The 55,703-nt window shown below is 69.5% G+C and carries 53 protein-coding genes (2 of these 53 cut by a window edge); 27 read left to right on the top strand and 26 right to left on the bottom strand.

All coding sequences use genetic code 11. The features are described from left to right. Positions 1 to 952 carry the end of a NahK/ErcS family hybrid sensor histidine kinase/response regulator gene (locus tag OCT48_RS15235; protein WP_263589978.1) on the top strand. It extends 1,619 nt beyond the left edge of the window, so 952 of the gene's 2,571 nt are visible here — the last part of the coding sequence; its start codon lies off the left edge, out of view; its stop codon occupies positions 950 to 952. A 26-nt stretch (positions 953 to 978) separates the two neighbouring features. Here OCT48_RS15235 and OCT48_RS15230 read toward each other — a convergent pair whose 3' ends face one another. Continuing rightward, positions 979 to 1,638: a response regulator gene (locus tag OCT48_RS15230; protein WP_263592633.1), complete on the bottom strand. Its 660-nt coding sequence runs from the start codon at positions 1,636 to 1,638 to the stop codon at positions 979 to 981. Positions 1,639 to 1,978: 340 nt separating this feature from the next. On the opposite strand from OCT48_RS15230, the gene OCT48_RS15225 reads away from it, so the two are divergent. From OCT48_RS15225 to adhP, 3 genes are all read left to right on the top strand, one after another. Beyond that, entirely contained in the window at positions 1,979 to 3,052 is a 1,074-nt protein-coding gene (locus OCT48_RS15225) for a sulfite oxidase (RefSeq protein ID WP_263589977.1), read from the top strand. 264 nt (positions 3,053 to 3,316) lie between these two features. Beyond that, positions 3,317 to 4,837 (top strand): aldehyde dehydrogenase family protein, encoded by a 1,521-nt coding sequence (locus tag OCT48_RS15220; RefSeq protein ID WP_263589976.1) that lies wholly within the window; start codon positions 3,317 to 3,319, stop codon positions 4,835 to 4,837. A 113-nt stretch (positions 4,838 to 4,950) separates the two neighbouring features. Further along, complete coding sequence (gene adhP, locus OCT48_RS15215) at positions 4,951 to 5,976, top strand: alcohol dehydrogenase AdhP (RefSeq protein ID WP_263589975.1); 1,026 nt, start codon at positions 4,951 to 4,953, stop codon at positions 5,974 to 5,976. A 67-nt stretch (positions 5,977 to 6,043) separates the two neighbouring features. On the opposite strand, the gene OCT48_RS15210 is transcribed toward adhP, so the two are convergent. The 11 genes from OCT48_RS15210 to OCT48_RS15160 all read right to left on the bottom strand — a co-directional run bounded on the left by OCT48_RS15210 (position 6,044) and on the right by OCT48_RS15160 (position 16,925). Further along, complete coding sequence (locus OCT48_RS15210; protein WP_263589974.1) at positions 6,044 to 6,283, bottom strand: hypothetical protein; 240 nt, start codon at positions 6,281 to 6,283, stop codon at positions 6,044 to 6,046. An 85-nt stretch (positions 6,284 to 6,368) separates the two neighbouring features. Continuing rightward, positions 6,369 to 6,860 carry a CreA family protein gene (locus tag OCT48_RS15205; RefSeq protein WP_263589973.1) on the bottom strand — a complete coding sequence of 164 codons (492 nt, stop codon included), beginning with the start codon at positions 6,858 to 6,860 and terminating at the stop codon, positions 6,369 to 6,371. A gap of 15 nt (positions 6,861 to 6,875) precedes the next feature. Beyond that, the gene (locus tag OCT48_RS15200; protein WP_263589972.1) at positions 6,876 to 7,244 is read right to left on the bottom strand and encodes a DOPA 4,5-dioxygenase family protein; all 369 of its coding nucleotides are present in this window, start codon (positions 7,242 to 7,244) and stop codon (positions 6,876 to 6,878) included. An 83-nt stretch (positions 7,245 to 7,327) separates the two neighbouring features. After that, on the bottom strand, positions 7,328 to 8,569 hold the full coding sequence (locus OCT48_RS15195) for an HD-GYP domain-containing protein (RefSeq protein ID WP_263589971.1): 1,242 nt from the start codon (positions 8,567 to 8,569) through the stop codon (positions 7,328 to 7,330). A gap of 17 nt (positions 8,570 to 8,586) precedes the next feature. Beyond that, complete coding sequence (locus tag OCT48_RS15190; protein ID WP_263589970.1) at positions 8,587 to 9,585, bottom strand: carbon-nitrogen hydrolase family protein; 999 nt, start codon at positions 9,583 to 9,585, stop codon at positions 8,587 to 8,589. A 145-nt stretch (positions 9,586 to 9,730) separates the two neighbouring features. Further along, entirely contained in the window at positions 9,731 to 11,782 is a 2,052-nt protein-coding gene (gene betT, locus OCT48_RS15185; protein WP_263589969.1) for a choline BCCT transporter BetT, read from the bottom strand. 184 nt (positions 11,783 to 11,966) lie between these two features. Further along, positions 11,967 to 12,611, bottom strand: coding sequence for a hypothetical protein (locus OCT48_RS15180; RefSeq protein ID WP_263589968.1), 645 nt, complete (start codon positions 12,609 to 12,611; stop codon positions 11,967 to 11,969). Between the two features lie 103 nt (positions 12,612 to 12,714). After that, positions 12,715 to 13,428, bottom strand: coding sequence for a response regulator (locus tag OCT48_RS15175; protein ID WP_263589967.1), 714 nt, complete (start codon positions 13,426 to 13,428; stop codon positions 12,715 to 12,717). Next, positions 13,425 to 14,864, bottom strand: coding sequence for an ATP-binding protein (locus OCT48_RS15170; RefSeq protein WP_263589966.1), 1,440 nt, complete (start codon positions 14,862 to 14,864; stop codon positions 13,425 to 13,427). The genes OCT48_RS15175 and OCT48_RS15170 overlap by 4 nt, the downstream gene beginning before the upstream one ends. 232 nt (positions 14,865 to 15,096) lie before the next feature. Beyond that, positions 15,097 to 16,023: a lysine exporter LysO family protein gene (locus OCT48_RS15165; protein ID WP_263589965.1), complete on the bottom strand. Its 927-nt coding sequence runs from the start codon at positions 16,021 to 16,023 to the stop codon at positions 15,097 to 15,099. A gap of 248 nt (positions 16,024 to 16,271) precedes the next feature. After that, positions 16,272 to 16,925 carry a hypothetical protein gene (locus OCT48_RS15160; protein WP_263589964.1) on the bottom strand — a complete coding sequence of 218 codons (654 nt, stop codon included), beginning with the start codon at positions 16,923 to 16,925 and terminating at the stop codon, positions 16,272 to 16,274. A gap of 141 nt (positions 16,926 to 17,066) precedes the next feature. On the opposite strand from OCT48_RS15160, the gene OCT48_RS15155 reads away from it, so the two are divergent. Next, positions 17,067 to 17,624, top strand: a complete 558-nt coding sequence (locus OCT48_RS15155; protein ID WP_263589963.1) for a DJ-1/PfpI family protein — start codon at positions 17,067 to 17,069, stop codon at positions 17,622 to 17,624. A gap of 65 nt (positions 17,625 to 17,689) precedes the next feature. Here the strand turns inward: OCT48_RS15155 and OCT48_RS15150 are convergent, their stop codons facing one another. The 4 genes from OCT48_RS15150 to OCT48_RS15135 all read right to left on the bottom strand — a co-directional run bounded on the left by OCT48_RS15150 (position 17,690) and on the right by OCT48_RS15135 (position 22,085). Continuing rightward, on the bottom strand, positions 17,690 to 19,036 hold the full coding sequence (locus OCT48_RS15150) for a nicotinate phosphoribosyltransferase (protein ID WP_263589962.1): 1,347 nt from the start codon (positions 19,034 to 19,036) through the stop codon (positions 17,690 to 17,692). Then, a complete protein-coding gene (locus OCT48_RS15145) occupies positions 19,033 to 19,602 on the bottom strand; it encodes a nicotinamidase (RefSeq protein WP_263589961.1) in 570 nt (189 codons plus the stop codon). Before OCT48_RS15145 ends, OCT48_RS15150 begins: the two co-directional genes overlap by 4 nt. A gap of 129 nt (positions 19,603 to 19,731) precedes the next feature. Next, entirely contained in the window at positions 19,732 to 20,667 is a 936-nt protein-coding gene (locus OCT48_RS15140) for a 2-hydroxyacid dehydrogenase (RefSeq protein WP_263589960.1), read from the bottom strand. An 11-nt stretch (positions 20,668 to 20,678) separates the two neighbouring features. After that, positions 20,679 to 22,085, bottom strand: coding sequence for a PLP-dependent aminotransferase family protein (locus OCT48_RS15135; RefSeq protein WP_263589959.1), 1,407 nt, complete (start codon positions 22,083 to 22,085; stop codon positions 20,679 to 20,681). Between the two features lie 211 nt (positions 22,086 to 22,296). Here OCT48_RS15135 and doeA point away from each other — a divergent pair, with 211 nt between their 5' ends. From doeA to OCT48_RS15075, 12 genes are all read left to right on the top strand, one after another. Further along, complete coding sequence (gene doeA / locus OCT48_RS15130; protein WP_263589958.1) at positions 22,297 to 23,496, top strand: ectoine hydrolase DoeA; 1,200 nt, start codon at positions 22,297 to 22,299, stop codon at positions 23,494 to 23,496. A 112-nt stretch (positions 23,497 to 23,608) separates the two neighbouring features. After that, entirely contained in the window at positions 23,609 to 24,622 is a 1,014-nt protein-coding gene (doeB, locus tag OCT48_RS15125; protein ID WP_263589957.1) for a N(2)-acetyl-L-2,4-diaminobutanoate deacetylase DoeB, read from the top strand. A 20-nt stretch (positions 24,623 to 24,642) separates the two neighbouring features. Next, positions 24,643 to 25,119: an Lrp/AsnC family transcriptional regulator gene (locus OCT48_RS15120; protein ID WP_263589956.1), complete on the top strand. Its 477-nt coding sequence runs from the start codon at positions 24,643 to 24,645 to the stop codon at positions 25,117 to 25,119. A 188-nt stretch (positions 25,120 to 25,307) separates the two neighbouring features. Continuing rightward, positions 25,308 to 26,177, top strand: coding sequence for a carbon-nitrogen hydrolase family protein (locus OCT48_RS15115; RefSeq protein WP_263589955.1), 870 nt, complete (start codon positions 25,308 to 25,310; stop codon positions 26,175 to 26,177). A 37-nt stretch (positions 26,178 to 26,214) separates the two neighbouring features. Continuing rightward, entirely contained in the window at positions 26,215 to 27,834 is a 1,620-nt protein-coding gene (locus tag OCT48_RS15110) for a biotin carboxylase (protein ID WP_263589954.1), read from the top strand. A gap of 47 nt (positions 27,835 to 27,881) precedes the next feature. Then, the gene (locus OCT48_RS15105; RefSeq protein ID WP_263589953.1) at positions 27,882 to 28,880 is read left to right on the top strand and encodes a C45 family autoproteolytic acyltransferase/hydolase; all 999 of its coding nucleotides are present in this window, start codon (positions 27,882 to 27,884) and stop codon (positions 28,878 to 28,880) included. Between the two features lie 45 nt (positions 28,881 to 28,925). Next, positions 28,926 to 31,703, top strand: coding sequence for an aminotransferase class I/II-fold pyridoxal phosphate-dependent enzyme (locus OCT48_RS15100; RefSeq protein WP_263589952.1), 2,778 nt, complete (start codon positions 28,926 to 28,928; stop codon positions 31,701 to 31,703). 203 nt (positions 31,704 to 31,906) lie between these two features. Further along, positions 31,907 to 33,388, top strand: a complete 1,482-nt coding sequence (locus tag OCT48_RS15095; protein ID WP_263589951.1) for an NAD-dependent succinate-semialdehyde dehydrogenase — start codon at positions 31,907 to 31,909, stop codon at positions 33,386 to 33,388. Between the two features lie 481 nt (positions 33,389 to 33,869). Then, positions 33,870 to 35,279, top strand: a complete 1,410-nt coding sequence (locus tag OCT48_RS15090; RefSeq protein WP_263589950.1) for an aspartate aminotransferase family protein — start codon at positions 33,870 to 33,872, stop codon at positions 35,277 to 35,279. 124 nt (positions 35,280 to 35,403) lie between these two features. After that, the gene (gene eutB, locus OCT48_RS15085; protein ID WP_263589949.1) at positions 35,404 to 36,402 is read left to right on the top strand and encodes a hydroxyectoine utilization dehydratase EutB; all 999 of its coding nucleotides are present in this window, start codon (positions 35,404 to 35,406) and stop codon (positions 36,400 to 36,402) included. A 116-nt stretch (positions 36,403 to 36,518) separates the two neighbouring features. Further along, the gene (locus tag OCT48_RS15080) at positions 36,519 to 37,466 is read left to right on the top strand and encodes a cyclodeaminase (protein ID WP_263589948.1); all 948 of its coding nucleotides are present in this window, start codon (positions 36,519 to 36,521) and stop codon (positions 37,464 to 37,466) included. A gap of 77 nt (positions 37,467 to 37,543) precedes the next feature. After that, positions 37,544 to 38,227 carry a haloacid dehalogenase type II gene (locus OCT48_RS15075; protein WP_263589947.1) on the top strand — a complete coding sequence of 228 codons (684 nt, stop codon included), beginning with the start codon at positions 37,544 to 37,546 and terminating at the stop codon, positions 38,225 to 38,227. A gap of 3 nt (positions 38,228 to 38,230) precedes the next feature. Here the strand turns inward: OCT48_RS15075 and OCT48_RS15070 are convergent, their stop codons facing one another. Next, a complete protein-coding gene (locus OCT48_RS15070; RefSeq protein WP_263589946.1) occupies positions 38,231 to 38,914 on the bottom strand; it encodes a DUF3047 domain-containing protein in 684 nt (227 codons plus the stop codon). 142 nt (positions 38,915 to 39,056) lie between these two features. Here OCT48_RS15070 and OCT48_RS15065 point away from each other — a divergent pair, with 142 nt between their 5' ends. Then, a complete protein-coding gene (locus tag OCT48_RS15065; protein WP_263589945.1) occupies positions 39,057 to 39,536 on the top strand; it encodes a DUF302 domain-containing protein in 480 nt (159 codons plus the stop codon). 28 nt (positions 39,537 to 39,564) lie between these two features. On the opposite strand, the gene OCT48_RS15060 is transcribed toward OCT48_RS15065, so the two are convergent. Genes OCT48_RS15060 through OCT48_RS15045 form a run of 4 tightly spaced genes read right to left on the bottom strand, consistent with a single transcriptional unit; the run spans position 39,565 to position 41,673 of the window. Then, entirely contained in the window at positions 39,565 to 39,756 is a 192-nt protein-coding gene (locus OCT48_RS15060) for a zf-HC2 domain-containing protein (RefSeq protein ID WP_263589944.1), read from the bottom strand. After that, positions 39,753 to 40,337, bottom strand: coding sequence for a sigma-70 family RNA polymerase sigma factor (locus tag OCT48_RS15055; RefSeq protein ID WP_263589943.1), 585 nt, complete (start codon positions 40,335 to 40,337; stop codon positions 39,753 to 39,755). The genes OCT48_RS15060 and OCT48_RS15055 overlap by 4 nt, the downstream gene beginning before the upstream one ends. A 12-nt stretch (positions 40,338 to 40,349) precedes the next feature. Beyond that, complete coding sequence (locus OCT48_RS15050; RefSeq protein ID WP_263589942.1) at positions 40,350 to 40,979, bottom strand: TIGR04282 family arsenosugar biosynthesis glycosyltransferase; 630 nt, start codon at positions 40,977 to 40,979, stop codon at positions 40,350 to 40,352. Continuing rightward, a complete protein-coding gene (locus OCT48_RS15045; protein WP_318152520.1) occupies positions 40,969 to 41,673 on the bottom strand; it encodes a TIGR04283 family arsenosugar biosynthesis glycosyltransferase in 705 nt (234 codons plus the stop codon). The genes OCT48_RS15050 and OCT48_RS15045 overlap by 11 nt, the downstream gene beginning before the upstream one ends. A 152-nt stretch (positions 41,674 to 41,825) precedes the next feature. Here OCT48_RS15045 and OCT48_RS15040 point away from each other — a divergent pair, with 152 nt between their 5' ends. The 3 genes from OCT48_RS15040 to OCT48_RS15030 are packed head-to-tail and all read left to right on the top strand — an operon-like array spanning position 41,826 to position 44,220. Continuing rightward, positions 41,826 to 42,875, top strand: coding sequence for a DUF3179 domain-containing protein (locus OCT48_RS15040; protein ID WP_263589941.1), 1,050 nt, complete (start codon positions 41,826 to 41,828; stop codon positions 42,873 to 42,875). Then, the gene (locus tag OCT48_RS15035) at positions 42,872 to 43,453 is read left to right on the top strand and encodes a hypothetical protein (protein ID WP_263589940.1); all 582 of its coding nucleotides are present in this window, start codon (positions 42,872 to 42,874) and stop codon (positions 43,451 to 43,453) included. The genes OCT48_RS15040 and OCT48_RS15035 overlap by 4 nt, the downstream gene beginning before the upstream one ends. Continuing rightward, positions 43,450 to 44,220 carry a YiiX/YebB-like N1pC/P60 family cysteine hydrolase gene (locus tag OCT48_RS15030; protein ID WP_263589939.1) on the top strand — a complete coding sequence of 257 codons (771 nt, stop codon included), beginning with the start codon at positions 43,450 to 43,452 and terminating at the stop codon, positions 44,218 to 44,220. Before OCT48_RS15035 ends, OCT48_RS15030 begins: the two co-directional genes overlap by 4 nt. On the opposite strand, the gene OCT48_RS15025 is transcribed toward OCT48_RS15030, so the two are convergent. From OCT48_RS15025 to OCT48_RS15005, 5 genes are all read right to left on the bottom strand, one after another. Beyond that, complete coding sequence (locus OCT48_RS15025) at positions 44,217 to 44,876, bottom strand: ATP-binding cassette domain-containing protein (protein ID WP_263589938.1); 660 nt, start codon at positions 44,874 to 44,876, stop codon at positions 44,217 to 44,219. The two genes, OCT48_RS15030 and OCT48_RS15025, sit on opposite strands and share 4 nt — an antisense overlap. Then, entirely contained in the window at positions 44,873 to 46,567 is a 1,695-nt protein-coding gene (locus OCT48_RS15020; RefSeq protein WP_263589937.1) for an ABC transporter permease, read from the bottom strand. The genes OCT48_RS15025 and OCT48_RS15020 overlap by 4 nt, the downstream gene beginning before the upstream one ends. An 18-nt stretch (positions 46,568 to 46,585) precedes the next feature. Next, on the bottom strand, positions 46,586 to 47,821 hold the full coding sequence (locus tag OCT48_RS15015) for an ABC transporter substrate-binding protein (protein WP_263589936.1): 1,236 nt from the start codon (positions 47,819 to 47,821) through the stop codon (positions 46,586 to 46,588). Next, entirely contained in the window at positions 47,818 to 48,945 is a 1,128-nt protein-coding gene (locus OCT48_RS15010) for a phosphotransferase family protein (protein WP_263589935.1), read from the bottom strand. Before OCT48_RS15010 ends, OCT48_RS15015 begins: the two co-directional genes overlap by 4 nt. 278 nt (positions 48,946 to 49,223) lie before the next feature. After that, a complete protein-coding gene (locus OCT48_RS15005; protein ID WP_263589934.1) occupies positions 49,224 to 49,628 on the bottom strand; it encodes a VOC family protein in 405 nt (134 codons plus the stop codon). A gap of 87 nt (positions 49,629 to 49,715) precedes the next feature. Between OCT48_RS15005 and OCT48_RS15000 the strand changes: the two genes are divergently transcribed. The 6 genes from OCT48_RS15000 to OCT48_RS14975 form a co-directional block, all read left to right on the top strand. Then, the gene (locus OCT48_RS15000; RefSeq protein WP_263589933.1) at positions 49,716 to 50,030 is read left to right on the top strand and encodes a putative quinol monooxygenase; all 315 of its coding nucleotides are present in this window, start codon (positions 49,716 to 49,718) and stop codon (positions 50,028 to 50,030) included. 57 nt (positions 50,031 to 50,087) lie between these two features. Next, on the top strand, positions 50,088 to 51,593 hold the full coding sequence (locus OCT48_RS14995) for an NfeD family protein (RefSeq protein WP_263592631.1): 1,506 nt from the start codon (positions 50,088 to 50,090) through the stop codon (positions 51,591 to 51,593). A 45-nt stretch (positions 51,594 to 51,638) separates the two neighbouring features. After that, positions 51,639 to 52,424 carry a slipin family protein gene (locus OCT48_RS14990; protein ID WP_263589932.1) on the top strand — a complete coding sequence of 262 codons (786 nt, stop codon included), beginning with the start codon at positions 51,639 to 51,641 and terminating at the stop codon, positions 52,422 to 52,424. A 369-nt stretch (positions 52,425 to 52,793) separates the two neighbouring features. Continuing rightward, positions 52,794 to 54,284 (top strand): SulP family inorganic anion transporter, encoded by a 1,491-nt coding sequence (locus tag OCT48_RS14985; protein ID WP_263589931.1) that lies wholly within the window; start codon positions 52,794 to 52,796, stop codon positions 54,282 to 54,284. Between the two features lie 326 nt (positions 54,285 to 54,610). Continuing rightward, the gene (locus tag OCT48_RS14980; RefSeq protein ID WP_263589930.1) at positions 54,611 to 55,465 is read left to right on the top strand and encodes a universal stress protein; all 855 of its coding nucleotides are present in this window, start codon (positions 54,611 to 54,613) and stop codon (positions 55,463 to 55,465) included. Positions 55,466 to 55,552: 87 nt separating this feature from the next. Beyond that, positions 55,553 to 55,703 carry the start of an MFS transporter gene (locus OCT48_RS14975; protein WP_263589929.1) on the top strand. It continues 1,064 nt past the right edge of the window, so only the first 151 of its 1,215 coding nucleotides appear in the window; it begins with the start codon at positions 55,553 to 55,555; the stop codon falls past the right edge of the window.

Here is a 55,703-nt window from a genome sequence, read left to right as displayed (position 1 = left end):
CGTCGAGACGCTGCTCGGCACCCTGGTCGATATCTCCAAGCTCGATGCCGGGGTCGTGACCCCCGATGTGGCCGCCTTCCCGGTGGCCGAGCTCCTCGACGGCCTGGCCCGGGAGTACCGCCAGGTGGCCGCCAGCGAGGGCCTGGCGCTGCACTATGTGGCGAGCGACGCCGTGGTGCTGAGCGATATCCAGCTGCTGTCCCGGGTGGTGCGCAACTTCCTGACCAATGCCATCCGCTATACCCGGACGGGACGCATCCTGCTCGGTTGCCGACATCGCCCCGAGGGGCTGGAGATCCAGGTGGGCGACACCGGCATGGGCATCGAGGACGCCGAACTGGGGGCGATCTTCCAGGAGTTTCGACGCTCCCATGCCGTCGGCAAGCGCCAGGATCGCGGCCTGGGGCTGGGCTTGGCCATCGCCGACAAGATCGCCCGCATGCTCGACCACCCGCTGGGCGTGGCCTCGATCGCCGGGCGCGGCTCGCGGTTCAGCATCCTGCTGCCCCGCGGCCAGGCGGCCCCGCGCGGTGCTCCGGCGCCGTCGCCGACCCCGGGCGACAACCTGGCCCTGCGGGGACGGCGCGTCTGGGTGATCGACAACGACACCGATATCTGCGAGGCGATGCGTCTGCTGCTCGGCCGCTGGGGATGTCGCGTGTGGGTCGCCGAGAGCGAGGCGGCGCTGGCCGCCCAGCTCGACCCCGCCACCGCACCGGCGGATGTGCTGGTCGTCGACTATCACCTGGACGAGGGGGATACCGGTGTGGCGCTGGCCGAACGGCTCAATGCCGCGCGCCGGGTCCCGCTGCCGGTGGTGGTGATCACCGCCAACCATAGTCATGACCTCCGACAGCAGCTGCGCGAGCGGGGCCATGGCCTGCTGCACAAGCCGGTGAAGCCGCTCAAGCTGCGCATGCTGCTGGCGCAGCTGCTGAGCGGGACGCGCTGAGACGTCGGTCGGGGCGAGGCTGAGGGTCAGCGCCTGAGGTAGGCGCTGAAGTCGATATCGCCGGCCGAGAGGATTGCCTGCACCCGGTTGTGCACCCCGAGCTTGCGCAGGATCGCCGAGACATGGGCCTTCACCGTGGTCTCGGCGATGTTCAGGTGGTAGGCGATCATCTTGTTGGATTCGCCGCGGGTCAGGCGCTCGAGCACCTCCAGCTGCTTGCGGGTCAGGGTCTCGAGCTGCTGCGGGCTGAGCCCCGGCTCGGCGCCGCGGGCCGGCGGGGGGCCGGTGGCGCGCATGATGTCCGAGGGCAGGTAGATGTTGCCTTCGAGGATCTGGGCGATCGCCCTGGTCATCTGCTCGCGGGGCGACGACTTGGTGATGAAGCCTACCGCGCCATAGGTCACGGCCTGCAGGATGACCTGCTTGTCTTCCTCGGCGGAGATGATCACCACCGGGATCGTCGGGGCCTCGTTGCGCAACCGCAGCAGTCCCCCCAGCCCATGCATGCCGGGCATGTTGAGGTCGAGCAGGATCAGGTCCAGGTCATCATGCTCGCTGGCCATCGCCAGGGTGGCCTCGAGGTCCTGGGTCTCGAGCACCTCGGCGGCATCGAAGCCGTCGCGGATGACCCGGCCGATGGCCTCGCGGAACAGGGGGTGATCGTCGGCGATCAGTAGCTTGTACATGGCTAAGGCCTTGTCGTTGTCGTCGATCGGCATCGCCATCCTGTCCATGCGGCGTCCCCCGGCGGCCTCGAACGTCCTTGCTCGGGCGGTGGCCCAGCGTGGGGGAGGGCGTGGGGTGTTTCGTCCCATGATGACGCCAAACGGCGTGGGGGGAACTACGACTTCCGTCGGGGCGAGGCCCGAGGCACGCCGTTCGCCGGACGCGAGTCGCCCCCTTGCCGAGGGTCCCCTGGGCTCGAGTTGACGCAACGCCGTGGGTGGCGGTGCCTATACTGAAGGCAATCCACCTCGACCGTAGCCACGACCACTGCGGCCGTTCCTCGTCAGACGGGAGGGCGGCATGACCACGGACTTCACCCTCGAAGAACTGCAGTCGGCGACTCGCAACCACGGCATGCCGCTCGAGGGACTGGCCTACGCGACCACGCCCGTGGGCATGCACTACGTGCTCACCCACTTCGATATCCCCCGTGTCGATGCCGCGACCTGGCGGCTCGAAGTCGATGGCCGGGTCGATCGGACGCTGTCGTTGTCGCTGGAGGAGCTTCGCGCGCGACCCCGCGTGACCCAGCCGGTGACCCTGGAGTGCGCCGGCAACGGTCGGGCGCGCCTCGAGCCCCGGCCGCACAGCCAGCCATGGCTCGACGAGGCCGTCGGTACCGGCGAATGGATCGGGACCCCGCTGGGGCCGCTGCTCCAGGATGCCGGCCTGCTCGACGATGCCAAGGAGGTGCTCTTCACCGGACTCGACCGAGGCGAGCAGGGCGGGATCGTCCAGTGGTACCAGCGCGCCCTGTCCGCCGCCGACTGCCTGCGTCCCGAGGTGCTGCTGGCCTACGAGATGAATGGCGAGCCCCTGCCACCCCAGCATGGTTTCCCGCTGCGTCTGATCGTGCCTGGCTGGTACGGCATGACCCAGGTGAAATGGCTGCACCGCATCACGGTGCTCGACGAGCCGTTCTGGGGCTACCAGCAGAACGTCTTCTATCGTATCGCCCAGCACGAGGACGACCCCGGGGTCCAGCTGAGCCGCATGTATCCCCGGGCGCTGATGGTGCCGCCGGGCATGCCGGTGTTCGAGACCCGCGAGCGCCTGCTCCCTCCCGGCCACCACCCCCTGCAGGGCCGGGCCTGGTCGGGCTGGGGCAGCATCGACCGCGTCGAGGTCAGCACGGATGCGGGCCAGCACTGGCAGGCGGCCGCGCTGGAGCCACCAACGGCGCCCCATGTCTGGCAGGCATGGTCACTGGACTGGGAGGCCGACGAGGGCCGCCACGAGCTGCTCTGTCGGGCCACGGACGCGGCCGGCAACGTGCAGCCGCTGGTACCGCAGTGGAACCTCAAGGGGGTCGCCAACAATGCGGTCCAGCGCCTGGTGGTCCAGGTACGCCGCGAGCTCGCACCCGCCCCCTGAGTTCTTCCCTCGTCCCCCGGCCTGGGGACATGCCGCCTGTCCCGCCTCCTCTCGGGGCCGCCAGGGGAGACGGTCGTTGGTGACGAGGCCACCGTCCGATGGGCGGGGCCGGGGAACTACGACCAAAGACCCCCATCCGTTGCGCCCAAGGCAGGATGGGCGCACGCGCAGGAGTCACTACCCTCTAATGCATGCGACGCGTCCGGCTGAGGTCCTCGGCCGCGAGCGGATCGTCGTGATTCCCAACAGTCAGGAGTGCGCACCATGATCTACGCCAACCCCGGCAGTCCCGATGCCCCGGTGTCCTTTGCGTCCCGCTACGGCAACTACATCGGCGGCGAGTTTGTCGCGCCGGTCAAGGGCCAGTACTTCGACAACGTCAGCCCGGTCAACGGCGAGGTGTTCTGCGAGATTCCCCGCTCCACGGCGGAGGACATCGAGCGTGCCCTGGACGCCGCCCACGCGGCCGCGTCGGCCTGGGGCCGGACCTCGGCCACCGAGCGGGCCAACCTGCTGCTCAAGATCGCCGACCGCATCGAGCAGAACCTGGAAATGCTCGCCGTCGCCGAAACATGGGACAACGGCAAGGCGGTGCGCGAGACGCTCAATGCCGATATTCCGCTGGCGGTCGATCACTTCCGCTACTTCGCCGGCTGCATCCGTGCCCAGGAAGGCACCGCGGCGGACATCGATGCCAACACCGTGTCCTATCACTTCCACGAGCCGCTGGGCGTGGTGGGCCAGATCATTCCCTGGAACTTCCCCATCCTGATGGCCGCCTGGAAGCTCGCCCCGGCCCTGGCCGCCGGCAACTGCGTGGTGCTCAAGCCCGCCGAGCAGACCCCGGTGTCGATCCTCAAGGTCATGGAGCTGGTCGGGGATCTGCTGCCGCCCGGCGTGGTCAACGTGGTCAACGGCTACGGCGCCGAGGCCGGCCAGGCACTCGCCACCAGCCAGCGCATCGCCAAGATCGCCTTCACCGGCTCGACCCCGGTGGGCGCGCACATCCTCAAGTGCGCCGCCGACAACATCATCCCCTCCACCGTGGAGCTGGGCGGCAAGTCGCCGAACATCTACTTCGCCGACATCATGGATGCCGAGCCGGAGTTCGTCGACAAGGCCGCCGAGGGCCTGGTGCTGGCCTTCTTCAACCAGGGAGAAGTGTGCACCTGTCCGTCCCGGGCGCTGATCCAGGAGGATATCTACGATGCCTTCATGGCCAGGGTGATGGAGCGGGTGACCACCATCAAGCGCGGCAACCCGCTGGACACCGAGGTCCAGGTCGGGGCTCAGGCCTCCCGGGAGCAGTTCGACAAGATCATGTCCTACATGGACGTCGCCCGTGAGGAAGGTGCCGAGTTCCTTACCGGCGGCAACCGCGAGACCCTGGATGAGTCGATCAACAACGGCTTCTATATCCAGCCGACCCTGCTCAAGGGCCATAACAGGATGCGCGTCTTCCAGGAGGAGATCTTCGGCCCGGTGGTGGCGGTGACCACCTTCAAGGACGAGGCCGAGGCGCTGGCCATCGCCAACGACACCGAGTTCGGCCTCGGCGCCGGGGTGTGGAGCCGCGACATGAACGTGGCCTTCCGCATGGGGCGTGGGATCCAGGCCGGCCGGGTCTGGACCAACTGCTACCACCAGTACCCGGCGCATGCCGCCTTCGGCGGCTACAAGAAGTCCGGCGTGGGCCGCGAGACCCACAAGATGGCCCTCGAGCACTATCAGCAGACCAAGAACCTGCTGGTCAGCTACGACACCAACCCGCTGGGCTTCTTCTAAGGCCCCTTGGCCCCGGGCATCCTGCCCGGGGCGGCTTCCCTGACGAGTCGAAGACCGGTGCCGCCACGCGGTCGTACCGGGTTCTACCAACGCAACGATCAGGAGTGGGATTCATGGACAAGACGATGCAGGCCGCCGTGGTGCGGTCCTTCGGTGAACCGCTGAGTCTCGAGGAGGTGGCGGTGCCCCGCCCGGGGCGCGGCGAGATACTGGTGAAGGTGGCCGCCTCCGGCGTCTGCCATACCGATCTTCATGCGGCCCATGGCGACTGGCCGATCAAGCCCGAGCCGCCCTTCATCCCCGGCCACGAGGGCGTCGGCCATGTGGCGGCGGTGGGCGAGGGCGTCAGCCATCTCAAGGAAGGCGACCGGGTCGGGGTGCCCTGGCTGTATTCCGCCTGCGGGCACTGCGAGCACTGCCTGGGGGGCTGGGAGACCCTGTGCGAGTCCCAGCAGAACACCGGCTACTCGGTGAACGGCGGCTTCGCCGGCTATACCCTGGCCGATGCCGGCTACGTGGGGCGGCTGCCCGACAACGTCGATTTCCTGGAGATCGCGCCGGTGCTCTGTGCCGGGGTCACCGTCTACAAGGGGCTCAAGATGACCGACACCCGTCCCGGGCAATGGGTCGTCATCTCCGGCATCGGCGGCCTCGGCCACATGGCGGTGCAGTACGCCCGCGCCATGGGGCTCAACGTTGCCGCGGTGGATATCGACGACACCAAGCTGGCGCTGGCCAAGCGCCTGGGGGCCAGCGTGACGGTCAACGCCCTGACCATCGATCCGGCCGCCTACCTCAAGCGCGAGATCGGCGGTGCCCATGGCGTGCTGGTCACCGCGGTCTCGCCCAAGGCCTTCGAGCAGGCGCAGGGCATGGTGCGACGCGGGGGGACCATCTCGCTCAACGGCCTGCCTCCCGGCGACTTCCCGCTGCCGATCTTCGACACCGTGCTCAACGGCATCACCGTTCGCGGCTCCATCGTCGGCACCCGCCAGGACCTGCAGGAGGCCCTCGACTTCGCCGGCGAGGGCAAGGTCAAGGCCACGGTGGCGAGCGACCAGCTGGAGAACATCAACGACATCTTCCAGCGCATGCTCGATGGCCGGATCGAAGGGCGCATCGTGCTCGACATGCGCTGATCGAGGCCGGCCAGGACATGACCGGGGCACGCTGCACGCGTGCCCCGGTCACGTGTCTGGCCGCGACCTAGGGGCGCATCACCATCTTCGCCTCGGTGAGCCGCTTGACCACGCTCTTGAAGCTGTTCCTGAGAACCAGCATCTCGCCATTGGCCAGGGTGACCACGGCCACCGGCTCGTGGCGCGGCTCGTTCTCCGCCTCGAACTCGGGGCGGATCTGGGCGATCTGGTCGAGATGCAGCAAGAGGACGAACTCCTCCTCGGTGGAGGGGTAGTCGCTGACGACCTCGATGAAGCGGTGACTCATGGGCGCCTCGCTCGGCAGCGGTATGTGCCCATCAGTGTAGTCGAGACCCCGCCGGGACCGTGGCGGCGCCACAGTCGCCGAGGCCCTACCGCGGTTCCGAGCTCCGCCAGGCCTGGGTGCCCCACAGTGGCACGCTACTCAGGGCGTGCTTGAAGCTGCCGCTGGTCTCCTTGGTGCTGTAGGCCAGATACAACAGGGTCTGGCTCTCGGCATCGAAGATCCGCCGCAGCTTGAGGCTCTTGAACAGGACGCTCTGGGAACGCCGGTAGAGCAACTCGCCGTCCGCCGAGGTGTCGATGTCGGCGAGCATCTCGGTGGTGATGGGGCCGGTCTGCCGGCAGGCGAGGCTGGTGTCGGACGGATCGGCCAGGTCCAGGTCGGCATCGATGTTGCTGAGGTGACAGGTCACCCCGGGCACCTTGGGGTCGGTGAGACTCTCGATCTTGATGTCCTTGGTGGTGAACAGGCCCAGGGAGACGTCGCCGACCTCGTTGCCGCCGTCGCAGCCGGCGAGCAGGAAGGTGCAAAGGGTCAGGGCCAGCCGACCCCAGGGGACGGCGGGAAAGGGGAAGCGCATGGGCAATAATCTTGGTCAGTGGTCGTCGCTGAAGAGGCTCAGGTCGAGTGGATGGCTGTGTCCCAGCCACATCACCCCCTGGGTATGGTCGAAGCGGTCGTCGCCGGTGCCGACGTGGACGAAGACATCCAGCGAGCCCCGGTTGAGGGCCAGCCAGGGCACGACCTCGCCGAACAGCTCGGGGGCAAAGGAGAGCTGACAGCTCCACAGGGGATGGGGCCCCACCGGTCGCTCGTGGAAGCGTCCCACCCGGATCGCGAAGCGCTCGGCGGCCTCCCCGGCCACGCGGCGGGCCTCGGCCAGCCCCGCCGCATCCTCGTAGTAGAGGTGGGCGTGGTAGTGGGTGATGTGGCGCGGGTCGGTGAGGGGCGGGGTGTCGCTCATGGCGGTCTCCTGGCGGGGGGCCTCAGGGTAACCGTTGTGCGGCGCCGCCGCGAGAGGGCTCCCCCGACACGGGCCCCGGGGCATCAGCTACCGGGTATCGGCAGGCTCGCCAGCTGGACCCCGTAGGCGCCCGGGGGCAGCGCCTTGTCCACCGAGAGCCGGAACCCGCCGAGGGCCGGTTCGTCGAGGTCGACCAGCCTGCCGGGGATGGCCGCCTTGCGTTCGTCGAGCTTGACCAGGACCTGTGGCCGGAGCGGCTGGTCGGGCACCTGCGCGACCACGATGCCGACCATGCCGTTGTTGAGCTCGACCAGGGTGCCGAGGGGATAGAGGCCGATCCAGTCGATGAAACGGTCGACCAGTCGGCCGTCGAAGAGGCATCGACGGCCCTGATGGAGGATGCCCAGGGCCTCGGTCGCCGGTCGGGCCGGACTGTAGACGCGGTCGCTGGTGATGGCGTCATAGGTGTCGACGATGGCGAGGATCCGGGCGGCCTCGCCGATGTCCCGGGCTGGCTTGCCGCGGGGGTAGCCGCTGCCGTCGAGACGCTCGTGATAGTCCCGGCAGGCGATCTTGACCGCCGTGGGGAGATGCGGGTCATGCTCGAGCATGGCGTAACCACGCAGTACGTGGCTCTGGACGTGCTGGAATTCCTCCTCGGTGAGCGGGCCGGGCTTGTCCAGTAACGCCTGGTCGAGGCGCATCTTGCCCACGTCGTGCAGCAGGCCGGCGAGCCCCAGTTCCTCGAGCCGTGAGCGCTCGTGGCCCAGGTGCTGGCCGAAGGCCATGGCGAGGATGGCGACGTTGAGGCCGTGTTCCATCCGGTAGGCGACCCGGTGCTTGAGGCGCGTCAGCCAGACCAGGGTCTCGGGGACCACCTCCAGCGACGCGATGAGCCGGCCGATCTCCCGCTGCAGCGTCGGCAGGCGACGATACCAGTCATGCTCGTCGCGCATCAGGCGCTGCAGCGTGCGCTGGGTCTTGGTGTACAGCTGCTCGGCGTGGTGTACCTCGCGGGGATCGCGGTGCGCGGCCGCGGGGCTGCGTCGCTCCTCGGCGGGCAAGGGCGTGAACTCGCTGAGGTCCGGAGGGCTCTGCAGGGCGGACAGGATCGCCTGCACCTGGGGGTGGGAGCGCTGGGGGTCGACATACACCGAGCGGCAGTAGCTGCGTAGTCGACGGAGGTCGGAGCGCCCGCGTTTCAACAGGTGGGGCGGGACCATCCAGGGACGATCGAGGGCGGCGATATACATGCCGTTCTCGAGCAGGCTGACCGGTACCTCGACCAGACGTCCGCCGCTCGGGGGGTCGTTGGCGCGTTGCATGACGCTGTCTCCGGCTGTCATGGGCTGGCTACAGTTATAGACCATCCGTCGGGTGGCGGCGTGGTCGCCGGGCCCGATCCGTCCTCGAAGCGTGCCGGCACGCGGGGCTGGCGGTCCACGCTCAGCGAGAAGAGATCCGGTCGGCCGTAGTGGCCGCCCACGTCCAGGGTGCGTCGCGCCCGCCGGGCCGCCGCGACGTCGATGTCGGCATAGAGGATGCCCTTCTCGCGGTGCAGGGGCCCGGCGACCACCTCACCCCCCGGGGCGACCACGGTGGCGTCTCCGGGGTTGATCCACTCGTCCGGCGAGAACAGCCGGTCGCGCTCGGGAAAGTCCCCGGGAACGTCGCTTCCCTCCAGGGCCGTCGCGGTGGCGAGGACCCAGCAGCCGCCCTCCCTGGCGATGTGGCGAAGGGTGGCCAGACGGGTCTCGCCGGCGTCCCAGGTCGGGTTGATGAACACTTCAAGGCCCTGGGCGTAGAGCGCGAAACGGGCCAGCGGCATGTAGCACTCCCAGCAGATCAGGGCGCCGAGGCGGCCCGCCGGGGTGTCCACGACCCGCAGCCCGCTGGCGTCGCCCTGGCCCCAGACCATGCGCTCCGGGTTGGTCGGCATCAGCTTGCGATGACGGTTGAGCAGGGTGCCGTCCGGTCCGATCACCACCACGGTGTTGTACAGGGTGGTGCCGCTGTAGCGGCCATCCCGCTCATGGAGGCCGATCACCAGCGTCACGGCGTTGCGGGCCGCGGCCTTCTGGAGGGGGCGAAGGTGATCCCGGTCCAGGTCGATGGCGTTCTCCCACAGGCGGGCATGGATCTCGCCGGTCAGGGCCATGTCGCCCCCCGGCCGCAGGCGCCAGATCCAGGTGGGGTAGCCGGGCAGGTAGGCCTCGGGAAACACCAGCAGGCCGGCCCCCGAGGCGGCCGACTCATCGGTCAGAGCAACGGCCCACTCCAGGCTGGCGTCCCGGTCGAGCAGGCGCGGCGGGGCCTGAATGATGGCGACTCGGGTGGACATGGTCGGTTCCTCCCACAAGGCCGGCGGTGGTCACCTCTATTCCACTATGGGCGCGATCCGGCGATTTGTCGCCGCCGGCGGGGCTGCGCACACGAAAGCGGCGACCCCGTGGGGTCGCCGCTCGCGTACCGGTCCTGGGCGTGCCTCAGGCCGGGCTGAGGTCCTGGGGCGGCTCGCCCACGGACCCGGGCATCGCCTGGACGCTGGCGCCGCCCTCGCCGGCCAGGGCCAGGAAGTGCAGGTGACGCTCGTATTCGGAAAGCACGTCGCCGAGCACCTGGCCGCGGGTATAGCCGTTGAGGTCCTTGTCCGCGCCACCCTCGGTCAGGTAGACGTCGAGGCGCACATAGTAGTCGTCGTCCGCCGGCAGGAAGCTCGGGGTGCGCAGGCGGTGGGCGCGCACCTGGTAGACGAAGCCGTGGGCGTCGTCGAAGTCCGCCTGCAGGGTCAGCTGCGGCAGCGGTTCGCCCTCGACCGCCTCCTCGGTCACCGTGGCCGGCTGGCCGCGGCTCTCGAGCTCCTCGGCGAACTGGCGCAGGGCCGGCCGGACGGCGTGCTCGACGGTAGCGGCGGCGCCGGCCCGGGTGGAGGTGTCCAGCGCCCGGTCGAGGCGCTCTCGCCAGTCGCCGCCCGGCGCGGTGCCGCTGACCTGGCGGCGGGCCTCGGCCTTCTTGCTCTCGAGCTTCAGCGCGCGGGTCATGCCGGCCATGATCGCGAAGATCACCAGCGAGAAGGGCAGGGCGGTGATCACCACCGCGCTCTGCAGCGCCGACAGGCCGCCGGCCATCAGCAGGGCCACGGTGACCAGGCCGATGGCCACGGACCAGAAGATGCGCAGGCGGATCGGCGCGTCGTGGTTCACATCCGACAGGATCGAGGTGAAGTTCGCCAGCACCAGGGCGCCGGAGTCGGCGGAGGTGACGAAGAACACGATACCCAGGATGGTGACCACCGAGGCGGTGATACCGATGTAGGGGTACTGCTCGAGGAAGGTGTAGATGGTGGTCTGGGGGGCGTTGAGCGCCTGCTCCCCCAGCTCGACGAGTCCCTGGTTGGCGACCATCTCGATGCCGCTGTTACCGAAGATCGACATCCAGGCCATCATGAAGCCCAGCGGGATCAGCAGGGCGCCGATGACGAACTCGCGAATGGTCCGACCCCGGGAGATGCGCGCCAGGAACAGGCCGACGAAGGGCGTCCAGGCGATCCACCAGCCCCAGAAGAAGATGGTCCACCAGCCCTTCCACTGCTGGGCATCCTCGCCGGCGAAGGCGTAGGTGTCGAAGCTGTTGCCGACGAAGCCGCTCAGGTAGTCCCCGGCGTTGAGCACCAGGGCATCGAGCAGGTGCAGGGTATCTCCCTGGAAGAGCACGAACAGCAGCAGGGCGGCGGCCAGCCCCATGTTGAACTCGGACAGGCGGCGGATGCCCTTCTCGACGCCGGTGACCACCGAGATGGTCGCGAGGATCACCACCAGCACGATCAGCACCACCTGGGTGGCGAGGCTCTCGGGCACGCCGAACATGAAGGTCAGGCCGTAGTTCAACTGCATCACGCCGATGCCGAGGCTGGTGGCGATGCCGAACACGGTGGAGATCACCGCGGTGATGTCCACGGCGTTGCCGATGGGGCCGTTGATGCGCGTGCCCAGCAGCGGGTAGAGGGCGCTGCGGATGGCCAGTGGCAGGCGGTGGCGATAGCTGAAGTAGGCCAGCGCCATGCCCATCAGCACGTACATGCCCCAGCCGGAGAGCCCCCAGTGGAGGAAGGTCTGGGGCACGGCGGCACGCATGGCCGCGGCACTTTCCGGGGCCAGGTCCGGCGGGGTCAGGTAGTGGGACAGTGGCTCGGCCACGCAGAAGAACAGCAGGTCGATGCCGATGCCGGCGGCGAACAGCATCGAGGCCCAGGACACCAGCGAGAACTCGGGGCGCGAGTGGTCCGGGCCGAGGCGGATCGAGCCGACCCGCGAACAGCCGATCACCACCACGAAGGCGAGATAGATCACGGCGGCCAGCATGTAGTACCAACCGAAGGTGTCATTCACCCAGGCCAGGCCGGCGTCGAAGAAGGCGCCGGCCTCCTGGGTGAACGTCATGGTCAGGACCAGGAACACCAGGATGCCTGCCACGCTGCCGTGGAAGACCGTGCGGTTGATCCGGTCCCGTCGCTCGGGAAGGGCGATGTTATCCGTCATTCAGTGAGACTCCTGTCGTTGTTGGGGCGACTCTTTTTTAAATGAACGTTCAAATAAAATACTCACATCCCCTGCGGTCTGCAAGTCGGCCTGCCGGTCGGGTCGGGAATCTCGAAGTTCGGTGAGAGGAAAACGAAGACGCCCGGCACGAGGCCGGGCGTCCTGGGAGGCGGGGAGGGCGGCGTCAGCCGGCGTCGGGGTGCCGGGGGCGCTCGCCGCCGTGGTGCGAGCCGGGGCCCTTGTGGTCGGGCCGCATGGCCTCGCGCAGGCGGCTCAGCTGTTCCTCGTCGAGATGCTCGGCGAGGGTCTCGCGATAGTCGGCGCGGAGTGCCTGCCAGGCCGCCCGGCGATCCTCGCGGCTGTCGAAGGTCTGGTCGTGCAGCGCCTGGGCCTCGGCATGGAAGGCGGCGCGCTGCTCGCGGAGCGTCTCGCGGGTCGCCTCGTCGAGCTGCCACTCGTCGAACAGGGCCTCCAGACGGGTCTCGCGGGCCTGGCGCTGCTCGGCGCGCCATTCCTGGCGCATCTCGCGCTTGGCCTGCTCGAGGGCCGCGCGCTGGTCGTCGTCGAGGATCTCCTCGAGCCGCTCGCGGTGCTCGGCTTGCAGTTCCTGCAGCGCCTGGTGATGCTCGGCGCGGGCCTCGGCCAGGGCGTCGCGCGTCTCGGCGTCGAGGCCGGCGCGTTCGAAGAGGGCCTCGCGCTGCTCGGCACGATGCTCCCGGTGATGTCCCCCCTCGTCGGGAGCGGCGCTGGCGGAGAGCGCCAGGGGGGCGATGGCGGCGGCCAGCAGGGCGGGGGCGAACAGCTTGCGGGTCAGGCTCGTCTTCTTCATGTCGGGCATTCCTTGTGGCCTTGGGTTGACGCTTGCAGTGTCGCCCGGCGGCGTGCAAGGGCCGTGGACCCAGGGTGCAAAGGTGGTGCATGTCCGCGGGACTTCACTCCTCCGGCTGGTACTTGTAGCCCACGCCGTAGACCGAGCGAATGATCTCGCGCTCGGGCCAGACCTCGGCGATCTTCTTGCGCAGCTTCTTGATATGGCTGTCCACGGTGCGCTCGGAGACGATGCGGTGATCGCGGTACATGTGATCCATCAGCTGTTCCCGGGAGAAGATGCGCCCGGGCGACTGCATCATCACCCGCAGCAGCTGGAACTCCACCGCGGTCAGCCCCAGGTCCCGACCGTCGGCCAGCGCCCGCCAGCCGTCCTCGTCCAGGCTCAGGGTGTTGGCGTCGCCGGCGGTCTCCGGGGCCTCGGCGGCACGGCTGCGGCGCAGCACGGCCCGGGCCCTGGCCACCACCTCCCGGGGGCTGAACGGCTTGCAGATGTAGTCGTCGGCGCCGAGCTCCAGGCCCAGCAGCCGGTCGACCTCCTCGACCCGCGCGGTGAGCATGATGATCGCGACCCGCGGCCAGCGCTGGCGAATCTCCCGGCACAGTGTCAGGCCGTCGGTGCCCGGCAGCATCAGGTCGAGCAGGACCAGCTCCGGGCGGGCCTCCTGGGCCTCGAGCCAGGGCAGGACCTTGTCGCCGTGGTCGATGTGGTGGCAGTCGAAACCGCTGCCCTCCAGGTAGTCCGCCACCAGGCGGGCGATCTTGGGTTCGTCCTCGATGATCAGGACTCGGTCGGTCGCGGGGTCCGGGGCAATCATGCGTCATCCTCCCTGAGTTGATGTTCGGCGATGGCCGGAAAGGTCAGCGTCCAGCATAGCCCGCCCAGCGACGACGGGCTGGCGACCATCTCGGCACCGTGGGCCCGGGCCAGGGCCATGGCGATGGACAGCCCCAGGCCGCTGCCGCCACTGGCGCGGCTGCGCGATCCCTCGACCCGGTAGAGGCGTTCGGTGAGGCGCGGCAGCTCGGCCTCGGGCACCCCCGGGGCGCTGTCCTCCCAGCTCACCTGCCAGCCCTCCCCGGTGGCCGCGAGGCGCACCCTCAGCCGGCCCGGGGGGCGGGTGTAGGCACAGGTGTTGTCCAGCAGGTTGGTCCACAGCTGGCGCAGCCGCTGGGTGTCGCCGCGGATCCAGGCCGGACCCGCGATCTCGCTGTCGAGCGCGAGACGGCTGTCGGCCAGCCAGGGAGCGGCCTCGTCGAGGCGGGCGGCGAGGCTGGCGGCGAGGTCCAGGGGCGCCAGCTGGACCTCCAGGGCACCGGCGTCGCTCTGGGACAGCAGCCGGAGGTCGGCCACCAGGCGCTCGAGCTGGTCGACCTCCTGGGCCAGCGAGCCCAGGTTGTCCAGATCCAGGGGACGGATGCCGTCCTGCATGGCCTCGATCTCGCCGCGCAGCACGGCGAGCGGCGTGCGCAGCTCGTGGGCGATGTCCGAGACCCAGCGGCTGCGCGCCTCGCGGCTGGCCTCCAGGGTGGCCGCCAGGACGTTGAAGTCGCGTGCCAGGCTGGAGAGCTCGTCGCGGCCGCGCTCGGCCAGGCGGGTACTGTAGTCGCCCTCGGTGAGGCGCCGGGTGGCCAGGGTCATGCCCCGGGTACGGCGACCGAGCCACCAGGACAGGCCCCCCGCCAGCAGCAGGGAGGCCAGCCCCAGGGCGGCGACGATGATCGCCAGGTTACGGCGCTGCTGGGAGAGGAAGATCCGATCCATGCGCGCCATCAGCTGCTGGGGCGGTCGGTAGCCCAGGGTGCCGACCCGGGTGCCGTCGCTGACGATCGGCAGCCAGCGCAGCTCCGCTGCCTCCAGGTCGTTGTCCGGCGGCAGTCCGATCACCGGCAGGCCCTCGGCGTCATGGAGCACGAAGTCCTTGGGATCCCCCAGGCGGCGCTCGATGCCCTCCGGCGGCGGGGCATCCCCCGGCCACAGCTGGCGACGCACCAGGTGGTGCCAGGTTCGCGGCGACTGGCGCAGCCACTGCCAGTCGCCGCGCCAGGCCCATTCGTCGGCCAGGCCCTTGGCCAGGGTCTCTGCCCGCCGGGTCTGGGTGCGGTCCAGGTACTCGATGAAGCCCTGGTCGAGGCTGCGCGACACGGCGATGAAGACCAGTCCGGAGATGGCCACGTTGACCACCAGGATGATCACGAACAACTTGATCCCGAGCCGGGACACGGCCGGGGTGAAGACAGAGCGGGAACGCATGGACGGACTCCGCGGGCCAGCAGGGACGAAGGGACGACACCCTATCATCCCCGATCGGTGTGCAGGCATTGTGCAGGTGTCGCCCCATTGGGCCGGTCACAGCGTCAGCAGGAACAGGATCAGCGGCGGTGAAAGCAGCGAGAGGATGAACCCGCTGACCACCGCCACCGGCACGCAGGCCACGCCGCCGTGCTGCTGGGTGACCCCTGGAGAGCGGCAGGGTGCCCATGGCCTACAGCGTCAGCAGGAACAGGATCAGCGGCGGTGAGAGCAGCGAGAGGATGAACCCGCTGACCACCGCCACCGGCACGCAGGCCACGCCCCCGTGCTGCTGGATGACCGGCAGGGTGAAGTCCATGGCCGTGGCGCCGCCATAGCCGATGGCCAGCGCCGCCTGGCGGCGGATCACCAGCGGGATCAGCACGAAGGCCAGCAGCTCGCGGCCGAGGTCGTTGAAGAAGGCCACGCCGCCGAGCAGGGGGCCGAGCTGGTCGCCGATCAGGATGCCGGACAGCGAGTACCAGCCGAAGCCGGCGGCCAGGGCCAGGCCCTGGTTCCAGGGCAGGTCGAGCAAGGGGGCGGCGAGCAGGCCGCCGACCAGCGAGCTCGCCGCCAGGGTAATGGCGATGGCCAGGCCGAACCGGTTGAGCAGGATCTGCCGGAGCGGCATGCCGGAGTTGCGCAGCTGGCAGCCGATCAGCGCGAGCAGGGCATAGAGCACCCATTCCGCCAGCCGCTCCGCCCAGGGGAACAGGCGCTCGCCCAGGGGGCCGCCGGCCACCACGCCGAGCACGACCCCCAGCAGTACCACCCCGACCAGCGACAGCGACCCGGCCATGGCGGCGAGCTTGCTGGTGGGGGCGCCGGCCACCACCCGCGAGGGATCCACCGCCAGGCGCAGCCGGCGGGACAGCCAACCCAGGGCCGCGAGGTTGCAGGCCGAGGTCACGCCGAGCAGGGTCAGGGCCTGCCCGCCCATCCGCGAGAGCTGGCCGCCGAGGTCGTCGAGGCCGGCCAGCCCGATCCCCATCAGCAGCAGGATCACGTAGATCGAGGCATTCACGCCACGGTTGATCAGGGCCATCGGCCCCGCCTGCCGGACTCGGACCAGATAGCCCAGGACCAGCGGCAACAAGACGATCAGCAGACCGGTCAGCATGCGAGAGTCCCTTCTCCTTGGGGGTGCCGTCGGCGACCCGAAAACCGGCTACTCTAGCAGCCTGTCGGACTCGACGCTGCTCTACTGCGAAACCCGGGCTTTCGGCCGATGTCATTCGATCTGATTCGTTAAATAGCGGGCTATTCGCCTCATCAGATCGATAAACTCGTCTCGAAATCCGTCTTTCTCGTGACGATCGGTCAAATCCGACCGGCTGCCAGGCATTTTTGCCTGGTGGCGGAGGGGGCTCAGGGCTCGGCCAGCGCGGTCAGGGTCAGCCGGCTGCGGCGCTGGCCGTCGCGGTGGTACTCCATGGCCAGCAGCAGGCCGGGACGCCGCGCATCCAGGTCCAGCACCAGCCGCCTGTCGGCCTCGGCGGGGTCGGTGAGGGCGACCCGCACCCTCTCGAAGCGGCCCAGCGGCAGGGACAGGGCATCCCGCCCCAGCACCCGGTAGTGCAGCACTTCCTCGCGGCCCTTGTGGTCACGGTAGCGCAGCGGGCAGTCCCGGGCGCAGGCATTGTCGATGACCCGGCGGGCGAGGGCGACCAGCGCGCTCTGGCGATCGGGCAGGGCCCCCAGGTCCCGCCGGTCCAGCGAGTAGCCCCGCTGGATCCCCAGCAGCGAGTAGCCGGCGGCATAGTGCAGGGCGCGAACTCCATCCTCGGCGACCCGGAAGCGTCCCCACTCCCGCCCCCAGGCCCCGGGCAGCTCGGTGCGCATCTCGCTCTGCCAGGTGCCCCCCTCATGGCGGAGACGATGGCGGATGTCGGCATCCGGCCAGCCGTCTACCTGCAGGTGATAGCGGGCGCTGAAGGCCTGCGGCTGGGGCGCCGCCAGGGCGGGCAGGGCCAGCGACAGCAGCGCCAGCCAGCCGATGAGGCGCAGGGCGGAAGGGAGCATGGCGGTGCCTCGATGGGGTGACTGTCCTGAGAGCGCGGCGGGTCGCCCCGGGTTCCCGCCGGTCATGGCCGATTCATCGATGGCGGGCTAGGCTGCCCTGGCAGGGCCCCGCTTTCCCTCCCCATGCACAAGGAGATCCCCATGGCCAGCTTGCTGCTCATCGCCGGCGACTTCGTCGAGGACTACGAGATCATGGTGCCCTTCCAGGCCCTCCAGGCCATGGGCCACCAGGTGGATGCGGTGTGTCCCGACAAGCGCGAGGGAGATCGCATCCGGACCGCCATCCACGACTTCGAGGGTGACCAGACCTATACCGAGAAGCCGGGCCACAACTTCGTCCTCAACGCCACCTTCGCCGAGGTCGCCCCCGACGACTACGACGGTCTGGTGATTCCGGGGGGGCGCGCCCCCGAGTACCTGCGCCTGGACGAGCGGGTTCTGGAACTGGTGCGTCACTTCTTCGACCACGAGAAGCCGGTGGCCGCCATCTGCCATGGGGCCCAGCTGCTGGCCGCGGCGGTCTCCCTGGAGGGGCTCCGGGTCTCGGCCTATCCGGCCTGCGCCCCCGAGGTCCACCTGGCCGGCGGCGACTTTGCCGAGCTCGAGGTCGATCAGGCGATCGTCAGCGACAAGCTGGTCACGGCCCCGGCCTGGCCGGCCCATCCGGCCTGGCTCGCCCGCTTCCACGAGTTGCTGTAGCCCCGACCCGCTGCCGGCGGGGCCTCCATGCCCCGCCGTGGCACGGGGTAGGGACGTGTCCGGGGTCAGTCCCGGGCGACCTGGCGCTCCAGTGCCTTAGAGAGCGTGACCGGATAGGCGGTTTCGCCGTGGTCGAGGCGTCGCAGCGTCGCCGGCAGCTGGGTCAGGGCCTGTGCTACCCGTTCCCGGGCGGTGTCTGCCAGGGCCATCGCCTCCGGGACGGGCCGGCCGCCCTCCACGCAGGGAATCAGCAGGGGCGTGGCCGCGTCGATGGCCTCGTCCCGCGCGGCGATGACATCGCCGCTGTAGTGTCCCATCGCGTCCCGGCGACGATACACCTGCTTGCGCCCGGGCAGGTTGATCTTGCCCGTGGAGTGCTTGACCCGCGGCGTGCCGGCGTACTCCACCAGCTTGTAGGAGAGGTCGATGACCGGGGCGTCTGCCGCCACGCCCATCTGGGTGCCGACCCCGAAGGCGTCGATGGGCGCCCCGTCCTCGAGCAATGCCTCGATGGCCTGCTCGTCGAGGCCGCTGCTGGCGACGATCTTGATGTCCTCATGGCCGGCCTCGTCGAGCAGGGCGCGCGCGCCCCTGGCCAGTTCGCCCAGGTCCCCGGAGTCCAGCCGGATGGCGCTGACGCGCACCTCGGGGGCGTCGCGCATCAGGTCGATGACCTGGCGCACCCCGGCGAGGGTGTCATGGGTGTCCACCAGCAGCGTGGTGCCGGGGTAGTAGCGGGCGAAGGCACGAAAGGCCGCCCGCTCGCTGTCGTGGGCGAGCACGTAGCTGTGGGCCATGGTGCCGTTCAGGGCGAGGTCGTGGCGCAGGCCGCCGAGGACGTTACTGGTGCCGGAGAGCCCGGCGGTGCGGTAGGCCCGCACCCCGCGGACGGCGGCATCCACGCCGTGCATGCGGCGCATCCCGAAGTCCACCACCGGCCGGCCCCGGGCCGCCATGACGATGCGCACCGCCTTGGAGGCGAGCACCGTCTCCAGCTGCACCAGGTTCATCACCAGGCTCTCGAGCAGCTGAGCCTGGGCGATGGGGGCGTCGACCTCCAGCAGCGGCTCGTTGGCGAAGACCGGCGTGCCCTCGGGGAGGGTCCAGATATCGCCCTCGAACCGCCAGTTCGCCAGCCAGTCGAGAAAGTCGCTCTCGAAGTGGTCGAGGGTGGCCAGCCGGGCCAGGGCCCCATCGGTGAAGCGCAGCCGGCTGGCCACTTCGGCGGCATGCTGCTGGCCGCAGGCGAGCATGAAGCGTCGCTGGGGTGGCAGCTGGCGAAAGAACAGGCTGAAGGTGGCGACCTCGTGCATGGCCTCCTTCCAGTAGGCCTGGGTCATGGTCAGCTGGTAGAGGTCGGTCAGCAGCGCCAGCTCGTCGTCGTCCACCTGGAGGGGCGTCGGCCGGCTCATGGGCGCACCTCGGCACCGGCATCGGCGAACTCGCGCCGGCACGTCGCCACGTTGTCGGCATCCACCGCCGCGCTCAACGACTCGAGCAGCAGCGTGTCGAAACCTTCCCGGCGGGCGTCCAGCACCGTGGCCCGGACGCAGACGTCCAGGGCCAGGCCACAGACGACGACCCGGGTGATGCCGCGGTCGCGCAGGTAGTCCCCGAGGCCCGTGCCGTCGAATCCCGAATAGGCATCGGCGTCGAAGGCCGTGGCCTTGCTGACGCGGATGGTCTCCGCCGGGAGCCGGAGGTCCGGATGGAAGGCGGCCCCCTCGGTGTCCTGGACGCAGTGCACCGGCCAGGGGCCGCCGCGGTGGGCGAAACTGACATGATCCACCGGGTGCCAGTCCCGGGTGGCCACCACCAGGGCGCCGGCCTGGTGGGCCGCGGCGATCTCGGCGTTGATGCCCGCGACCAGGGCGTTGCCGCCGGCCACCGCCAGGGCGCCGCCCTCGCAGAAGTCGTTCTGCATGTCCACCACCAGCAGCGCGTCGCGGCGACTGTAGTCCACCTGAGCGTGACGCATCGTGCACCTCCTTCGAGGTCGGTGTGTGTCTTCCTCCAGCCTACGCCCTGCATCCGGTTTCGTGTAGGCCCCTCTGCGACCTGTCCCCGGCGCCCCTCGACAGGCCTGGCCGGGAGCCATGTGGGCCCTTCAGTAACCGGCCTCGGGGTCGATGGTCTCCACCGGTTCACCGGCCTCGAAGGCGCGCAGGGCCTCGGCGACCTGGTCCACGGCCTCGGCCAGCGGGGTGGGGCCGGCCATGTGTGGGGTGACGATCACCCGAGGGTGGTGCCACAGCGGGCTGGTCTCGGGCAGCGGCTCCTCGGGGAAGGCATCCAGCAGGGCGCCGCGCAGCCGGCCCTCCGCCTCGCCGTCACCCAGAGCCTCGAGCAGGGCGGTCTCGTCGACCAGCGAGCCACGGCCGGGATTGATCAGGGTGGCGCCCTCGGGCAGTGCCGCCAGGGCGTCGGCGTCGATGATCCCGCGGGTGGCCGGGGTGTCCGGCAGCAGCAGCACCAGGGTGTTCACCCGGCCGAGCAGCGTCATCAGGCCCGCCTCGCCGTGGTGGCAGGTCACCTCGGGCAGCCGCTTGGAGGAGCGACTCCAGCCATGCACCGGGAAGCCGTCGGCGGCGACCATGGCGGCCACCCTAGCGCCGATGGCCCCCAGGCCGAGCACGCCCACCGGCCAGTCGGCCTTGTCGATCAGCGGATGCTCGTGCCACGTCGCCCGCGACTGCTGGCGGGCGTAGCGATCGAAATCACGCTGGAAGTGCAGCAGGCCGTAGCGCACATAGTCGCCGATGGGCCCCGCCATGCCGGCGTCGCGCAGCTTGACGATGGGCACGCCGCGGGGCAGCCCAGGGTTGTTCAACAGGGCGTCGACGCCGGCGCCGAGGTTGACGATTCCCTTGAGGTGCGTCGGCTCGCCGAGCAGCTCGGCGGAGGGCTTCCAGGCCGCCAGGTAGTCCGCCCGCCGGCGCTCGGTGAGGGGGGCTGTGCTGGTGAAGACTTCGGCCTCGGGCAGGCGGCTGGCCAGGGCCTCGCGCCAGGCCTCGGCGGCATCGGTGTGGACCATTACGCGCATGGGACCTCCTTCTAGTAGACGATCTGCATCATGGGGGGTGGGGCCTCGTCGAGCATCCCGCCGAGGCGGGCCAGGCCCTGCTCGAGGCGTGCGATATCGGGCTCGGCGCCCAGGCTGAGCCGGATGCGCCGCGGGGCCGGGGTCTGTTCGACCATGAAGGGTGCCGCCGTGGTGATGGCCACCCCCTCCTGCTCGGCCTGCTGCTGGAGTTCCTCCGCCCGCCAGGCGGGGGGCAGCGAGACCCAGACATGCAGGCTGGAAGGGCGGGCGCTGCGTTCATGGCCGTCGAGCAGTCTCGCGGCCAGCCGCTGGCGTTCGGCGAGCAGCCGACGCTGCTCCGCCGCCATGACCTCCAGGCTATCGTCGGCGATCCAGGCATCGGCGATCTCGAAGATCAGCGGGGTGGCCATCCAGGTGGTCGCGCGCATGCGCGGCAGGGTGTGGTGCAGCTGGCCCCGGGGCACGCTGAGATAGCCGGCCCGGACCCCGGGCACGGTGGCCTTGGTCAGGCTGGTGACATGAAAGCCCAGCTGCGGCACCCGGGCGGTGAGCGGGGTGAGACCCGGCGGCTCCAGCAGGGCGTGGACATCGTCCTCGATGAGCCAGACGCCATGGTGATCGAGGACCCGGGCCACGGCGTCGCGTCGCGCGGTGTCCATGGTCGCGCCGGTGGGATTGAGCTGGGTCGGCGTCAGGCACACGGCGCGCGGTTTGAAGCGCCGACAGGCGAGGTCCAAAGCCTCGGGAACCACGCCACGTTCGTCGATGGTCACGCCGCGCAGCTGGAAGCCCAGGGTGCGGGACAGGGCGATCAGGCCATGGTCGGTGAGGGCCTCGGTCAGCACCAGGTCGCCGTGCTGGACCACCGTGGAGATGGCCAGCATCAGGCCATGGGCGGCGCCATTGCACAGCACCCGGCTCTCGGGCTCGCCGGGCACGCCGAGCCGCTGGCTCAGCCAGTCGCTGGCCCGCTCGCGATGGTGGGGCAGGCCGGCGATGGGACGATTGGCGGTCACCACGTCCGGGCTGGCCTGTTCGGCGAGCCGCGCCAGGGTCTCGCGGAAGCGCAGGTGATGTCCCGGGGGGCAGATCGGATGGGCGATGGACAGGTCGATCAGGGCGCTTTCATGGCGCGGTTCCTGGCCGCGCAGGTAGGCCGACTCCCGGGCGTCGTCGAGGGCGTTGATCCAGGTGCCGCTGCCGACCCGGGCCTGCACCAGGCCCATCTTCTCGGCCTGGGCATAGGCGCGCGAGACGGTCTGCACGCTGACGTTCAGGGTCTCGGCCAGCTGGCGGTGCGGCGGCAGCCGGGTGCCCGGGGTGAGGTCGCCCTGACGGATGGCCTCGGAGAGGGCGCGCGCGATGGCCAGGTACTTGGGGCCGGTATCCGTGAGGTAGGGCGTCAGATCAATTGTCATGATGCAATAAAGCCTTTGACCGGTCGCCGAGCGGGGGTGCTAGTATCAGCGTTGAGACATTGACCGGAAATTGTCATGACACATGCTAGCAAACGTCATGACAATTCACACGACCCCAGGCGTGGCCGGCGAGTCCGCTCTTGCGCCCCGGCCGCCTCCAGGAGAGGACGTGGCCGGAATTCGGTGATGTGATCGTTTGATGAGCGATTCCATGATTGAGGTTTCCCTGCCGTTCACTCGCGAGGAATATCTCGGCCGCCTCTGGAAGGTACGCGCCGAGATGGCGAGTCGAGGCATCGATGTGCTGATCATCAGCGACCCCTCCAACATGGCCTGGCTGACGGGCTATGACGGCTGGTCCTTCTATGTGCACCAGTGCGTGCTGCTCGGCCTGGAAGGCGAGCCGGTCTGGTACGGCCGGCGGATGGATGCCAACGGCGCCCTGCGCACCTGCTGGATAGACCCGGAGAACATCACCTACTACCCGGACTACTACGTCCAGAACCCCGACATGCACCCGATGGACTACCTGGCCCAGACGATTCTCCCCGATCGCGGCTGGCACGAGGGCGTGGTGGGCATGGAGATGGACAACTACTACTTCTCGGCCAAGGCCTACCAGAGCCTGCTGCGCGAGCTGCCCCATGCCCGCTTCATGGATGCCAATGTCCTGGTCAACTGGTGTCGTGCCATCAAGTCGCCCCAGGAGATCGAGTACATGCGCATCGCCGCCAGGATCGTCGAGGGCATGCACTCGCGCATCCTCGAGGTGATCGAGCCGGGGCTGCCCAAGAGCAAGCTGGTCTCCGAGATCTACCGGGTCGGCATCGAGGGCTGGAAGGATGCCAGCGGCAAGGTCTACGGCGGAGACTACCCGGCCATCGTGCCCATGTTGCCCACCGGCAAGGATGCCGCCGCGCCGCACCTTACCTGGGACGACAGCCCCTTCCGTGAGGGGGAGGGGACCTTCTTCGAGATCGCCGGGGTCTTCAAGCGCTACCACGCCCCGATGTCGCGCACCGTCTTCCTGGGCCGCCCCCCGGCGGAGTTCCTTCGCGCCGAGTCGGCGTTGCTCGAGGGCATCGACAACGGCCTGGCGGTGGCCAAGCCCGGCAATCGCACCGCCGACATCGCCATGGCCCTGGGCGCGGCCATGGACAAGTACGGCTTCGACCGCGGCGGTGCCCGCTGCGGTTACCCCATCGGCATCAGCTACCCACCGGACTGGGGCGAGCGCACCATGAGCCTGCGCCCCTCCGACGAGACCATCCTCAAGCCGGGCATGACCTTCCACTTCATGCCCGGCCTCTGGGAGGAGGAGTGGGGCCTGGAGATCACCGAGAGCATCCTGATCACCGAGACCGGCTGCGAGACCCTGGCCGACTTCCCGCGCCAGCTGTTCGTGCGCTGAGCCGGCTAAGTCGCAGTCGCCTGAAGCGAGGGGCGCCGGGGACAGGTCGTAGGGGGAACAGACCTGTCGCCGGATCAGCCCCGAGCCTGTAGAGAACAAGGAGTCACCGACCATGACCAAGCGGCCCAGTCCGATTTCCGCCACCGTCGACTTCGACGCCGAGGGCGTCCAGCACGGCTTCCTCAAGCTGCCGGTCTCCAACGACGAGTCCGCCTGGGGCGCGGTGATGATCCCGGTCACCGTGATCAAGCATGGCGAGGGACCCACGGCCCTGCTGACCGGCGGCAACCACGGCGACGAGTACGAGGGCATCACCGCCCTGCAGAAGCTGTCGAGCTCGCTGTCGGCCGAGGACGTCCAGGGGCGGGTGATCATCGTGCCGATGATGAACACGCCGGCGGCCCAGGCCGGCCGGCGCACTTCGCCGATGGATGGCGGCAACCTCAACCGCAGCTTCCCGGGGGACCCCGACGGCAGCGTCACCGAGAAGATCGCCGACTACTTCACCCGCACGCTGGTACCGCTGAGCGACGTGGTGCTGGACCTGCATTCCGGGGGGCGCACCCTGGACATCCTGCCCTTCGCCGCCTCCCACGTGCTCGACGACCCCGACCAGCAGCGCCGCGCCCTGGAGGGCGCCAAGGCCTTCGGTGCCCCCTATGCCATGATGATGTTCGAGCTCGACGCCGAGGCACTGTTCGACACCGCCGTGGAACGCCAGGGCAAGATCTTCGTCGCCACCGAACTCGGCGGCGGCGGCACCTCGACACCGCAGAGCCTGGCCATCACCGAGCGGGGGGTTCGCAATTTCCTGATCCACTTCGGCCTCGTCGAGGGCTCCCTGGAGACGCCCGAGGCGCCCCAGGTGTTCCTCGACATGCCGGATGCCAGCTGCTACGTGCAGAGCGAGCATACCGGCCTGCTCGAGCTCACCGTGGCGCTGGGCGAGGGCGTGGCGACGGGTCAGGTCATCGCCCGGGTCTACGACATGACCCGCAGCGGCGCGGCGCCGATCGAGTACCGGGCCGGGCGCGACGGCGTGCTGGCCGCCCGCCGCTTCCCGGCCAACGTCAACATGGGTGATACCATCGCGGTGATCGCCGAGGTCGTCGACTCGCTCGGCTGAACCCCTGACCAGAGACCCCCATGAAGCTCGATCGTTACGACCTGAAAATCCTCGAGATCCTCTCCCGGGATGGGCGCATCACCAAGTCGAAGCTGGCCGAGGCGATCAATCTCTCGGTCAGCCCCTGCTGGGAGCGGGTCAGGCGCCTGGAGAAGGCCGGCATCATCGAGGGCTACGCGGCCCGGCTCAACCCCCGGGTGCTGGTACCGCGCACGCCGGTCTGGGTGCAGATCGAGCTCAAGGCACACAATGCCGAGAGCTTCGCGCGCTTCGAGGCCCTGGTGCATGACACCCCCGAGGTCACCGAGTGCGTGGCGGTGGGCGGCGGCGTGGATTACCTGGTGAAGTTCGAGGCGCCCTCCATCGATGCCTACCAGCGCCTGATCGATGCCTGGCTGATGTCGGACGTGGGCATCGAACGCTATTTCACCTATATCGTCACCAAGACCGTCAAGCGCCCGGCGGCCGGTATCTCGGCGGCCGAGCTGGCCCTCTAGTCGGCGCGCAGCGGGGACTGCGGACCCACAACGTTGATTTCGGGTGACGGAAATGGGATAAGCTGATGACAGGTGGGTCGGAGACCCACGACTGCCGGGCGATCCCACCGGCGTTGACGAATCTTGCGGCGCCGGCGTGTTGGACCTAGCCCGAATGATTCGAGATCGCCTGACGCAGAGAGACCGCCATGTCCTATTTCACGATTGCCGGTGTCCAGATGCATGCCCTGCACCATGGCGACAACACCGAGGCCATGCGCCATCGCATCGATGTGCTGATGAGCCGTTTCCCCCAGGTGCAGATGGTGCTGTTCAGCGAGCTGATGCCCATGGGCGCCTCGCCGCACCACGCCCAGCCCCTGCCCAGCAATGCCGAGGCGATGTTCTGCCAGCTCGCCGAGCAGCACCGCATCTGGCTGATTCCCGGCTCGATGTTCGAGCAGGCCGAGGGGGCCGTCTACAACACCCTGTCGGTGATCAACCCCCATGGGCAGGTGGTGGCCCGCTATCGCAAGATGTTCCCGTTCCGCCCCTACGAGGCCGGGGTGGAGAGCGGCAGCGAGTTCGTCACCTTCGACGTGCCCAACGTCGGCCGTTTCGGGGTGTCGATCTGCTACGACATGTGGTTCCCCGAGACCACCCGCACGCTCGCCGCCATGGGCGCCGAGGTGATCCTGCACCCGACCATGACCGATACCATCGACCGCGACATCGAGCTGTCCATCGCGCGGACCAATGCCGCGGTCAACCAGTGCTACTTCTTCGACATCAACGGCGCCGGCGCCATCGGCAACGGCCGCTCCATCGTGGTGGGGCCCTCCGGGGACGTCATCCACCAGGCCGGCAATGGCGAGGAGGTCATGCCCATCGAGGTCGACTTCACCCGAGTGCGCCGCGAGCGCGAGACCGGCCTGCGTGGCCTCGGTCAGCCGCTCAAGAGCTTCCGCGATCGCCGCGTCGATTTCTCGCTGTATCGCAACGAGGGCGGCTCCAGCCCTTTCCTCGATACCCTGGGGCCACTCGCCAAACCACAGCGCGCCGATATCGAGGAATACTGACTCGCCAGGGACAGGCGCCAACGGAAGAGGAGGTTCCATGCTTACCAGGATCCTGCACGTCCTGCGTCGCCTGTTCGACCAGTCCAGGGCCGCCGGCCCCGCCGGCGCGTCCCCGCCCGACCGGCCCGCCCCCGCCGAGGGGGCGGGACCAGGGTCATCCGCCGATAGCCAGGGAGCGACCACGATGAGCAAAATAACAAGCATCGCCGATGTCCGCCGCCACTTCCTCAACAACAAGGAGCCGATCTACTTCATCTCGGCGACCAACTTCAACCTGCTCGGGATCGGTGACTGGGTGGGGAATTTCCGCCATATCAACTACATCGACTGCTTCGAGGGGCGCCAGCGCAACGTCTTCGTGCCCAGGGAGAAGTTCCCCCGCGACTTCGAGAGCATCGAGGACATCAACAATTACCTGCTCGAGCACAAGGAGGTCATCGACTTCCTCCAGTCCCGGGCCGACGGCGAGAATGCCGGCATCGCGACCTTCCTGATGTTCGACGAGCATACCGAGGACGTCTGCAAGCAACTGGGGCTCAAGGTGGCCTTCCCGCCGGCCGCGCTGCGCTCGCGGATGGACAACAAGATCGAGACGGTGCGCATCGGCAACAAGGCCGGGGTGCCCAGCGTGCCCAACGTCCTGGCCAGGGTGGGCAGCTACCGGGAGCTCTGCGAGGTGAGCCGCGAGCTGGGCGACGACCTGGTGGTGCAGACCGCCTTCGGCGATTCCGGCCACACGACCTTCTTCATCGCCGGCGAGGACGACTACTACAAGCATGCCGAGGAGATCGAGGCCGAGCCCGAGGTCAAGATCATGAAGCGCATCAACTGCCGGGGCTCGGCCATCGAGGCCTGTGCCACCCGCTGCGGCACCGTGGTCGGCCCGCTGATGACCGAGCTGGTCGGCTTCAAGTCACTGACCCCCTACAAGGGCGGCTGGTGCGGCAACGAGATGTTTGCCGGGGCCTTCAGCCAGGAGGTGCGCGACAAGGCCCGCGAGTACACCTTCAAGTTCGGCGAGGCGCTGCGCGAGGAGGGCTACCGCGGCTATTTCGAGCTCGACTTCCTGATCGACATGGACAGCCAGGAGGTCTATCTCGGCGAGCTCAACCCGCGGGTCACCGGCGCCAGCTCGCTGACCAACGTGGCGGCCTTCGCCCACTCCGACATCCCGCTGTTCCTGTTCCACCTGCTGGAGTTCTCGGAGCTGGACTTCGACCTCGACATCGCCGAGATCAACGAGCGCTGGGCGCACCCCGACAGCATCGACAGCTGGAGCCAACTGGTCATCAAGCATACCGAGGAGTCGGTCGACCTCTTGACCCAGGCCCCCCAGTCCGGCGTCTGGAAGATGGCCGAGGACGGCAGCATCGCCTACGACCACTACGATTCCCACCCGCATGCCGCCGAGAACGAACGGGAGGCCTTCTTCCTGCGCATCAGCGGCGAGGGCGACTTCCGCTACGAGGGCGCCGACCTGGGCATCCTGATCACCCGCGGGCGCCTGATGGATGACGACTTCCAGCTCACCGAGCGGGCCCGCGCCTGGATCGAGGGCATCCGCGGCCAGTACGCCGGCCAGTCGCTGCAGGACCCGGTGGTGGAGGAGGTCGCCGTCAGCCATGCGGTCGGCGGCGGCAACTTCAAGATCCTATGAGCGGAGAGCAAGGCACCGCCCCCCAGGGCCGGATGCCGCGGGGCGCGATGGACAAGATGCTGGACTTCCGGACCGTGCGCGAGGACACGCCCGGTGCCCGGTGGAAGTCGCTGTTCGACTACCACTGGCCGGCCTACGAGCGCTGGTACCTCAGCGAGGGCGAGCGCGAGCGGCCGGCCTACCTGGCGTGCTTCAACGCCCTGCGTCGCCATATGCCCGAGTTGCTGGGGACCTACCGGGCCCTCTGCGACCTGGCCGGCGGTGGCGACCTCAGCGCACGACTGCTCAGCCTCTACCGGCCGCCCCCCTACATCACCGGCTGCTCCCAGGCGGTGCTCGCCCGGCCCGGCTCCACGCTGCTGGCGCGCAACTACGACTATCCGCCGGAGCTCTGCGAGGGGACCATCCTCTACAGCCGCTGGAACGAGCGCCGGGTGATCGCCATGTCCGATTGCCTGTGGGGCGTGCTCGACGGCATGAACGACGCCGGCCTGGCCGTCTCCCTGGCCTTCGGCGGGCGCAAGGTGGTCGGCGACGGCTTCGGCGCGCCGATCATCCTGCGCTACATCCTGGAGTTCTGCGACAGCGTGCCCCAGGCCGCCGAGGTGCTGGCTCGGGTGCCGACCCACATGGCCTACAACATCACCGTCGCCGACAGCGCGGGGCGCTACGTGACGGCGATGATCGCGCCGGACCACAAGGCCAGCATCCGCCGCGTGCCGGTGGCCACCAACCACCAGAAGAAGATCGAGTGGTATGCCCATGCGCTGGCCTCCGAGACCCTGATCCGCGAGCGCCAGCTGTCGATCCTGGTCGACGACGCGGCCACCACCGAGGAACGCCTGGTCTCGGCCTTCTTCTCGCCGCCGCTGTTCCGTCACGACTACGGTCGTGGCCTGGGCACGGTCTATACCGCCATCTACCGCCCCGGGGAGGGGCGGGCCCAGTTCCACTGGCCGGGCCTGCACCTGGACCTGGCCTTCGACGACTTCCCGGAGGAACGCATCACCGTGCGCTATGGCACGCGCGGCCTCTATTCGGGCTGAGCCGCAACGCCTCCCCGCAGAACCACGACCGAGAAGGGTGTCGCCATGCAAGAATCGACGCAAACCGAAACCACCTACACCGCCCTGGGCTTCTACCACAAGATCTCCCATCTGCGTGCCGACACCTGGAATGCCCTGACCCGGGACCTGGGCCAGCTGGTGCGACTCAAGGACGAGAGCCGGACGAAGAACCTGATCAAGGCCATCGACGTCAAGCTCACCCGGTTGGAGATCGTCGAGGACTACCACGCCTTTCCCTCCAAGGAGGACTTCCGCCATCTCTGGTCGCTGTTCGAGCGCGAGGAGTACGTGTTGCTTGAGAAGGTGGTCAAGCGCCTGGTCCGGGCGCTGATCAGCGAGTCCTACCGGCGCCGCCACGTCGACCTCAGCGAGACCGACGCCGATGCCGAGGACCTGGAGACCCTCGATGCCCTGGCCCAGCTGCGGCGTGGCCATCCGGCCTCCAACAGCTCGGCCCAGCCCTACTTCGAGCTGTTGATCGTCGACAACCTATCGGCCCAGGAGGAGGAGGTGGTCCGCGAGGCCTTCCGCAACATGCGCCGCCCCGAGGACAAGTTCGTCTATGACGTGGTCACGGTGAGGAGCTTCGAGGACGCCCTGATCGCGGTGCTGGTCAACCCCAACATCCAGGCCTGCCTGATCCGCTACGAATTCCCCTACAAGTCGAAGTACAACCTCAGCGCCCTGCGCAACTACCTGGAGGGGCTATCCGAGCAGGCCCTGGAGAACCAGTCGGAGGCCGACCGCAGCATCCTGCTCAGCTCGATGATCCACGAGCTGCGCCCCGAGGTGGACCAGTTCCTGGTGACCAGCGGCGACGTCGAGGCCACCGCGAGCCGCGACATTCGCTACTTCAACCGCATCTTCTACCGCGAGACCGACTACATCGAGCAGCACCACACCATCCTGCGGGCCATCGACAGCCGCTATCGCACGCCCTTCTTCGATGCCCTTCGCGAGTACAGTCGCAAGCCCACCGGGGTCTTCCACGCCATGCCCATCTCGCGGGGCAAGTCGATCACCCGCTCGCACTGGGCGGGGCACATGATCGACTTCTACGGCATCAACATCTTCCTCGCCGAGACCTCGGCCACCTCCGGCGGGCTCGATTCGCTGCTGCAGCCCTACGGGCCGATCAAGAAGGCCCAGGAATACGCCGCCCGGGCCTTCGGGGCGCGCCAGAGCTTCTTCGTCACCAACGGCACCTCCACGGCCAACAAGATCGTCGTCCAGGCGCTGATCAAGCCCCGCGACATCGTGCTCGTCGATCGCGACTGCCACAAGTCGCACCACTACGGCATGGTGCTGGCAGGGGCCCACGTCAGCTACCTGGACTCCTACCCGCTCAACGACTACTCCATGTACGGGGCGGTGCCGCTGCACGAGATCAAGAAGACGCTGCTGGCCTACAAGCGCGCCGGCCAGTTGCACAAGGTCAAGATGCTGCTGCTGACCAACTGCACCTTCGACGGGGTGGTCTACAACGTGCGCCGGGTGATGGAGGAGTGCCTGGCGATCAAGCCCGACCTGGTGTTCCTGTGGGACGAGGCCTGGTTCGCCTTCGCCACCTTCAACCCCACCTACCGGCCGCGCACCGCCATGCACGCGGCGCGCACCCTGCGTGACCGTTACCGCAGCGAGGCGTATCGCGAGGAGTATGCGGCCTGGAAGGCCGAGTTCGACCGGCTCGACCCGGACGACGACGCCACCTGGCTCGAGCGCCGGCTGATGCCCGACCCCGACGAGGTACGCATCCGCACCTATGCCACCCACTCCACTCACAAGACCCTGACCTCGCTGCGTCAGGGCTCGATGATCCATGTCTACGACCAGGACTTCCGGCAGAAGGTCGAGGCGCCGTTCCACGAGGCCTACATGACCCATACGTCGACCTCGCCCAACTACCAGATCCTGGCCTCGCTGGACGTGGGCCGCATGCAGGCGGAGATGGAAGGCTTCGAGCTGGTGCATGCCCAGGTCGAGACGGCGCTGTCGCTGCGCGAGCAGCTCTACAACCATCCGCTGCTACTGAAGTACTTCCGGGTGCTCAAGAACAGCGACATGGTCCCTGCGGCCTACCGCGAGTCCGGGGTCGAGTCCTACTACGACCCGGTGACCGGCTGGAACCAGATGGAGGAGGCCTGGGCCCGGGACGAGTTCGTGGTCGACCCGACCCGGGTGACCATCGCCATCGGCAACACCGGGGTGGATGGCGATGCCTTCAAGAACGAATACCTGATGAACAAGTACGGCATCCAGATCAACAAGACCTCGCGCAACACCGTGCTGTTCATGACCAACATCGGCACCTCCCGGGGGGCCATCGCCTACCTGCTCGACGTGCTGATGAAGATCGCCAAGGAGTTCGAGTACCGCTGGGAGGACAGCAGCCGGCCCGAGCGCAAGATCATCGAACGCCGGGTGCACTCCCTGACCCAGGAGCTGCCGCCGCTGCCGGACTTCAGCCGCTTCCACGACGCCTTCCGCCAGCGTGCCGAGACCCCGGAGGGCGACATCCGTCGGGCCTACTTCCTGAGCTACGACGAGGAGAACACCGAGTACCTGCGCTTCGACAACGGCGAGCTGCAGGTCCAGATGCGCGAGGGGAGAGACGTGGTCTCGGCCAGCTTCGTGATCCCCTATCCGCCCGGCTTCCCGGTGCTGGTGCCGGGCCAGGTGGTCAGCGAGGCGATCCTGCACTTCCTGCAGGCCCTCGACGTCACCGAGATCCACGGCTACCGCCCCGAGCTCGGCCTGCTGGTGTTCGCCGAGGCCGCCCTGGCCGCCCCGCCGGAGCACTGAATGTCGGCCCCCGGCGGGGGCGCAAAAAAAACCGCAACTTCTCGGGCGCGGAACGAAAAACCTGTCGCGTCCGGGGCGATGCTTCGAAAAGTCCTGACCTTCCACCTCCCTTACCATGACGTCATCGCGCGGCCCCGGGCCGCGGATGACATTTCATCGCCGGCGTGATGACTCGAGGCGCCGGTGCGTCAGGGGAGGTGCCCATGACTCTGTCCAACATGCTTAGCGATCCGCGTCTGTTCCGTCAGTATGCCTATGTCGACGGCAAGTGGACCCACGGCGATGGTGGCCGCGAGGATACCGTGTTCAATCCCGCCACCGGCGAGGCGCTGGGGCATATCCCGCTGCTCGAGACCGAGCAGGTCAGCACGGCCATTGACGCCGCCGAGGCCGCCTTCGCCCAGTGGCGGGCGCTGCGCGCCGACGAGCGCTGCGAGCGACTGCTGGCCTGGTACGACCTGCTGCAGGCCAACCGCGAGGACCTGGCCACCATCATGACCCTGGAGCAGGGCAAGCCGATGCCGGATGCTCGCGGCGAGGTCGAGTACGGGGCCAGCTTCGTGCGCTGGTTCGCCGAGGAGGGCAAGCGCACCTTCGGCGAGACCATCCCCAGCCATATCCCCAATGCGGCCCTCGGCACCCTCAAGGAGCCGGTGGGCATCGCCGCGCTGATCACGCCCTGGAACTTCCCGCTGGCGATGATCACCCGCAAGGCCGCCGCGGCCATGGCCGCCGGCTGTCCGGTGATCGTCAAGCCCGCCCACGAGACCCCCTTCTCGGCGCTGGCCCTGGCCGAGCTGGCCGAGCGCGCCGGTATCCCCGCCGGGGTCTTCAATGTGGTGCTGGGCGAGGCGGCCGAGGTTTCGAAGATCCTGTGCTTCGACGACCGGGTCAAGGCGCTGTCCTTCACCGGCTCCACCCGGGTCGGCCGGCTGCTGCTGGAGCAGTGTGCGAACACCGTCAAACGCGTCTCGCTGGAGCTCGGCGGCAACGCGCCCTTCATCGTCGGCCCGGACATGGACCCCAAGGAGGCGGCCTATGCCGCGGTGGCGGCCAAGTTCCAGACCGCCGGCCAGGACTGCCTGGCGGCCAACCGCATCCTGGTGCACGAATCGATCCATGATGCCTTCGTCGAACAGTTCGCCGAGCGCATGGCGGCGCTCACCGTGGGCAACGGCATCGAGGCGGAAGTCGACCTGGGCCCGCTGATCCACCGCCAGGCCGTGGAGAAGGCCGCGTCCATCGTCGATGACGCCCTCTCCCAGGGAGCGACCCTGGTGGCCGGCGACCAGCGCGAGGCCCCGGGCCCGAACTTCTTCATGCCGACCCTGCTGACCGGCGTGACGCCGCAGATGAAGGTCTGGCGCGAGGAGAACTTCGCCCCGGTGGCCGGCATCACGGCCTACGGCGACGACGACCAGGTCATCGAGATGGCCAACGACACCGAGTACGGCCTGGCGGCCTATGTCTATACCCACGACATCCGCCGCATCTGGAAGCTCCTGCGGGCGCTGGAGTACGGCATGGTGGCGGTGAACTCGGTGAAGATGACCGGCCCGCCCATCCCCTTCGGCGGCGTCAAGCAGTCGGGGCTGGGCCGCGAGGGCGGCGTGACCGGCATCGATGAGTACCTGGAGACCAAGTATTACTGCCTGGGCGCCCTGGGCTCCGTATCCGGGAGCTAGCATCTGGGCTGCGGGCTGCGGGCTGCGGGCTGCGGGCTGCGGGCTGCGGGCTGCGGGCTGCGGCTGCGGGCCATGCCCCCGAGCCGCTCGCTGCCCGTGGCTCGCCGCTCGCGGAGCTCTCTGGCTCCGGGGCTTTAGGGAATCGGCCATCCGAACTCGATGGGCGTCGGGGGCAGGTCGCAGTGAGGGTCTTTTGCCATGGGTGAGGCGGAAGGAGAAGAACATCCAGTGAATGTTCTTCCCGCCGAACGGGTTGGCCACGGATGGCCATCCCAGGCCCTGCAAGCGGAGCAGGACGCGAGAGCGCCGCAGGGCAAAAGTAGCGCCCAGGGATGGGTTTACAGCGCCCTCACGGAGGCCTGCCGCCGGGGAGCCCCTTCTTGCATTGGCCTAGTGGCGAAAAGAATCACCAGACCAAAGACAACCCGAGAATGACGAACACCCTCCCCGGCGGAGCCGGGGAGTCATACTGGAGAAGCGCATGACCACCCATCAGGAACTGATCGACCGCGACCGCAAGGTGACTTTCCACGCGTCCACCCACCTGCGTGACTTCGCCCATGGCGACGCACCGGGGCGCGTGATCACCGGCGGCAAGGGAATCCATATCATCGACAAGGACGGCCGCGAGTTCATCGACGGTTTCGCCGGGCTGTATTGCGTCAACATCGGCTATGGTCGCACCGAGGTCGCCGAGGCGATCTACCAGCAGGCCCTGGAGATGGCCTACTACCATACCTATGTGGGCCACTCCAACGAACCGCAGATCGCGCTCTCCGAGAAGATCCTCGAGCTCGCCGGCCCCGGCATGTCCAAGGTCTACTACGGCATGTCCGGCAGCGATGCCAACGAGACCCAGCTCAAGATCGTGCGCTACTACAACAACGTGCTGGGGCGGCCGCAGAAGAAGAAGGTCATCGCGCGGATGCGCGGCTACCACGGTTCCGGCATCGCCTCGGGCTCGCTGACCGGGCTGAAGGCCTTCCATGATCACTTCGACCTGCCCATCGACACCATCCGGCACACCGAGGCGCCCTACTACTACCATCGCGCCGCGGAGCAGGAGGGCATGACCGAGCGCGAGTTCTCGGCGCATTGCGCCGGCAGGCTCGAGGAGATGATCCTCGCCGAGGGCCCGGAGACCGTGGCCGCCTTCATCGGCGAGCCGGTGCTCGGCACCGGTGGCATCGTGCCGCCCCCGGAAGGCTACTGGGAGGCCATCCAGGCGGTCCTGGCCAGGTACGACGTGCTGCTGATCGCCGACGAAGTCGTCTGCGGCTTCGGCCGCATCGGTGCCGACTTCGGCAGCCACCACTACGGCATCAAGCCGGACCTGATCACCGTGGCCAAGGGCCTGACCAGCGCCTACCAGCCGCTCTCCGGCGTGATCGTCGGCGATCGGGTCTGGCGCGTGCTGGAGCAGGGCACCGGCGAATACGGCCCCATCGGTCACGGCTGGACCTACTCCGGTCACGCCCTGGGCTGTGCGGCCGGTCTCGCCAACCTGGCGATCATCGAGCGCGAAGGCCTGACCGCCAACGCCGCCGAGACCGGCGCCTACCTGCAGCGGCAGATGCAGGCCGCCTTCGGCGACCACCCGATCGTCGGCCAGACCCGCGGCGTGGGCATGCTGGCGGCCCTGGAATTCTCCGCCGACCCGGCGCGGCGTCGTCACTTCGACCCGAGCCGGAAGGTGGGGCCGCGCGTGGCCGCCGCCGCCCTGGAGGAGAACCTGATCGCCCGGGCCATGCCCCAGGGGGACATCCTCGGCTTCGCACCGCCGCTGACCACCAGCCGCGCCGAGGTCGACGAGATCGTCGCCCGCACCCGCCGCGCGGTGGACAAGGTCACCGATGCCCTGGTTCGGGAGGGCGTCCTCCAGACCGCCTGACACCGCCCGGTGTCCATGCCAGTCGCCGCGGGGATCCCCCCGCGGCGCGCTTGTTGGGGAGCCGCCCATCGACCATCATGGCGGATGCCGGGGCCCCGTGCCCGAACCCGTGAGGAGGCCGTGGATGAGCGAACCGAGCCATGGCGTCACCCTGGCGGCGATCCATGCCGCCCGTCGGCGCCTCGAGGGCCAGGTGGCCCGCACGCCCCTGGTGCGTTCCGATGCCCTGTCGCGGCGCTTCGACGCCGAGATCCTGCTCAAGCTCGAGACCTGCCAGCCCACCGGCGCCTTCAAGCTGCGCGGCGCCACCAACATGATCGCGGCGCTGATCGAACGGCACGGCCGCGAGGCGCTGGCCGCCGGAGTAGTGACCGCCTCCACCGGCAACCATGGGCGGGCGGTGGCCCATGCGGCGGCGCGGCTGGGGATCCCGGCGGTGGTCTGCCTGTCGCGGCTGGTGCCCGCCGACAAGGCCGAGGCCGTCGCCGCCCTGGGGGCCGAGGTGCGGCGGGTCGGTGAGAGCCAGGATGCGGCCTTCGCGGAGGTCGAGCGGCTGGTCCGCGAGCGGGGCATGGTCCTGATCCCGCCCTTCGACGACCCCCTCATCGCCGCGGGCCAGGGCACCATCGGCCTGGAGCTGCTGGAGGACGCGCCCGATCTCGACCGTGTCCTGGCCGGGCTCTCCGGCGGTGGCCTGCTCGGCGGGATCGGGGCGGCGCTCAAGGCGCTCCGCCCCGAGGTCACCGTCACCGGGGTCAGCCTCTCCCGCGGCGCGGCCATGGCCGAGAGCCTGGCGGCGGGCCACCCGCTGGCGGTGGAAGAGGTGGCGAGCCTGGGAGATTCCCTGGGCGGCGGCATCGGCCTCGACAACCGCTGCACCTTCGCCCTGGTCCGCGAGGTCATGGACGAGCACTACCGGGTCTCGGAGGCGGCCATCGCCGCGGCCATGGTCGACTTCCTCGAGCACGAGAAACGCCTGGTCGAGGGGGCCGCCGCGGTCGGCCTGGCGGCCCTGGCCGAGCACGGCATCGCGGTGCGCGGGCAGAAGGTGGCCCTGATCGTCTCGGGCAACGCCGTGTCGCTCGAAACCTTCGATCGGGCCCGGGCGCTGGCGGGACGCTGAATTGTGAGGTGTAAGGGGTGAGGGGTAAGGATACGGCGATTACCTCCTCCTCACCCCTCTCACCTGACTCTTGTAACTCCTCACCCTTCACCCCTTACCGCGCACGGAGATTTCCCATGCAGCTCTATCAACGCAACGCCATCGAGGCCGCCGTGGGCATCGATCGAGAGGCCCTGGTGGCGGTGGAGGCCGGTTTCGCCGCCCTGGGCCGCGGCGAGGCCGTGCAGCCCCCGATCCTGTCCATGGCCATCGAGGAGGCCAATGGCGAGGTGGACGTCAAGACGGCGCATATCCGCGGCGCCGCGCGCTTCGCCATCAAGGTCAGCCCCGGCTTCTTCGACAACCCCAGGCTCGGCCTGCCGAGCCTCAATGGCCTGATGATGGTGTTCTCGGCGAGGACCGGCCAGGTGGAGGCCGTGCTCTTCGACGAGGGCTACCTGACCATGGTGCGCACGGCCCTGGCGGGGGCCATCGCCGCCCGCCACCTGTCCCGGGAGAACAGCCGCCGGGTGGCGGTGCTGGGGGCCGGCGAGCAGGCCGAGCGCCAGGTGGAGGCCCTGCGCCTGGTGCGGGACATCCGCGTCGTGGATATCTGGGCCCGTCGTCGGTCGGCGGCGGAGGCCCTGGCCGAGCGGCTGCGCGCCCGCGGCCTCGAGGCGCATGTCCATGAGGACGTCCCCGCCGCCTGCGCGGCGGCCGATATCATCGTCACCGCCACGCCGTCCCGGACGCCGCTGCTCTTCGCCCGGGACCTCCCGGAGGGCGTGCACGTCACCGCCATGGGCTCGGACAGTCCCGACAAGCGCGAGCTCGACGCCTCGGTGCTGACCCGGGCCGACGCCTTCGTCGCCGACAGCCGGGCCCAGAGCGAGACCAACGGCGAGCTCAAGGCCTTTGCCGGCCGGGAGACGCCGTTCAAGGTCCACGAGCTGGGCCGGGTGATCGCCGGCGGTGACATGCTGCGGCTCTCGGCGGCCACCATCACGGTCTGCGACCTCACCGGGACCGGCGTCCAGGACACCGCCATCGCCGACCATGCGCTGTCGCGGCTGGTCGGGACCTAGGTCGTCTTGTGTGCGTCCTCGGCCAGGCGCAGGCTGCACGGGTGAGCCCAGTGATCGACGTAAGGAGAGAGCACGAGATGGCAATGGTACTGGCCTTCGATGTCTACGGAACCCTGATCGATACCCATGGCGTGGTCACCGAACTGGAGCAGCGGTTGGCCGCCCAGGGCCAGTCCGACCTGGCCCCGGAGTTCTCGCGACGCTGGCGGGACAAGCAGCTCGAGTACAGCTTCCGTCGCGGCCTGATGGGGGCCTACGTGGACTTCTCGCAGTGCACCCGGGAGGCCCTCGAGTACACCGACCGGGCGCTGCGCACCCGACTCGGCGAGGCCGACAAGGATCACCTGATGGACGCCTACGCGCGACTGCCGGCCTTCCCCGAGGCCGAGGCCGCCCTGGCGCGCCTCGCCGAGGCCGGCGTGACCTGTGTGGCCTTCTCCAACGGCAGCCGCGACGCCGTCGAGGGCCTGCTGGGCGAGGCCGGCCTGCTCGAGCGCTTCGACGACATCGTCAGCGTCGAGGAGGTCAAGCGCTTCAAGCCCGACCCCGCGGTCTATGCCCACCTGCGCCATCGCCTCGAGGTGGAGCCCGGTGATACCTGGCTGATCTCGAGCAACGCCTTCGACGTCATCGGCGCCCGCCATGCGGGCCTGCATGCGGCCTGGGTCCGGCGCCTGCCGGAGGCGCCCTTCGATCCCTGGGGCATCGAGCCCGACCTCACCGTGGCGGATCTGGCGGGACTGGTCGAGGCCCTGGTCTGATCGTCAGGAGGGACACTCCAGGGGCGTGGCATCCGCCGAGAAGACCATCCGGCCGAACCAGGCACGGGCATCGCCCCCGGCATTGTCGCCGTCGGTCATCAGGGCCACGCCGTCGATGGTCTCCGGAGTGGCCCCGAACAGGCGGCGGTAGTCCGCGCGCACGTCGCGGACCTCGGCGACCCAGTCGCCGACCCGGGCCGGGCCTCCCTGCAGCGCCAGCAGGTGGGCCCGGTCGGTGAAGGCGTTGGGCCAGTCGCTGCCGGCGGCCTGGGTCGACGACCACACATAGTTCACCGACTGGACCTGCCAGGGCAGCAGGCCGGTGCGCCGCGCCACATAGACCCGTCCCGGGTAGTCGTCACCCCCCTTGGTGGTCTCGTCGAGGCCGGGATAGATCCCCGAGACTCGCCAGCACCATTTCAGGTAGGGGGTGGCGGTCAGGTCGATCCGCCGCTCCAGGTACTTGGCCGAGGCCTGCCCATCGGCCCGGGCCCGCAGCACCATCTGGCCGTCGAGCTCCACCAGCCGATACTCGGTGTGGCCGGCGAAGGAGCGGCTCGGCCAGCCGAGGATGTCGCGGGGCGAGAACGCCAGTTCGGCGGCGGCCGAGATGCTCGCCAGGCCGAGAGCCAGGCCGGCCAGCAGGCACCGCGCCTGGCGGTGTGGGGGAGCGGGACGTTGACGCATGGGGCCTCCTATCGGGGAGGGGCGGGTGACTGGAGCGATGCCAGGGCCTGGGTCGTGTCGGCCGGGCATTCCTTACCCGGGTGACTTGACCCGCTGCCGGGTGTCGCCAAGGCTGAGAACTCCACCGACGGGAGGGAATGCCATGAGGCGAGTGACCAGGCCCCTGGCCATGCTGGGGCTGGCGATGGGGGTGGCCCTCGGCGCCGCCGCCGATGATACCCACGAGAGATCACCACACGGCATCCTTCACAGAATAAGCCAGGATGACATCGCCCGGGTCGACGGCCGCCTGCGCGAGGCCCTGGAGGCTCGCGGCATGCGCCTGATGACGGTGGTCGACCATGCCGGGAACGCCGCCGGGGTCGATCTCGAACTGCCCGAGACACGCACCTTCATCTTCGGCAACCCCGCCGTGGGCACCCCCATGATGCAATGCCAGGGCAGCCTCGCCCTGGACCTGCCCCAGAAGATGCTGCTGCGCGAGACCACCGAGGGCACCCGCATCGAGTGGAACGATCCCCATTACCTGGCCCGGCGCCATGACCTCGAGGCCTGCGACCTGCCGCTGGACAAGGTGGCGGGAGCGCTGTCGGCCATCGCCGAGGCGGCCGCCGGACCCTAGCATCCCGGGGGTTCAGCGCTCCTCGTCGTCACTGACCTCGGCCTCCGTTGGGGGGCTCGAAGTGGCGGCCCACCCGGTGAAGCACCTCGAACTGGCGGTCGCAGTTGCGGCAAGCACCGCACATCGCCAGGTGCAGGCGCAGCGACAGGCGTTCCTGGAAGGTCAGGGAGCGGTCCCGTTTCAGCGACATCAGGCGTGTCGCCTCCTTGCACATCATCATGCCGATTCCTCCAGCCAGCCGCGTTCGATGCAGGCGCGAAGGCGCAGGCGTGCCCGGTGGAGCATCACCCAGCAGTTGTTCTCCTTGATGCCGACCTCATGGCAGATATCGTCGGTGGAAAGGCCCATCAGCTCGCGCAGCGAGAAGACCCGGGCCAGATTGTCCGGCAGGCCGATCATGCAGGCGTCGAAGACCTGCCAGAAGCGCTCGTTCTCGAAGGCCGCCTCCGGCTCGCCCCAGTTCCCCGGCCGGGCGGATTCCAGCCAGCGGCCGTTGCGCTGGAACTGGCGATCGATGGCCTCGTCCTCCGCCTCCTCGTCGAGGGGCTGCCACTTGCCCTGGCGCTTCTGGGTCCGCATGGCGTCGAGGATCTTGTACTTGAGGATGCCGAACACCCAGGTCTCGTAGCCGGAGCGGCCGGCGAAGGCCTCCTGCTTCTCGATGGCGGCGACCAGGGCCTCCTGTACGGCGTCCTCCGCCAGCGCGGCATCGCGAAGGTGCATCAGGGCGAAGGCCACCAGGCGCGGCCTGACGGCCGCCAGGCGGCGGTGGCGATCATCGTCAGTGCTTGTCGAGGTCACATGGGCTCCCTGTCACGGCGTGAAAGCGTCCAGGGCGGCGAGTCGCCCCAGGTCCTCTGGACGGTCAACATCCCATACCTCGGCCGGACAGGCCAGTCGCCATCCCAACGCGCGTGCCCGCTGCCGGGTCTGGGCCATGACGCGGGCCGTGCCCCAGTCGATCCCGCGAAACAGGCCGGGGTGGCTCGCGCGGACACCCACCAGGGCGTAGCCGCCGTCCTCGGCGGGCAGGCAGACCGCCTCCGCCGTCTGCAGGGCCGCGTGGCATTGCCGCAGCAGCGTGGGTGTCAGCACCGGACAGTCGCTGCCCACCAGCAGGCCGGGGCCGTGCATGGCCGCCAGGGCACGATGCATGCGTTCACCCAGGTCGCCTTCGGGCTGGGCGGCCAGGCGAATGCCGTGGGTCTCGGCGAGGGTCAGGAACAGGGGGTGGGCAGGGTCCAGGGCCGTCCACAGGGTGATCCGCTCGGGCCGCGTCGCCGCCAGCGCCATGGCCAGGGTGTGACGCAGCAGCCGGACATGCAGGGCCGCCGCCCCCGCCTCGCCCAGCACGGGAATTAGCCGCGTCTTGACGCGTCCGGGCAAGGGCGCCTTGGCGAGGATCGCCAGCCGCGGGCCGTGCTCCCTGGGCTCAGCGGACATCACGGTAGTGCCTGGCCAGTCGTTCGGGGGCGGCGCCGCGCCAGTAGCGGTAGCGCAGCCACCACATCAGCAGGAGGGTCCGCCAGGCGCCCCGGCGCTCCCAGCGTCGCCCGTCGCTGACCACCGGGCCCGGCAGGCACGCCGGGCGCGACAGGCGCTTCAGGCGCCGGGACATCTCGATATCCTCCATCAGCGGCTGATCGGGAAAGCCGCCCACGGCGTCGAAGGCCTCGCGGGTCATGAACAGCGCCTGGTCGCCGGTGGCGATGCCGGTGAGCCGCGAGCGCAGGGTCATGGCCCGGGCGATCACCGGCAGCAGCGGATGGCGACCGGCCAGGCGGATATCGAAGCGTCCCCAGCGGTGCCGGCCGGCCAGGGCCGCGGCGATGCGTCGGTCGGCGTCGGGGGGCAGGCGCGTGTCGGCATGCAGGAACAGCAGCCGGTGGGCCCGGGCCAGCCGGGCCCCGGCGTTCATCTGGCGGGCCCGGCCGGGCGCGGCGACGCCGACCCGCGTGGCCAGGGGCTCGGCCAGGGCGACGGTGTCGTCCCGGCTGCCGCCGTCGACCACGATCACCTCGGCGCCGCGCTCGCGATACGCGCGCAGTGCGTCGAGGGTCGCCGCGATCGTGCCGGCCTCGTCCAGCGTCGGCACGATGATGGAAAGGGGCGGCGGGGCTGGGTGTGGGTCGTGCACGGTCGGTGTCCTGGCGACGTCCATGGGCAAGGCGCCCCCTTGGGTCGGCGCGCCTGTCCAAACCTTACCGCGAACTCGCGCCCGTGTAAGTCCCGGCGCGGATCGCCGACGAATTCCGGAGAGGCGATTCATGCGCCGAGGGGGAAAACGCGATGATGGCTCGCGCCTGGTTGACCGTGATCCTGGGCCTGTCTCTGCTCCCGGCCGGGGCGGCGGCCTCGTGGGCGGCGGCCCCGCCGACGCTCCCCGATCCCGAGGTGCCGCTGGCGCATTCCCTGGCGGCCTATCGGCAGGCGGTGCGTCCCGGTGGGCCGGGCAAGGACGGCATTCCCGCCATCGACCGGCCGCGCTTCGAGTCGGCGAGCGAGGCGGATGCCTGGCTGGCGCCGGGCGACCGGGTGATCGGCCTCCAGCGGGATGGCGAGGCCCGGGCCTATCCCCAGCGCATCCTGGTCTGGCACGAGATCGTCAACGATGTGGTGGCCGGCGAGTCGCTCGCCATCACCTACTGCCCGCTGACCGGCTCGGCGCTGGGCTTCCGTCGCGGCGACAGCACCTTCGGCGTCTCCGGGCGCCTGCTCAACAGCAACCTGGTGATGTACGACCGGGCCACCGACAGCGAGTGGCCGCAACTGCTGGGCCTGGCCATCGACGGTCCCCTGGCCGGCCAGGGGCTGGTCCCCGAGCGACTGGTGTGGACGACCTGGGAGGCCTGGCGGGCGCGTCATCCCGGGACCCGGGTGCTGAGCCGCGACACCGGCTATGTACGCAACTACCGGCGTGACCCCTATGGTGGCTACAACCCGCTGGCCGGCTACTATCGGCCCGAGAGTCGCCGGCTCTTCCCGGTGATGGCCGAGGATACCCGCCTGCCGCCCAAGGCCATGGTGCTGGCCTTCCGCGAGGCCGAGGGCGCCGCCGCCGTCAGCCTCCCGGCGTTGCGCGAGGCCGGGATGGTGCGCCTGACCCTCGGGGAGCGCGCCTATGTGGTCATCCACGATCCCGGACTGGCTACCGGCTGGGTGTTCCGTACTTCCGCGGGCCAGGCCATCGACCCCGCCTCGCTGCGCTTCGGCCCTGGCGGTGTGAGTGGGCCGGAGGTCGAGGCGCTCGAGCCGGTGAACGCCTTCCAGGTCATGTGGTTCGCCTGGGCCGGCTTCCACCCCGACAGCGTGCTGATCGGTGAGGGGGAAGCGCCATGACCGCCCTGGCCCGCCTGCTCGCGGCGCTGTTCTCGCGGCCCGCCACCCTCGTCATGATGGCCGCGACGACCCTGGGCTATGCGCTGCTCATCCTGTGGCTGTCCGGCGATATCGCCGGCGGCGGCCGGGGCGGCGTGCGCCTGTCCATCACCGCCTGGCATCGGATGGTCGAGTCACGTGGGCCGCTTCGCTTCGAGCCGGTGGGCCTGCTCGAACTGGGACCCTGGGTGTGGACCCTCAGTCCCCTCGACACCCTGATCGCCCTGGGGCTCGGCCTGCTGCTGGGGGGCAACCTGGCCGGGCTGTGGCTGGCCCGCCGGGCACCGGCCGCCTGCCCGAGGCGTGCGCCCGCCAGCGGAGGGCTGGCGGCCCTGCCGGCGTTGCTGGCCGGCGGTGCCTGCTGTGCCCCCCTGCTGGTGGTCTGGCTGGGGTTGCCGATCGCCGGCGGCCTGGCGGTCCTGGCCCCCTGGCTGATCCCGCTGGCCTACCTGGCCCTGCTGCTGGGGCTCGTCCGCCTGGCGGTCTGGCGTGAGCAGCAGGGCCAGGTAGGCCAGGAGGGCCGGGGAGGGGGGCGATGACGACCTGGCTGGAGCGGTGCGGCTATTGGCTGGGCTGCTGGCTGTCCTGCCCGCGGCCCTGGCACCGCACGGTGGCCCCCTACGACGAGGACGTGCGCGGCTGCCTGCGCCCGGGGGATGTCCTGCGGGTCGAGGGCTCGTCCCGGCTGAGCACGGTCATCAAGTACCTGACCCAGTCCTCCTGGTCCCACGCCGCCCTCTATGTGGGAGAGCGCCAGGCCCGCCGGCTGGGCGCCCATCCGGGCCAGTGGTTCATCGAGGCCGACCTGGCCGAGGGGGTGCGCATGGTGGGCTTCGACGCCTACCGGGGCCATACCCTGCGCATCTGTCGCCCGGTGGGCCTGTCGGCGGCGGAGATCGAGCGGCTGATCGACTTCGCCCACGCCCGGGTGGGCCATCACTATGACCTGCGCAACATCGTCGACCTGGCCCGCTACCTGTTGCCGCTGCCCCCGGTGCCGGTCGCCTGGCGGCGCCGCCTGCTGGCGCTCGGCAGCGGCGATCCCACACGGGCCATCTGCTCGACGCTGCTCGCCGAGGCCTTCCAGTCGGTGCACTATCCCATCCTGCCGATCCGCGTCGCCGGCCATCGTCGGCTGTTCCGGCGGCGGCACTACACCCTGTTTACGCCACGGGACTTCGATATCTCGCCGTTCTTCGACGTCGTCAAGCCACGCCTGGTCGGCGGCTTCAGCCCCCGCGAGCTGCGCTGGCTGGAGGATCTGCCCGCGCCGCGCGTCCCGGCACGGGTCGCGCCCGAGTCCTAGGGTGCGAGCTCGATCACCCGCCCCCCGGCCGCCACGGCATCGTCGCGGTCGTGGGTCACCATCAGGGTCGGCAGGCCCCGGGCGCGGATACGCGCGAACACCAGGCGGCGCATCTCGTCGCGCAGGGCGGCATCGAGCTTGGAGAAGGGCTCGTCGAGCAGCATGGCCCGCGGCTCGGCCAGCAGCACCCGCATCAGGGCGACCCGGGCGCGCTGCCCGCCGGACAGGGTCGCCGGGTCGCGGTCGGCGAAGCCCGTCAGCCCGATGTCCGCCAGCGCCGCCTCGACGGCCCGCCGGCGCCGTCGGCGGCCGCCCCCGGCGGGCATGCCGAAGGCCAGGTTGCCGCCCACGCTGAGGTGGGGAAACAGCAGCGGGTCCTGGAAGAGCAGTCCCAGCCGCCGGCGCTCCGGGGGACGACGGCTCAGGTCGTCGTCGCCGAGCCGGATCCGCCCGGTGGCGTGGAACACCGGGGCCAGGAAGCCGGCGACCTGGGCCAGCAGCGTCGACTTGCCGACCCCGGATGGGCCCATCAGGGTCAGCACCTCGCCGGGAGGGATGCGGGCATCCACGGCGACCAGGGTCTGCTCGCCGTGGCGGATGGTCACCTCCTCCAGGATCAGGGGAGATCGGGCGGTCGGGGGCGTTGTCTGGGTCATGGCAGGAGCTGGCGTCGATGGTGAAAGAGCAGGCGGGGCAGGCCCAGGGCCAGCGCGAAGCCCAGGGCCGGCAGGGCGAGCTGGCCCAGCGCGTAGACCGCCGTCAGGCGGCGGTCGCCGCCGCTGGCCAGGCTCACCGCCTCGGTGGTCAGGGTGGCCAGCCGGCCGGCGCCGAGCAACAGGGTCGGCAGGTACTGGCCGACGCTGACCGCGAAGCCCACCGCGGCGGCCACGGCGATGGGCCCCGCCAACATGGGCAGCCGCACCCGCCGGAAGATGGCGGCCCGGGACGCCCCCAGGGCGGCGGCGACCTGGCTCCAGCGGGGGTCGAGCCGCCGATAGCTCTCGGCCAGCGAGAGGAACACATAGGGCAGCACGAAGAGGCTGTGGCCCAGGGTCACCGCCAGCCAGCCGGCGGCGAGGCCGAGCTGGGCCTGGAGCTGGACCAGGCCGTAGAGAAAGGCCACCGGGGGCACCAGCAGCGGCAGGTAGAGGATCAGCTGGGCCCCGGGCCGCAGCGGCCGCCGGCGCAGGGTCTCGGCCTCCAGGCAGCCGACCACCAGCACCACCGACAGCGCGGTGGCGCCGAGGCCGATGGAGGCGGTATGGCGCAGCGGGCCCAGGGCCGTGTCGGCGGCCTCCCGCCAGGTCCGCAGCGTCATCGGCGAGGGCCAGGCGGCGGGGAAGGGCCAGTAGGCGGCCAGCGACCAGAGGATCAGCCCGGCCAGGCTGGCCGCCAGCAGGCCGATGGCCAGCCAGGTCAGAGTGGCGCCGAGCACCCGGCCGGTGGCCTCGCCGCGTCGCCGGCCGCCATCGATCAGCCAGCCGGCCGCCAGCCGCCGCACCAGGCGCTCGGCTCCCCACCAGGTAAGCAGGGCGAGGGCGGTGGCGGCGAGTTGCAGCAGGGCCCCGGCCGAGGCCAGGAAACGCAGCGACAGGTCGGGGTCGCCGAGCCAGCGGACCACCGCCACGGCCAGGGGCGGCGGCGTCGAGGGGCCCAGGATCAGCGCCACCTCGACGGTGGACGAGGCGAAGGCGATGACCGCATACACCGGCAGGCGGATCAGCGGATAGAGCCCCGGCAGCACGGCCTTGGCGAAGGCGCTGACCGGACCGTAGCCCAGCGAGCGGGCCACCATCAGGCGTTCTCGGGCCTGGCACTGGGGCAGGGCGGCCAGGCTCATCAGCAGCAGGAAGGGCACCTCCTTGAGCACCAGGCCGGCAATCAGCGCCACGCCGTTCGGGTCGCCGGGGAAGAGGTAGTCCGGCGGCTGCGTCCAGCCGGTGAGCCAGGGCGAGAACAGGCGGCTGGCGAGCCCCGAGGGGGCCAGCAGGAAGGCCAGGCCGATGGCGGCGGCGGCGTGGGGCACGGCCAGCAGCGGCGACAGCAGGCGCCTGACCACCCGGAACAGCGGCGTCTCGAGGAAGGCCGCCAGGAACAGCACCACGATGGCCAGGGCCAGCAGGGTACTGGCGAGCCCGGTGACCAGGCTCAGCCGCAGCATGTCCGTGAGCCCCGGCGCCTGCCACAGCGCCTGCCAGTGGTCCAGCGTCCAGGTCCGGCCACCCAGCGCCGGCAGCCAGCCGAAGGCCGGCGCCACGACCCCCACCAGGCCCGCGACCACGGGCAGCACCAGCAGCAGGATGGTGAGGCGGGGCAGCAGGCGAATCCCCAGGGTGAAGCCCGACATCAGTATCCCGCCCGACCGTCAGCCCTGGGCATAGCGCGCGAGCCAGGCCGCCTCCAGGGCCTCCATCCAACTGGGGTGGGGCTCGGGCAGCAGCCTCTCCAGGGCCTCCGGGGGCAGGCGCGCCGGGTTGTCGTCGTCTCCGCTGAACAGTGCCCGGGCGTCGGCGTCGAGCCGGTCCATGTCGAGCACGGTGGGATCGCCCCAGACGGCGATGGCCTGCTTGCGGGCCTGGGCCTCGGGGGAGAGCAGGTAGTTGGCCAGCACCATGGCCCCGGCCTTGTGCCGGGCATTGAAGGGAATCGCCACGAAGTGGACATTGCCCAGGGTGCCGCCGTCCAGCACGTAGCTACGGGTACTGGGGGGCAGTTGGTAGTCGGCCACCGCCGCGGCCGGCTCGGCGGGATTGAAGGTGAAGGCCAGGGACAGTTCGCCGTCGCCCATCAGCTGCTTGAGCTCGGGCCCGCTGGCGGGGAAGTGGCGGCCCTGGCGCCACAGGTGCGGATGCAGGGCATCCAGGTAGTCCCACAACGGGGTCGTCACCGCCGCTACATCGTGGTCGCTCGCCGGCTCGGCCAGTACCGTCGGGTCCTCGACCAGCTCGAGCAGGGCCTGCTTGAGGAAGGTGCTGCCCAGGAAGTCCGGGACCAGGGGATAGGTGAAGCGGCCGGGGTTGGCCTTCGCCCAGTCGAGCAGGGCCCGCATGTCGCGCGGCGGCGCCTCGACGCGCTCGGCATCGTAGTAGAAGGTCAGCTGGGCCTTGCCCCAGGGGGACTCGTAGCCCTCGGTGGGCAGGGTGAAATCGGTGCGCATCTCGGGATTGTCGTCCGGCGCGGTCAGCGCGAAGTTGGGCAGCCGCTGGGTGAAGGGACCGAACAGCAGGGCGTGGCGCTTCATGGCGGCGAAGTTCTCGCCGTTGATCCACACCAGGTCGATGGCGCCTTCCTCCTGGTTGCCCGCCGACTTCTCGGCGATGACCCGGGAGACCGCCGCCGCGGTGTCATCGAGCTTGACGTGGACGACTTCCACCCCGTGGCGCTCGGCCATCCGCTCGGCTACCCAGGCGATGTAGCGGTTGACGGTGGCATCCCCGCCCCAGGCGTTCCAGTAGACGGTCTGCCCCCGGGCCTGGGTCTCGATCTCGCCCCAGTCCTCGGGCAGGGCCGTCTCGGCGGTCGCCGCCGCAGGGAGCGAGAGGGCCAGCGCTATCGCCAGCAGCAAGGGGAGCGCGCGTCGGGCCGGGTCGCTTGGGGTCATGGTGGTGATCCTGTGTGGCGGGGGGAGCGGGAAGACCGGGCGGCCAGGGCATCGAGTTCGTCGCGGCCGCGCCGCAGCGTGGCCGGCTCCAGGTAGTGGTCGACCCGCCCGCGCACATGGGCGACCAGGGCCTCCTCGCTGAGCGCGGCGGACCAGTCCTCGCCGTCCCGGGGGTGACGGGGCCGACGCCCCTGGGCGACTCGCCACTTGGCACACCAGGTCAGCGACCACAGCCACATGGCACGGCGACAGGCCAGCAGGGCGTCCGGGGGATGCGTGTCGGCTTCCATGCCCATGGCCTCGCGCCAGTGGTCATGGAAGCCGGCGACCTGGTCGAGGCTCAACACCGCCCGGCTGGCGAGGTCCCAGGTGGTGGAGGTGTAGAGGCTGGCATGGGCCAGGTCGAAGCCCGGCAGGCCATAACGGCACTTCTCCAGGTCGACCAGCACCGCGCGGCCGCCGGCCTCGACCAGGAAATTGCCCGGATGGGCATCGAAGCTGATCAGCCGCGCCATGCCCGCGGCCCCCGGCAGCCGGTCGGGGAGCGCGGCGAGCTGGGCCTCGATCAGCCGGCGTGCCTCGGCCCCGAGCCCCGCCTCGGGCAGGGCGGCGGCCTGGCCGAGCACTTCCTCGCGCATCGCCCGCCAGGGATCGTCGGGCGCCTGCAGGGGCGCGCGTTCCGCCACCGGTGGGCGGGGCAGCCGATGCAGGCCCGCCAGGCTGCGCGCGATGGCCGCCAGGTCCTCGGGCAGCCGGGCCGGGCGGCCCACGATGGCCTCGACCAGCAGGGCGCCCCGGGGCAGGTCCGCGTCCGGCGGCAGGCGGCCGTGCAGGGCCGGGGCATGGCCGCCGACGGCGGCCCGCGCGAAGCAGGCCGCCTGGTAGGCCAGGTTGTCCCTGGCCGGCAGCCCCATCTGGCTCTGCTTGGGGATGCGCGCCACCAGGTCGTCGCCCGAGCGGTGCAGCCACACATGCCAGTGGGCGAGGCCGGTATCGGCCATCGCCGTGAGCTCCCGGACCGCGGCGAGTTCGCCGGCCCGCGCCAGGGCGCGGGTCAGGCGAGCGAGCAGGGTGTCCGCGTCGCGGCGATCCGTGTCGGCCGGGTGGGGCGACGTCTCGGGCATCGGGGGTCCTTTTGGTGGTAGCGTGCCTGCACTCGGTCGCATACGGCACGCACTCCTTACAACGGTGGGCGGCAAGGCCTCGCCCTCGTGTCTCAGCATAGCCGCCGGCGCCCGTCGGCCGGGAGCTCGCCGTCAACGCCGCATCCTGGCACCCCGACGCCGTGATCGCCAGTCGCGCCACGAAAAAGGGCGCCACCGTGGCCGGTGGCGCCTAACGAGTCAGCATGGCGAGCATGCCGGGGAGTCGGCGGCCGGGGGCCGCCGCGAGAGAGCCGGGATCAGCGCAGGCGCTGGCCGGAGACGCTGGGATGGTAGAGCGGTTGCACGGTATTGCCGTCCGGGTCCTTGCAGTAGAGGCTGCGCCCCCCGTCGGCGTGGTCGTGGGGGCCGCGCACCACCTCGACACCCCGCTCGAGCAGGTAGGCGTGCCAGGCATCCACGTCCTCGCGGGCATCGACCACGAAGCCGAAATGGTCGAGGCGCTGGGGATCGTCACCGGTAGGGCGACGGGCCCGGGAAAGCGAGACATTGTCATTGCCGAGCGTCAAGTAGACGAGGTCCTCGTGGGCGCGACGCAGTACGTCCAGGCCGAGCACCTCGACGTAGAAGCGCTCGCAGGCCTCCAGGTCCTGGACCTGCAGGGCGATGTGGCGCATGCCGTTGAACGGGGCGGGGCGTTGCATGGGACCTCCTCGGCGCGATGGGGCTTCATCAATACGTTGGAAAATGTTTCCATAAAAAGTGGCAATCCACAACCCTCGGGAGTCCCCATGTACTGCATCATCGTCCAGACCCGGCTGAAGCCCGGCACCCGCGAGCGTTTCCTCGCGGCCATGCTGCCCAATGCCGAGGCCTCGGTGCGCGACGAGCCGGGCTGCCATGCCTTCGACGTGATCGAGGATCGCGATACCCCGGACCTCTTCCACCTCTATGAGATCTACACTGACCAACAAGCCCTGGCGACCCACAAGGCAACACCGCACTACGCGGCCTGCCGGGCGGTCGTCAACGAGCTGATCGCCGAGCAGCAGGTGATTCGCGCCGATGTCCTGGCGACGAGCCCCGGGGTGCGCCCCGGGGCCTGAACGAATCGCCCCGCCCGGCATCACAGGATTAACCTTATGCCAAGGCGAGGCACCATGATGTCCACGCGATCGCTGTCCCGGCATCGAGTCGTCTTCTGGCTGAGCCTGGCCTGTCTGCTGCTGGGTAGCCTGGCCGCCTGGCAGTCGACGGCTCAGCAGGAGGCGCGCGACACGGCGCTGGTGATGACCCTCGACGGTGCCATCGGCCCGGCCACCAGCGACTACTTCATGCGCGGTCTCGACCTCGCCGAGGAGGGCGGCGCCGAGCTGGTGGTGGTGCAGATGGATACCCCCGGGGGCCTCGACGCCGCCATGCGCGACATGATCTCCGCCATGCTGTCCTCCGAGGTGCCGGTGGCCTTCTATGTTTCCCCCGGCGGCGCCCGGGCGGCCAGCGCCGGCACCTACCTGCTCTACGCCAGCCATGTGGCGGCCATGGCCCCGGCCACCCACCTGGGCTCGGCCACGCCGGTGCAGATCGGTGGCGGGGGCGGTCTCCCCGGCATCGGCGAGCCGGAGACGCCGGACGACCCGGCGGGGGAGGCGAATGAGGGCGACGGTGCCTCCAGCGGCGGCAAGGACAAGAGCGGCGGGTCGGCAAGCGAGGAGGGCGCGGGCAGCGAGCGAGGCGACACCGCCGAGACGCCGGGCAGCGAGCCGGACAAGCGCCGTGGCGAGACCGCCATGGAGCGCAAGGTGCTCGAGGACGCCGTGGCCTACATCCGCTCGCTGGCCAATCGTCATGGCCGCAACGCCGACTGGGCCGAGGCCGCGGTGCGCGAGGCGGTCAACCTCACCGCCCGGGAGGCACTGGAGCAGAACGTCATCGACGTGCTGGCCACCGACCTCGACGACCTGCTGGCGCAGATCGACGGCCGCGAGGTGGTCATGGCCGACGGGACACTGACCCTGGCCACCGCCAATCTGGCCGTCGAGCGCTTCGATCCGGACTGGCGAACCCGCTTGCTGGAAGTGATCACCAACCCCAACGTGGCCTACTTCCTGATGATCATCGGCTTCTACGGCCTGATCTTCGAGCTCTCCAACCCCGGCAGCCTGGTGCCGGGCACCATCGGCATCATCTGCCTGTTGCTGGCGCTCTTCGCCTTCCAGGTGCTACCCGTTAACTATGCCGGCCTGGCGTTGATCCTGGTGGGGCTGGGGCTGATCGTCGGCGAGGCCCTGATGCCCAGCTTCGGCATCCTCGGCATGGGTGGCATCGTGGCCTTCGTGATCGGCTCGGTGATGCTGATGGACGCGGACACCCTGAACATCTCGTTGCCGTTGATCGGCGGCATCGCCCTGGTGGCGGCGGGGCTGATGCTGTGGATCATGACCCGCTTCCTCGGCCTGCGCCGGCGTCCGGCGCGCACCGGCCAGGAGGAACTGCTGGGCAACGAGGCCGAGGTGCTGGAGGACTTCCAGGGCGAGGGCCACGTGCGGCTCCATGGCGAGCGCTGGAACGCGCGCAGCCGTCGTCCGCTGAACCGCGGCCAGGTGGTGCGCGTGGTCGGCATCGATGGCCTCACCGTCGAGGTCGAGCCGGAGGACGGAGCGTCCTGAAGGAGGCCGGCGGACGCCGGCCCTCAACGTCGAGGAGAGACAACCATGATGATTTCCTATCTCGTGCCGGTCGTCCTGGTGCTGATGCTGCTGGCGGCCTCGATCCGCATCCTGCCGGAGTACAAGCGTGGCGTGGTGTTCTTCCTGGGGCGCTTCCAGGCGGTCAAGGGGCCGGGGCTGTTCATCATCATCCCCGGCATCCAGAAGATGGAGGTGGTCGACCTGCGGGTGATCACCATGGACGTGCCCGAGCAGGACGTGATCTCCCAGGACAACGTCACCGTCAAGGTCAATGCCGTGCTCTACTTCCGGGTGGTGGATCCGGAGAAGGCGATCATCCAGGTGGAACACTTCGTCAACGCCACCAGTCAGCTGGCCCAGACCACCTTGCGTTCGGTGCTCGGCAAGCACGACCTGGACGAGATGCTCTCCGAGCGCGACAAGCTCAACGACGATATCCAGGAGATCATCGACGCCTCGGCGGAGGGCTGGGGCATCAAGGTGGCCAACGTCGAGATCAAGCACGTCGACCTGGACGAGAGCATGATCCGCGCCATCGCCCGCCAGGCCGAGGCGGAGCGCGAGCGGCGCGCCAAGGTCATCCACGCCGAGGGCGAGCTGCAGGCCTCGAAGAAGCTCGTCGAGGCCGCCCACGTCATGTCGGCGAATCCTGCGGCGCTTCAGCTGCGCTACCTGCAGACCATGAACGACATGAGCAACAAGAACGCCTCCACCATCGTGGTACCCCTGCCCATCGACCTGTTGGAAGCCTTCAAGCCGTTGGGTGGTGGCCGCACCGTCTCGCCACGCGGTGAACCCGACGACGCCTGAGCCCAGGGTGCAGTGCAGCACGGGTTCTGATAGACTCTGGCGCTCTCGTCGGGGGTGTTCGTTAGACGTTCGTTCAACGCCCCCGCTGATCTCGAGCAAGGGAACCGACAGACCGTGATGACCCCTCGTTCCGGGCTGGCCACGCCGCCCTAGCTTTCCCTCCCGATTCGGGTCGCGATGCCGCCGCCACGGCGGCATCGCGGCCGGGCATCATGCCGATGTCCTGGGCGCCCCGCGCCCGCCTTGCGACTTCCGCCTGCTCATCGACACGCCTCGGCGTCGGCATCCCTCGCGATGTCGGGAAGGGTTGCGCACGTCACGCATTCTGGCGCCCCCCGGCATGACAATCACCCCTGACTGGACCGCAGCATGTACGAAAAGATGAAACTGAGTTGGTTCTCCAACCTCAAGGGCGACACCCTGGCGGGCATCGTCGTGGCCCTGGCCCTGATCCCCGAGGCCATCGCCTTCTCCATCATCGCCGGGGTCGACCCCAAGGTCGGCCTCTATGCCTCCTTCTCCATGGCCGTGATCATCGCCTTCGCCGGCGGCCGACCGGGGATGATCTCGGCGGCCACCGGGGCCATGGCGCTGCTCATGGTGACCCTGGTCAAGGAGCACGGCCTGGAGTACCTGCTGGCCGCCACCCTGCTCACCGGGGTGCTGCAGATCGCCGCGGGCTACCTGCGGCTGGCCGACCTGATGCGCTTCGTCTCGCGCTCGGTGGTCACCGGCTTCGTCAATGCCCTGGCGATCCTGATCTTCATGGCGCAACTGCCGGAGCTGACCAACGTGACCTGGCATGTGTATGCCATGACCGCGGCGGGGCTCGGCATCATCTACCTCTTCCCCTACGTACCGGTGATCGGCAGGACCCTGCCCTCGCCGCTGGTCTGCATCCTGTTACTCACCGCCGTCTACCTGCTGACCGGCATGGACATCCGCACCGTGGGCGACATGGGCGAACTGCCGGACAGCCTGCCGGTGTTCCTGTGGCCGGAAGTGCCGCTCAACCTGGAGACCCTGATGATCATCCTGCCCTACTCGGTGATGCTCACCGTGGTGGGCCTGCTGGAATCGATGATGACCGCCACCATCGTCGATGACCTCACCGATACCCAGAGCGACAAGAACCGCGAGTGCAAGGGCCAGGGCATCGCCAACATCGGCACCGGCCTGCTCGGCGGCATGGCGGGCTGCGCGATGATCGGCCAGTCGGTGATCAACATCAAGTCGGGGGGCCGCTCTCGTCTCTCCACCCTGATCGCCGGCGTCGCCCTGCTGATGATGGTGGTGTTCCTCGCCGACTGGGTCTCGCAGATTCCCATGGCGGCCCTGGTGGCGGTGATGATCATGGTTTCCATCGGTACCTTCAGCTGGACCTCGATCCGCGATCTCAAGAAGCATCCGCTGTCCACCAACCTGGTGATGCTCGCCACCGTGGTGGTCACGGTGGGCACCCACAACCTGGCCATCGGCGTCTTCGTCGGCGTGCTGCTGGCGGCGCTGTTCTTCGCCAACAAGGTCGGCAACATCCTCTACATCGGCTCCGAGGAGGCCGACGAGGGCAGCCACCGGATCTACCAGGTGGTCGGCCAGGTGTTCTTCGCCTCCTCCGAGCGCTTCGCCGCGGCCTTCGACTTCAAGGAGAGCGTGGAGAAGGTGACCATCGACCTGTCCCGGGCCCACTTCTGGGACATCACCGCCGTCCAGGCGCTGGATCGGGCGGTGATCAAGTTCCGCCGCGAGGGCACCGAGGTGGAGCTGATCGGCCTCAACGAGGCGAGCGCCACCATCGTCGATCGCTACGCCATCCACGATGACCCGGAGGCGGTCGAGAAGCTGATGGGTGGCCACTGAATGCTACCCGATGGCAGGGCTGTTGCAGTCAGCCGTCGACAGGACTTCGAGGGAGCGCTGTGAACTCGTCCGTGGGCGCTACCGACGCCCTGCAGCGCTCTTGTATCCTGCTTCGCTTGCAGGGCCGGTGCTGGCCATCCATGGCCAGCCCGTTCGGAGGAAGCCTCCTCACCCATGGCGTAGGACCCCCACTACGACCTGTCCCCGGAGTTTCTTGTCGTGCTCAACGGCGATTGCCCTGCTCCCTATGGCCCCCTGTGACGGGGCGGCCACGATGGTGTAGAACGTGGGAACGAGACAATACACGCCAGCTTCAGGACAGACAGATGACAGAACAGGTGATGGCCGCCATCGACGGCTCGCAGTTTTCCGAGGGTGTCTGTGACTATGCGGCCTGGGCCAGCCTGGCGCTCGAGGCGCCGCTGACCTTCCTGCACGTGGTCGACAACCACCCCCAGACCGCCGAGGCGGATCTCTCCGGCAACATCGGCCTGGGCTCACGGGAGCACCTGCTCGAGGAGCTCTCGCACCTGGACGAGCAGCGCGCCAAGGTGGCCCAGGAGCAGGGTCGCCTGATGCTCCAGGCGGCTCGGGATCGGGCCATCGAGGACGGCGTGGCGGAGCCCGCCACTCGCCAGCGCAACGGCACCCTGGTCGAGACCCTGGCCGAGCTGGAGGATGACATCCGCCTGCTGGTGGTCGGCAAGCGCGGCGAGACCGCGCATCAGGCCAGCGAGCACCTGGGCTCCAACCTGGAGCGGGTGGTCCGTAGCCTGCACCGCCCGATCCTGATGGTGCCCGAGGCCTTCCAGCGCCCCGAGAAGGTGATGATCGCCTTCGACGGCAGCAAGACCACCCGCAAGGGCGTCGAGATGCTGGCCAAGAGCCCGCTTTTCAAGGGCATTCCCTGCCACGTGCTGATCGTCGGTGCCGACACCGGTGACAACCGCTCCCAGCTCGACTGGGCGCTCGCCACCCTGCGCGAGGCCGGCCACGAGGCCGAGGGCGCCATCCGGGCCGGCGAGGTGGAGGAGACCCTGCGGGCCTACAAGGAAGAGCACGCCATCAACCTGGTGGTGATGGGGGCCTACGGGCATTCGCGGATTCGCCACCTGCTGCTGGGCAGCACCACCACCTCGGTGCTGCGCCGGGCCAGCATTCCCGTGCTGTTGCTGCGCTGAGCCGCTGCCCTCCGGGGCGTCTCATCCCGTGACAGGCCCCGCTTCGGCGGGGCCTTTCTCGTCGTCACCGTCCATCGGGAGATCGCCATGAGCTATCGCACCCTGCTGAGGGACCATCGGGGGCTGCTCGGCATCGCCTTCCTGGCGATGTTCTCGTCGAGCCTGGGCCAGAGCTTCTTCATCGGCCTCTTCCAGGTCCCCATCAGCGAACGGCTGGGCCTGTCCGCCGGCGAGTTCG

The organism is Halomonas sp. M4R1S46, from assembly GCF_025725685.1.
In the GTDB taxonomy this organism is placed as follows: Bacteria; Pseudomonadota; Gammaproteobacteria; order Pseudomonadales; family Halomonadaceae; genus Halomonas.
Note: the sequence above shows the minus strand (reverse complement) of the source record. Positions and strands in the feature narration are given on the sequence as shown.

Coding starts and splice junctions, on each gene's coding strand:
- OCT48_RS15180 (WP_263589968.1), bottom strand. CDS start 12,611: ATGAAGAAGACGAGCCTGACCCGCAAGCTGTTCGCCCCCGCCCTGCTG.
- OCT48_RS15170 (WP_263589966.1), bottom strand. CDS start 14,864: ATGCGTTCCCGCTCTGTCTTCACCCCGGCCGTGTCCCGGCTCGGGATC.
- OCT48_RS15135 (WP_263589959.1), bottom strand. CDS start 22,085: ATGACAATTGATCTGACGCCCTACCTCACGGATACCGGCCCCAAGTAC.
- OCT48_RS15105 (WP_263589953.1), top strand. CDS start 27,882: ATGGACAAGATGCTGGACTTCCGGACCGTGCGCGAGGACACGCCCGGT.
- OCT48_RS15040 (WP_263589941.1), top strand. CDS start 41,826: ATGATGGCTCGCGCCTGGTTGACCGTGATCCTGGGCCTGTCTCTGCTC.
- OCT48_RS14990 (WP_263589932.1), top strand. CDS start 51,639: ATGATGATTTCCTATCTCGTGCCGGTCGTCCTGGTGCTGATGCTGCTG.
- OCT48_RS15095 (WP_263589951.1), top strand. CDS start 31,907: ATGACTCTGTCCAACATGCTTAGCGATCCGCGTCTGTTCCGTCAGTAT.
- OCT48_RS15190 (WP_263589970.1), bottom strand. CDS start 9,585: ATGTCCACCCGAGTCGCCATCATTCAGGCCCCGCCGCGCCTGCTCGAC.
- OCT48_RS15145 (WP_263589961.1), bottom strand. CDS start 19,602: ATGCGTCACGCTCAGGTGGACTACAGTCGCCGCGACGCGCTGCTGGTG.
- OCT48_RS15165 (WP_263589965.1), bottom strand. CDS start 16,023: ATGCTGACCGGTCTGCTGATCGTCTTGTTGCCGCTGGTCCTGGGCTAT.
- OCT48_RS15070 (WP_263589946.1), bottom strand. CDS start 38,914: ATGCGTCAACGTCCCGCTCCCCCACACCGCCAGGCGCGGTGCCTGCTG.
- OCT48_RS14985 (WP_263589931.1), top strand. CDS start 52,794: ATGTACGAAAAGATGAAACTGAGTTGGTTCTCCAACCTCAAGGGCGAC.
- OCT48_RS15020 (WP_263589937.1), bottom strand. CDS start 46,567: ATGTCGGGCTTCACCCTGGGGATTCGCCTGCTGCCCCGCCTCACCATC.
- adhP (WP_263589975.1), top strand. CDS start 4,951: ATGGACAAGACGATGCAGGCCGCCGTGGTGCGGTCCTTCGGTGAACCG.
- OCT48_RS15080 (WP_263589948.1), top strand. CDS start 36,519: ATGCAGCTCTATCAACGCAACGCCATCGAGGCCGCCGTGGGCATCGAT.
- OCT48_RS15225 (WP_263589977.1), top strand. CDS start 1,979: ATGACCACGGACTTCACCCTCGAAGAACTGCAGTCGGCGACTCGCAAC.
- OCT48_RS15150 (WP_263589962.1), bottom strand. CDS start 19,036: ATGAGCCGGCCGACGCCCCTCCAGGTGGACGACGACGAGCTGGCGCTG.
- OCT48_RS15065 (WP_263589945.1), top strand. CDS start 39,057: ATGAGGCGAGTGACCAGGCCCCTGGCCATGCTGGGGCTGGCGATGGGG.
- OCT48_RS15100 (WP_263589952.1), top strand. CDS start 28,926: ATGCAAGAATCGACGCAAACCGAAACCACCTACACCGCCCTGGGCTTC.
- OCT48_RS15015 (WP_263589936.1), bottom strand. CDS start 47,821: ATGACCCCAAGCGACCCGGCCCGACGCGCGCTCCCCTTGCTGCTGGCG.
- OCT48_RS15110 (WP_263589954.1), top strand. CDS start 26,215: ATGCTTACCAGGATCCTGCACGTCCTGCGTCGCCTGTTCGACCAGTCC.
- OCT48_RS15005 (WP_263589934.1), bottom strand. CDS start 49,628: ATGCAACGCCCCGCCCCGTTCAACGGCATGCGCCACATCGCCCTGCAG.
- OCT48_RS15035 (WP_263589940.1), top strand. CDS start 42,872: ATGACCGCCCTGGCCCGCCTGCTCGCGGCGCTGTTCTCGCGGCCCGCC.
- OCT48_RS15010 (WP_263589935.1), bottom strand. CDS start 48,945: ATGCCCGAGACGTCGCCCCACCCGGCCGACACGGATCGCCGCGACGCG.
- OCT48_RS15230 (WP_263592633.1), bottom strand. CDS start 1,638: ATGTACAAGCTACTGATCGCCGACGATCACCCCCTGTTCCGCGAGGCC.
- OCT48_RS15140 (WP_263589960.1), bottom strand. CDS start 20,667: ATGCGCGTAATGGTCCACACCGATGCCGCCGAGGCCTGGCGCGAGGCC.
- OCT48_RS14980 (WP_263589930.1), top strand. CDS start 54,611: ATGACAGAACAGGTGATGGCCGCCATCGACGGCTCGCAGTTTTCCGAG.
- OCT48_RS15115 (WP_263589955.1), top strand. CDS start 25,308: ATGTCCTATTTCACGATTGCCGGTGTCCAGATGCATGCCCTGCACCAT.
- OCT48_RS15090 (WP_263589950.1), top strand. CDS start 33,870: ATGACCACCCATCAGGAACTGATCGACCGCGACCGCAAGGTGACTTTC.
- OCT48_RS15160 (WP_263589964.1), bottom strand. CDS start 16,925: ATGCTCCCTTCCGCCCTGCGCCTCATCGGCTGGCTGGCGCTGCTGTCG.
- eutB (WP_263589949.1), top strand. CDS start 35,404: ATGAGCGAACCGAGCCATGGCGTCACCCTGGCGGCGATCCATGCCGCC.
- OCT48_RS15175 (WP_263589967.1), bottom strand. CDS start 13,428: ATGATTGCCCCGGACCCCGCGACCGACCGAGTCCTGATCATCGAGGAC.
- OCT48_RS15025 (WP_263589938.1), bottom strand. CDS start 44,876: ATGACCCAGACAACGCCCCCGACCGCCCGATCTCCCCTGATCCTGGAG.
- OCT48_RS15220 (WP_263589976.1), top strand. CDS start 3,317: ATGATCTACGCCAACCCCGGCAGTCCCGATGCCCCGGTGTCCTTTGCG.
- doeA (WP_263589958.1), top strand. CDS start 22,297: ATGATTGAGGTTTCCCTGCCGTTCACTCGCGAGGAATATCTCGGCCGC.
- OCT48_RS15155 (WP_263589963.1), top strand. CDS start 17,067: ATGGCCAGCTTGCTGCTCATCGCCGGCGACTTCGTCGAGGACTACGAG.
- OCT48_RS15200 (WP_263589972.1), bottom strand. CDS start 7,244: ATGAGCGACACCCCGCCCCTCACCGACCCGCGCCACATCACCCACTAC.
- OCT48_RS15050 (WP_263589942.1), bottom strand. CDS start 40,979: ATGTCCGCTGAGCCCAGGGAGCACGGCCCGCGGCTGGCGATCCTCGCC.
- OCT48_RS15030 (WP_263589939.1), top strand. CDS start 43,450: ATGACGACCTGGCTGGAGCGGTGCGGCTATTGGCTGGGCTGCTGGCTG.
- OCT48_RS15195 (WP_263589971.1), bottom strand. CDS start 8,569: ATGCAACGCGCCAACGACCCCCCGAGCGGCGGACGTCTGGTCGAGGTA.
- OCT48_RS15060 (WP_263589944.1), bottom strand. CDS start 39,756: ATGATGATGTGCAAGGAGGCGACACGCCTGATGTCGCTGAAACGGGAC.
- OCT48_RS15000 (WP_263589933.1), top strand. CDS start 49,716: ATGTACTGCATCATCGTCCAGACCCGGCTGAAGCCCGGCACCCGCGAG.
- OCT48_RS14995 (WP_263592631.1), top strand. CDS start 50,088: ATGTCCACGCGATCGCTGTCCCGGCATCGAGTCGTCTTCTGGCTGAGC.
- OCT48_RS15205 (WP_263589973.1), bottom strand. CDS start 6,860: ATGCGCTTCCCCTTTCCCGCCGTCCCCTGGGGTCGGCTGGCCCTGACC.
- OCT48_RS15210 (WP_263589974.1), bottom strand. CDS start 6,283: ATGAGTCACCGCTTCATCGAGGTCGTCAGCGACTACCCCTCCACCGAG.
- OCT48_RS15075 (WP_263589947.1), top strand. CDS start 37,544: ATGGCAATGGTACTGGCCTTCGATGTCTACGGAACCCTGATCGATACC.
- doeB (WP_263589957.1), top strand. CDS start 23,609: ATGACCAAGCGGCCCAGTCCGATTTCCGCCACCGTCGACTTCGACGCC.
- betT (WP_263589969.1), bottom strand. CDS start 11,782: ATGACGGATAACATCGCCCTTCCCGAGCGACGGGACCGGATCAACCGC.
- OCT48_RS15120 (WP_263589956.1), top strand. CDS start 24,643: ATGAAGCTCGATCGTTACGACCTGAAAATCCTCGAGATCCTCTCCCGG.